The organism is Mucilaginibacter sp. (genome assembly GCF_039921305.1).
Lineage (GTDB): Bacteria > Bacteroidota > Bacteroidia > Sphingobacteriales > Sphingobacteriaceae > Mucilaginibacter.
In genome coordinates this window covers 173,015-229,614 of record NZ_JBDSCA010000043.1, presented here as the reverse complement: position 1 = coordinate 229,614, position 56,600 = coordinate 173,015, and the positions used below count along the sequence as shown (strand labels likewise).

Sequence of the window (56,600 nt, the reverse complement as noted above, 5' to 3'; positions counted from 1 at the left end):
GGCTGAACCTTCGCCGATCCAACCTTTAAAGTTAGCGGCTAATGCAATACGGGAAAGATACTGGATTTATATAATATTCAAAAACCTAAAATACAATACCTATTTTTGTATATGCAGCACGTCCATATACCACAGTCCGTAAAAAATCAACCGCAAACTACCTGCGGCGATATATCTTTTGTGCGCTATAAAGAAAGCTCCACACCGGGTAAGCATCGCGTGGTTTTTAATTGTAATGCTATTAGCTTTATTATCAACGGCGTAAAAGACATCTACAAATCGGCCCAACACGACATCATTAATACCGGCGATGCCGTTTTAATAACCGAGGGTCACAGCATTATTGCCGAGCATTCTGTAAATACATCCCAATATCAAAGTATATTGATCTTCTTTCCAACGGAATACATCGTCAGCTTTTTAAACAAAATGAATATCAAACCAGCTGATGCTTTTGATGCCGATAACAAGTTGGTTAAGTTTAAACAAAGCCCATACCTGGCTGGCTATCTGCAAAATTTGATGCACATTATCCAGCATCAGCCAACGATACCCCAAGCATTAGGCATACATAAATTAGAAGAGTTGTTTCTAAGCATCCCGCCAAACCATTTGAGCGAAATGGCTGTCCTATTCAAACCATTAATGAATGATGAGCTTTCGCTGAAAAAACTGATCGAAAAAAACTTGGTGAACAATTTAACTTTGGATGAGATCGCTTTTTTGGCCAACAAAAGTTTGTCGTCTTTTAAGCGCGACTTTGAAAAAACATATGGCGTTAGTCCGGGTAAATACATTCGCCAACGCAAGTTAGAAATAGCCTCGGCCGAATTATCACAAGGCAAGCGCGCAAGTGAGTTATATATCGCTCTCGGTTACGAAAGCGTATCCAACTTTACCTCGGCCTTCAAAAAACAATACGGACTAACACCAAAACAATATCAGTTGCAACAAAAATCAGCATGACCTTTTTCCGAGGTTTTTTGAGCCTTTTCCAGTAAACAGAGCAGATACAATAAAGCAATTTTGATCTATAAAATTTAAGATCATGAAAACTTTATTCTACACCGTATTCGCAATGCTGATAACTTTTTCAGTAAATGCACAAACCTTCACATTAAAAAGCAACGACCTTGGCGGCCAGTTCAGTAACGAATTTAGCTTGAACGGCTTTGGCTGTTCGGGCGCAAACAAATCCCCACAACTCTATTGGGAAAACGCTCCTAAAGATGCCAAAAGCTTCGCCATTACCATACATGATCCCGCCGCGCCAACCGGTAGCGGCTGGTGGCACTGGGTTGTATTTGATATCCCCGCTACCATTACCGAGGTAAAGCAGGGTGCAGGCTCAACCAATAAACAGTTAATGCCGGCAACAGCCATTCAAAGCAATACCGATTTCGGTCAACCGGGATACGGTGGCCCATGCCCGCCCGTTGGCGATGCGCCGCATCCCTATATAATCACTGTATATGCTTTAACAATGGCCAAGCTTGGGCTTGATAAAAACGCGTCTGCCGCTTATGTTGGGTTTGCGTTGAGCAATAATCTCATCAGCAAAGCGTCGCTAATAGTATACTTTAAACGCTAAAGCATCACCAACTTATTACATTCAATTATTAGGTGTTTTGGTGTAAATGCTGTTACTTTATGTAAAACACATTTTAATTAGAATGAAAAAGTTAGCATTAATATTATTGATCGGTTTTGCAAGCGTTAAAACATTTGCCCAAACCAACATTGCCGCCAAAGACGCGGCTAAACACATTGGCGAAGAGGTTACCATTACCGATAAAATATATGGCGGCAAATTTTTAGCCGGACCGGGCTTAACGCTGCTTGATGTCGGCGGCGCCCACCCCAACGAATTACTGGTTCTGCTGATCAAGGGCGATGACCGCAAAAAATTCACCGGTAACCCCGAAGAAACTTTGAAAGGAAAAGCCGTTACCATAACAGGTAAAATAATTGATTACAAAGGCAAACCGGAAATAATAATAACCGAAACAACCCAGATCAAGGTTACCGAAACCAAATAAAACAAAGAACCCCGCCATCAAGCGGGTTTCTTTGTTTTATAATACTCTCTAAAAATCCGAAATTGAAAATCCGAATTTCCATCTTCTTCCCCCTTTAGGGGGTTAGGGGGCCTACAGATCAAACGGCACCACAACCTTAAAACTAATGTTACGGCCCATATTGAATATACCCGGCGCAACACCTGGTCCCGCGCCGTTAGGGTTATCAAAGTATTTCAATCTGCTCATGTTCGATTGATAATTTACATCACCCAGATTGGTCCCTTCTAAAAATAGCTCAACAACCTTTTTACCGGCTGCATTGGTAATGTTACCACCAATCCCTGCGCTTATCAAATTATATCCTGCGGTATATGTCTCAGTTCCATAAGCAGAAAAGAAATGATCCTGGGCGTTAAAATGATCAAAGCCAACAAAAGCGTAAATACCTTTAAACACGCCAAAACCTTTATCAAATTTTCCGCGCAATTCCGAGTGGGTATGCAATGGTGGGATGAACGGAAGGTACTTCAAACTATCGGCAACATTGCCACCTGTACCTTTATTCTGGCCATAAGTTAAGCTCATGGAGTTTTCAAAATGCAGCCATTTTACCGGGTGAATATCTAAATTCAATTCACCACCATAAATTTGAGCCTTGCTCTGTACATAGCTAAATGTATTGTAGCCATTGGTGATTACCGGCGATCCATCTGGATTCAGCAATTGTTGCTGAAATATATAGTTCGATATATCATTGTTAAACAACTCCGCGCTTGCGGTAACATTAGGCAAGGTCAAAAACGCACCAATATCTTCCTGCAAACTAAATTCCGGAACGAAGTTCGGATTTCCGGTATGATATATCTGCGAACCTGGATCAGCACCATTAGCCGATAGCTCTGCGATACTTGGCGCCCTAAAGCCACGGGCAACATTACCCTTGATCAAAAACTCGTTGCTGAAATTATACGTCGCACCAAAACTTCCCGAAAATCCGGTAAAGGTTTTGCTTAAGGCGTCAAACTGCTTATCAACATTTGGCGCGGTTGCAGGGTTGTTTCCGGTATAAAGCGAGGGGAAAGTAGCGTTGGTATTATCAATGTAAGCGGCTTCTCCGGTAAACGAACGGCTGTCAAAACGGGCACCAGTTGATACATCCAATTTACCAAAGCTCTTCTTAATAAAAAAGAAGGGCCCAATATCAAACTGGTGATAATTAGGTATCGGGAAATCCGTTCCCGCACCCAAAGTATTATCCTGATACATTCCATTCACCCCAACCGATGTTTCATAATCATGAGCGAAGGTGAAATTGTACTTCACATCATAAGTATAAGTATTCAGGTTCAAATTCAATCCCGGAATATCGGTAGCAGTGGGGTGCGTAAATTCCCTTCTGTGGCTTTTTTGATAGCCCAAATTCACATTCAAACTGGCATTATCGCTTAAAATAAAACTGCTATTGTTATAAATGCGATACAATTGTACACGCTGGTACAAAGGCGAAATTTTATATGAATTAAGATCTGACGAAGATACTATCGGACGGAAAGCATCATCCTCGGTAATTTGCTTTGTAAACTGGCGTGATATAGAATCGCGGCTGCCGTCAGGTATTTCCTGCTTATCATCAAATATCGAAGCATTGAAATACGAGTATCCCCACGATTTATTGATCCCTATCATCGCCCTTGCGTCTCTCTCTTGGTAAGCAGTATTATAAACCCTGCCATCATGTTGGTTCTGATAATCTTTAGCGCCTTTGGCCGATACTACAGTACCCCAAACTAAACCATTCTGGTTACCCTGCAAACGGAACGAACCGTTGTACAAACCATTATTGGTACCATAAATTCCCTGTATCGAACCCAATATTTTACCTTCGGGAGCTGGCGCTGGCGACAGCATATTAACCACACCACCAATAGCATCACTGCCATAAGTTAAGCTGGCCGGGCCTTTAATTACTTCTATCCGGTCAACCGCGTTCTGGTCAACCTCAACACCGTGCTCATCGCCCCATTGTTGTCCTTCCTGGCGTATACCATCAACCGATGTAATTACCCGGTTATACCCCAAACCATGTATAAATGGCTTGCTCACATTTGGTCCGGTAGTTACGGCGCTAACACCAGGTAAGTTGGCGATCTGATCTATCACATTACCTGCACCGGCACGTTGGTCTAATGCTTCTTTGCTTACCGCGATAATAGGTATCGGGCTTTTCTTTAACTCCGTAGCACGGGCAACCCCGGTAATTACAACTTCACCAGCTTCGATAGATGAAACCTGCATCTGAAAATTAAGTGTTATAGTTTTAGTAAAATCAACCTTTTGGTTAATAGTTGCATAACCAATATAGCGTACCTGAACTAAAAAAACACCTTTTGGTACACGGTTTAAAGTATACTTACCATTGGCATTAGTAGTCGTCCCGTTTTTCAGATCGGGAATACTGATGGTTACACCAATTAAGGGTGAGCCATCGGTTTTATCAGTAACGGTACCGGTTAATGTACCGTTGCCAGCAACTGTGGCAGAATTATCGGCAAAAGCCGAAAAAGTTATAAAAAGGGCAAATAACGAACTAATGAATATTTTAAATTTCATGATAACATGTCAAATTGAATAAAAGGATCATCCACCGGATAAAACTCCGGCAGAAATTAATACGATAAAATTTTTATTAACTGTTATACTGTGGGAGGCGAACGGCCTGCAGAAAGAATGAGCGCAATGCCCTTATAATCGTGAAGATTGGAGTAAATGGTTTCGCAAAGTGTAACTGTAGGTGTAAAACCGGCCGTGTCAAACAATGCCATTTGCGTATGATGCATCATATCACAAATACTACAGGTATCCGTTACGGTTTGCACAGGCTGCGGCGTTTTAACGTTATGTGTTAACGCGGCCTTATAGTTATAATGCTGGTGAGAATAAACCATAGTTTGCCCCGCTATAAAGCAGATCAATACGATCCAGGCAAAACGAATATGATTTCTTCTTTTTCTCATTCTGTATTAACAATGCTTTATATTAAACTTAATTTACAAACATTAGTTTAAAACACTGCTAAATTATTAACAAAAGTAGCATAATATTTCAATTTTGATGTTGTAACGTTTATCGGATTCGTAACATTCCTGTGATTTAAAGAATATCATGGCATTCATTTTACAAACACCTGTCATAACATTAAAGTATATTTGCGCCTATATGACACCTGCTCAAGTAAATTTTAAATGGGACGAACTTCAAAAACGGATAGCCACCGATTTTGATACTGATATACCAGATATTAAGGTAATGCTCTTTCTCATCGGTGTGCAGGAACTGGGGCAAGGCCCCAAAAAATTTTCGAAGAGACAAAAGGAAGAGCTAATGCACATAGCCAATTGTAAACTCTTTAGTAAATTGGGTTTTTACGAGTTAGAAGGTTTAGATCAGGATGGATGGCCACATTGGAAAGTTATAAACGCTATCCCAAATTATACCTTACTGGAGCAGGAAATGATCATCAAATCGTTGATCATTGATTATTTCGACGAAGTTTTATAAATCATCTTAATGAAAAAATTACTGACCTTATTTCTGCCCATATTTATCGTTTCAACAATATTCGCCAAAGCTCCAAAAAATCAATACATACGCATTAAAACCAGCTACGGTAATTGCATTATCCGTTTATATAACGAAACTCCAAAACACCGCGATAACTTTATCAAAGTAGTTAAAAGTGGTATATTAAATCAAACACTTTTCCATCGCATTATCCTCAATTTTATGATCCAGGGTGGTGACCCGGATTCTAAAAATGCCAAACCTGGTATTGAGTTAGGTAACGGCGGTTTAAAATATAAAGTAGATGCCGAGTTTAATGATAGCCTTTTTCATAAACGTGGAGTATTAGCCGCGGCACGTGATGATAACCCTAAAAAAGCATCAAGCAGTACCCAATTTTATATTGTTGAAGGACGAAGATATACAGATGCCGAAATGGATAATCTGGAAAAAACCCGTTTAAAAGGTTTTAAAATTCCAGAATCACAACGCGCAGTATACCGTTCAGTGGGTGGCACACCTCAATTAGATCATAGTTACACTGTTTTTGGCGAAGTAGTAACCGGCTTTGATATGGTTGACCTGATAGCGCCACTAAAAGCAGATGTTCGTAATCGTCCTTTACAGGATGTGCCTTATACCATTGAATTACTCAACAAACGCGAGTGCAAACAGTTAGATAAACTACTTTTACTTAACCCTTAAAAGCATTCCAGCCCTGTGCCTTTAACTCGTGCGAGTTACCTGCCTTGGTAACTAAATTACAACCTGCAGATGGCTCGGTAATGTGCCCAATTACACTGATATCGCTGTTAAATTTGATCTTATCATAATCGGCTTGTTTAATGGTGAATAGTAGTTCATAATCTTCACCACCGCTTAAAGCACAAATTGTAGGGTCTAAATTAAATTCACGGGCTGTATCAAAGGTCATCGGATCGATAGGTATTTTTTCTTCGTATAAATTACACCCTTTGTTGCTTTGTTTACAAATGTGTAATATCTCTGAAGCCAAACCATCCGATACATCGATCATCGAAGTTGGTACAACCTTAACATCTTTCAGTAATTCAATAATATCCCAACGGGCCTCTGGTTTTAGCTGGCGCTCAACAATATAATCTTTACCTTCCAAATCAGGCTGAACGTTAGGGTTTTCTAAATAAACCAATTTCTCACGCTCCAATAACTGTAAACCAACATAAGCGCCACCTAAATCGCCGCTTACACAAAGCAAATCACCTTCTTGTGCTGTGTTACGGTAAACAATATCCTGCTCATCTGCATAACCAATACTGGTTACACTAATAACCAAACCCTGTTTTGATGATGTAGTATCGCCACCTATCAAGTCAATTTTATATTTTTCACAGGCCAGTAACATCCCATCATACAATTCTTCTACAGCCTCCAACGGGAACTTGCTCGAAAATCCTAACGAAACCGTAACCTGGGTAGCTATACCATTCATGGCATAAATATCGCTTAGGTTTACTTGTATGGCCTTGTAGCCTAAATGTTTCAGGGGTGTATAAGCCAGGTCAAAATGAATACCTTCCAACAACATATCGGTTGATACCAATATCTTTTTTCCCTGTGCATCTAAAACAGCAGCATCGTCACCTGCTCCTTTTATAGTGTTTGAATGGGTTAGTTTAATATTCTTGGTTAAGTGGTCAATCAAACCAAATTCACCTAAATGCGCTATCTCTGTTTTTTCTTTATTATCAAACATTACCGTTGATTTTATAATGATTTTATTATTTCGCTGATTACTTGCACAGCTATATTTATAATTCTTTTTTCAATTTCATTTCATTGGTAACACGCTTAAATTCAAGACTTTTTGATCCAAAATTGATTAGCAAGCCAGTTTCAACTTTAAACGCTTCCAAATAGTTTATAGCTTGAGCCAAATGAACATCTTCCAAACGGGTGATCGCTTTTAACTCAACCATGATCTTATCTTCAATTAAAAAATCAACTCGCCTAACGCCAACATTAATACTGTCGTAATAAACTGTCATTTCAAATTCTTTTATAAAACTCAGTTCTGTCTTATTCAGTTCAATAGCTAAACACCGTTGATAGATAACTTCCGGAAAACCATTACCCAACTGGCTGTGAACTTTCATAGCGCAACCAATTATCTTACCGGTCAGTTTCAGAATATTTATATCTATCGTCAATCATATACCCCTAATTTCAAAAATGATTTATATTCCAGATTCATTCATGGTGCTTTATAACATCAGCGGAATCATGTTAATCAAAATAAATCAACGGTCATAGTCCCAATCGTGCCGAAATTTCCAGCATTCTTTCAATTGGTTTTACCGCCCGTTCAATAATATCCATCGGAACAAATATTTCAGGCGATTCATTTTTCATACACAGGTACAGTTTTTCAAGTGTATTACGTTTCATGTGCGGACAATCGTTACAAGCACAATTGTTATTCGGTGGCGCCGGGATAAATGTTTTAGCCGGGTTATCCTTCTGCATCTGGTGTATAATACCCGATTCTGTTGCTACAATAAATTCCTTAGCGGGATTATTGATGCTATATTTTAACAAACCTGTTGTAGATCCTATGTAATCGGCCATTTCCAAAATCACATCCTCACATTCCGGGTGAGCCAGTAATTTAGCTTCCGGGTGCCGAGATTTTAGTTTGGTGATCTTCTCTCTCGAAAATATCTCATGTACCATACAGGCCCCATTCCACAAAACCAGGTCTCTACCGGTTTTTTTAGCCACATAAGCACCCAAATTTTTATCCGGACCGAAGATTATCTTCTGCTCCTTTGGCAAACTCTCAACAATCTGGATGGCGTTGCTCGATGTACAAACAATATCACTCATCGCTTTCAACTCAGCGGTACAGTTCACATAGGTAATTACCAGGTGATCAGGGTATTGCTCTTTAAACTTTTTAAACAAATGCGGCGGGCAGCTGTCGGCTAATGAACATCCCGCTTTCAAATCGGGTAATAAAACTTTCTTGTTTGGCGATAGTATTTTGGCTGTTTCGGCCATAAAATGTACACCTGCAAAAACGATGATATCGGCATCGGTCTTGGCTGCTTCCTGTGATAAGCCCAGGCTATCGCCAATGTAATCGGCAACATCCTGAATGTCGCCCTCCTGGTAGTAATGGGCAAGCACAACAGCATTTTTCTCTTTCTTCAGTTTTTCAATCTCGGCAAACAAGTCGAGTGTTGGATCAATATTTTCTTCCACAGATCGCTTCACTTTTATTTCTTCAAATGTATCCATTATCAACGTTACAATAAATACAATTACTTTTTAATATAAATAGAACTATTACTTATTAGTGTGTTAGTTTGGTTGAAAAGTAGTGACACATTTTCTTTATAAAGTTGTTTGTAATAATTTATTAACATCTTATTAATATTTTCTTCATCTTATCTAACTGATTATCTGAACATTTTATTTCACAAATAAATAATGAAAAACTTTTATGTTAATTATTACCTGTGTTTAAAAATGTTAATTACCTTGTTAAACCTGAGTAAAAACTCACCACAAGTTTTATAAAATTGAATCAAGTAAAGCACTTATCAACTATTTTACCTTTTTTTGATTTTTTACACACGCAAAATTAACACCTTTATAAGGTTTATTAACATACATCCTACTTTTATACCATTTATTGAATTTGATATGACCAGAAGTGTTGATTTCTTAGTTATCGGTTCCGGAATTGCCGGTTTAAGCTTTGCACTTAAAGCTGCAAAACATGGTAAGGTACTGATAGTTACAAAGAGTAACGAAGATGAATCTAACACAAAATACGCTCAGGGTGGTGTTGCCGTAGTTGTGGACAAAAAAGAAGATTCTTTTGAAAAACATATAGAAGATACCTTAATAGCCGGCGACGGACTATGCGATAAAGAAGTTGTTGAAATTGTAGTTAAAGAAGGACCAGAGCGTATCCAGGAAATTATTGACTATGGAACCAACTTTGATAAAACCAATAAAGGGTATTATGACCTGGCTAAAGAAGGCGGTCATTCAGAATTTCGGGTACTACATTATAAGGATATAACCGGTTTTGAAATTGAACGTGCATTGCTGGAACAGATCCATCAAAACCCAAACATCGAGATATTAACGCATCATTTTGCTGTAGATCTGATCACCCAACACCATTTAGGAGAATTTGTAGATAAGTTATCAACTGATATAACCGCTTACGGTATCTATGCTTTTAATACTGAGACTAACGAAGTAGAAAAGATATTATCTAAAGTAACTGTAATGGCATCAGGTGGTGCGGGCCACATCTATAGTATAACAACTAATCCAACAATTGCTACCGGCGATGGTGTGGCCATGGTTTACAGGGCTAAAGGCAAGGTGCGTAATATGGAGTTTATCCAATTCCATCCAACAGCCTTGCATAACCCTGGTGAGTATCCATCATTTCTGATATCCGAAGCTGTACGTGGTTTTGGTGGTGTTTTAAAGCGCCGTAATGGCGAAGAGTTTATGCAGGAGTATGATCCACGTAAATCATTAGCCCCACGTGATATTGTAGCAAGAGCCATTGATGCTGAACTAAAAAAATCAGGTGAGGATTTCGTTTACCTTGATATTCGTCATCGCAGCAAAGCAGATATTTTAGCACATTTCCCTAACATCTACGCCAAGTGTTTAGATATCGGTATTGATATGACTAAGGATATGATACCTGTTTCGCCGGCATGTCATTACATGTGTGGAGGTGTTTTGGTTGACGAACATGGTCAATCATCCATCATGCGTTTATATGCCTGCGGCGAATGTTCATCAACAGGCTTACATGGCGCTAATCGTTTGGCTTCCAATTCATTATTAGAAGCTTTGGTATTTGCACATCGTATTTACGAGGATGCCATTAAACAATTTGAAGCTAATACATTACCCGGTAATATTCCAGATTGGGATGAAAAAGGAGTTCAACTCTTAAACGAGGATATCCTGGTAACCCATAACATCCGCGAGATGCAAAAAGTAATGAACGATTATGTAGGTATCGTTCGTTCCGATTTCCGTTTAGAAAGGGCAATGCGCCGTTTAGGTTTACTATATGAAGAAACAGAAGATTTTTACAAAAAAACCAAACTATCTGTTAAGCTTTGCGAGTTGCGTAATTTGATACAGGTATCTTACATTGTTATCAAATCGGCTATGATGCGTAAAGAGAGTAGGGGTTTGCATTATACTACTGATTACCCGGAGCATCAGAAGGAGATTGAGGATACGGTGTTGAGATAACTAAACTAATATAAGTTCATTTTTCTGATTATCAGTTAAATGCGAAGAAGTTTCTATTAGTCTATTAATATCTTGTTTTATTTTTTTTGATACTTTATCTGTTAGATAAGTGCTATTTAAGCCATTTACTAATCTATAATATACGGTGCTGTCTTTAGCTAAGTGAATTCGTTCGAACAATAATGTTAGTATTAGCTGTTCATTATTTTTATATAAAAGTAAATTCAAAATTGATTGCGTTTTTATTAATTCAGAAGTATTCGTTTTTAGAAGGTATTCATTTATCTCGATAAAATCAGTTTTTTTAAGATGGTTGTAAAATGAGAATAGCCAATCAACACAAAGTAGTTTAATCCAATCAGATCTTTTTGAATTAATTATCTTTTTAACGATTTCAAAATAAAGTGGTTTGAATATGCCCGAAGCAATTGATAATTCTAAAGCATCTTCCTGCGCCTTTATTTTGCGACTATCAATATTTTCATCTATATATTGAATATAAAAATCAGCATTATCATCGTTGCCAAAATGGAGGTATTCGGCTATAAAGAGACTTCTGTTAAAACTATTTTTGAATAACTTTGGTAAATCAAGCTTTGAAACTTCGTAGTCTAATAACATGAAATATTAGTTTGATTTGTTTAAGAGCGGGAAACGGGATTCGAACCCGCGGCCTTCAGTTTGGGAAACTGATGCTCTACCAACTGAGCTATTCCCGCTTTTGTGTGCACTAAATTATAAAATAATTAAATATAATCATGCCTGTAATACTACCCGTTAAAGATAAAAGCCCAACCTGGGGAAATGATTGTTTTATTGCCCCAAATGCAACCATAGTTGGCGATGTTATTATGGGCGATAATTGCTCGGTTTGGTTTAACGCGGTTATCCGTGGCGATGTTAATTATATTCATATCGGTAACAATACCAATATTCAGGATGGTGCCGTGATACATGCCACTTATCTGCGCGCTGCAACAACCATCGGGAATAATGTGTCCATTGGTCATAATGCTTTGGTACATGGCTGTACGCTGCATGATAATGTGCTTGTAGGCATGGGAGCCATTGTAATGGATAACGCTGATGTTCAACAATTCGTGATCATTGGGGCAGGCTCGGTAGTATTAGAGAATACCATATGCGAATCAGGCTATCTATATGCAGGCACGCCAGCAAAAAAAATCAAACCAATAACCGATGATCAGCGCGAATTACTCAAAAAACTGCCAAACAATTATATACTTTACTCAAGCTGGTTTAAGGATATTTAGTTTCTTTCGGTATCTCAATATCCTGACTTACATCAAAGTTATATCGTAAAGGGATATCCTTTTTAAATAACCATATATTTTCGGGTTGTATACCTTGCTTTACGTTACCGGTATCCCATTTACCGTTGTGGTTGGTATCATATATAACCTTAATGCGGTATTTTGTGGTAGAATAATTATCATAAACCAGTTTAGTGTTTTTGCTGATGATATCGCTATGCACTTCAACATCATTACTATTTAAAAGTTGTACAACATACTGGCCAGTATCCGGAACGGTGACATTTAATATTAGCTTTCCATAATTTTCAGGCTTATCCAGGTCAAACTTTTTAACTATCCGGGCATTTTTTCCACCGTATATATCAATAAAGCTACCTTCGTTAAATCCAATGCTATACAACCTTCCCGGTTTCCATTTATATTTTAATGTAAATCTTTTAGCATCCTCGGGGTTACGCTGTATGCTAAAATCGGTTTCGCTTACATCAACAGAATCTTCAGTCATAGTAATCCTTCCTGGATCAATACTGGCTATCGGGTAATTAGTTTTGAGCTGTAATTCGCTACCTGGTTTTAGTTTATCGTTTGATAGATTGTAATCCAGTAATATTTTTCTTTTATAAGTATCCTTCTGGCTTCTGCGTAGTGTTATGGTATCTAATGGTACATTGTTGCTTAAAAAAGAAACCTTGATAGAATCGAACACCATTGATTTTAAATAGATCGTTGCCGTATCAGCTTGCTTACTAAACTCAACTATTTTTTGGGCATCTAATTGATCATTCAAAATCCGCACGCTGGCATTCGGAATAGGCTTATTAAATAAAAAATATAATTTACCATCCTGATCTATCCTTCGCTCGATAGGCCTCAACTTTTCGGGAACTTGTTTAAATAGCTGCAGATGGATATCTGAGGTATCTTTTTTTAAGTGTACAAGGTTTTTTGTAAAACCTATCACTTCGTCATCACTGTCGTATATCTTGTTATTATTGGTTTCTTTTAAAGCGTAAATTTTATAAACGCCCTCGTGCAGATTGCTCATTTTAAAAACGCCTGAACTATCTGTAGTGGTGTAAATGGCAGGTTTCTTTTTACGATAGTAAGCCGTATCTAACTTTACCGGGATCAGCATTACTGTAACATCTTTTTCTTTAGCCTGTGTAAGCGGATTCACCACCACACCAGATACACTCAACGAATCGATATGTGCGCCGGTTGAAAAAACGTAAGTGAAGTTCTTTAAAATATTTCCTTCGTTCACATCGGCAATGGCTTTACCAAAATTGATCACGTAGGTTGTATTTTTTTGCAACGTGTCTTTTAATTTGATCACCAAACTTTTCGACTTGATATTATACTCCGGCGCTTTCGGCATATCCGGACTGATCGTTATTTCCTGGTAACTATTGGCGAGTTTAAAATATTCATCAAAATCTAACTGAATAGTTTTTGCCGCAAAATTTTTAGTCTGGTTTACCGGTGTTGCCTTCAATAGTTTTGGCGGAGTCTTGTCTCGGGGTCCACCGAGGGGTCTTTGAATGCTTGCGCAACCAATCCCAACCAAAAGGGCTATTGCCAGCAGTAAAATTTGGACAAAAAAAACACGTTTTTTATTAAAGGACATTTTTAAGCTTTATAAGACACTTTTTTGTTTTGATGAACCGTAATATTAAAAATTAAAAATATTTGCCCTGATCGAATATTTTATAATTTACTGTAAACCAGGTATTTATGTTGTTATCTGCTTACATGAACCATTAATACCGAAATATCTGATGGTGACACCCCTGAAATCCGGGAAGCCTGCCCCAAAGTACGAGGTTTGATACGCATCAATTTTTCGCGTGCTTCTTTTGATAGCGATACCAGTTGCTGATAATTGAATTCGGGATTGATTTCCTTGTCTTCCATTTTCTTCATCTTGTTCACAATCTCCATTTCTTTTTCAAAATAGCTTTCATATTTTATTTTGATCTCGGCTTGTTCTAAAGTTTCTTCATCATATTGAGATAAGATATCGTTCAAACCTGAATCAACTTTTCGGAGATCATTAAATCCAACCTGAGGTCGACCGATCAAATTCACCATCTTCACATTTTGGTTAAGCGGGCTTGTACCCAACTCTTCCAACAACGAATTTACATCAGATGCATTGATAGATTTATCTTTTACAAAATCTACAATTTTATCCGAGTTAGCTATCTTGGCGTTCACCTTATCCATCCGTTCCTGGCTGATCAATCCCAAGTCAAAACCGATTGGGCTTAACCTGATATCGGCATTATCCTGCCTTAACAATAAGCGGTGTTCGGCTCTTGACGTAAACATACGGTAAGGCTCTTCGGTACCTTTAGTAACCAAATCATCAATTAAAACACCGATGTATGATTCTGATCTTTTCATGATCAACTCATGTTTATCAAATACTTTTTGATGCGCGTTGATACCCGCAATTAATCCTTGCGAAGCCGCTTCTTCATATCCTGTAGTTCCGTTGATCTGCCCGGCGAAGTATAAGTTTGATATCAGTTTAGTCTCCAAAGTTAAACCTAACTGAATAGGGGGGAAGTAATCGTATTCAATAGCATACCCCGGTCTGAACATTTTTGCTTTTTCAAAACCAGGTATTTGGGTCAAAGCTTTATATTGTACATCTTCTGGCAGCGAAGTTGAGAAACCATTTACATAGATCTCAACAGTATGCGCACCCTCCGGTTCAACAAATATCTGGTGCCGATCACGCTCGGCAAAGCGGTTAATTTTATCTTCAATGGATGGACAGTAACGCGGACCTAAGCCTTTAATTCTACCCGTAAACATGGGCGATCTTTCAAAGCCTTCCTTCAGCATTTCGTGTACTTTGCTATTGGTATAAGTGATCCAGCAACAACGTTGCTCTTCCATTAATTTAACGTCAGTGTACGAGAAACGGCCGCGCTTTTCGTCGCCCCATTGCTCTTCCATTAACGAGTAATTTAACGAGCGGCCATCAATGCGCGGGGGGGTTCCGGTTTTCATTCTACCGGCATCAAAACCTAATTGAACTAATTGTTCGGTGATACCTGTAGCAGCCCTTTCTGCCGACCGGCCCCCACCAAATTTCTTTTCACCTATATGAATAACACCATTTAAAAAGGTACCGTTCGTTAATACTACAGCATCACTTTCTATCTCAATACCTAATGCCGTTTTAACTCCGCATACGGTATTTCCTTTAATTAACAGAGATGATACCATGTCTTGAAACAGGTCAACATTTGGTGTTCTTTCTAATGCTAAACGCCATTCTTCGGCAAAGCGCATCCTGTCATTCTGCGTGCGTGGGCTCCACATGGCAGGGCCTTTGCTCAGGTTTAGCATCCTGAATTGAATACTTGTTTTATCAGATATAATACCGGAGTATCCACCCAAAGCATCAATCTCGCGCACTATCTGCCCTTTGGCTACACCACCCATTGCAGGGTTGCAACTCATCTGTGCAATGGTGCCCATATTCATGGTAACCAACAATACCGACGAGCCTAAGTTAGCCGCTGCCGCTGCTGCTTCACATCCGGCATGGCCTGCACCAACCACAATAACATTATATTTTTTAAACATCTTTTTATTGCATGTTCCACGTGGAACATTTTAATAAGTTCATTAATTATTCACCTGACGTTCCACGTGGAACATTCTTAAACAGCGAGACAATTGCTACCCCTGTCCATATTGCTTCGAGTATCACGAAAGGATAAAACTTGATCATATAGGACGCATAACAATTCATGCCAGCACCAATAATATTGCACCAAATATAAAATTTACTGTCGGATGCTATCTTCTTATTCAGGTTCAAAAAGAAACCGATTAACAGGATAACAACACCAACAGATGCTAATATATCTGATTCTTTCATGCCTCGTTTAATTCAACCAATTCTAACCAACGGAATGTTTTTTCTTCAAGGGCTTTGTTCATGTCCTGTATCTTATCAGCCAGGTAAGCCAACTCCTCATGATTTGTAATTCCCGAATTCAATTGAACGGTGAAACTCTTTATTTCTTGTTCAAGGTGTGCTATATCTTTTTCAAGGGTTAGCATTTCTTGTTGCTCTTTAAAGGCCAACTTGTTTTTTTTGGGAGTGGCTTGTTCAACTGGTTTTGGAGCCGGATTTTTTGCTGCACGTTTAGCTTCTGCCTTGGCCTCTTCTAAATCTATCCGATATGATGAATAGTTACCATTATAAATTAGCACCTTGCCGTTACCTTCTAAAATGAAGAGTTGATCGGTCAATTTATCCAACAAGTACCTATCGTGAGTAACCAGTATCAATACACCAGGGTAGTTGATCAGGAACTCTTCCAATACATTCAAAGTATCAATATCCAGATCATTTGTCGGCTCATCCAGAATCAAAAAATTTGGATTCTTCATCAGGATGTGCATCAATTGTAAACGCTTTTTCTCGCCACCGCTTAGCTTAGAGATTAAACCATATTGCTTGGCAGGGGGGAACAAAAATTGTGTAAGCAAGTTTGATGCGGTGATGGTTTTACCATCGGCCATGGTAATGTATTCGGCCACATCAGTAACAACATCAATAACCCGCTCGGTGCCTTTAAAGGTGATCCCACTTTGGTGGAAGTAACCCATAACGGTGGTATCTCCAACTGCTATGGTTCCTTTGTCTGGCTGTAAGCTTCCGGTTATTAAGTTCAAGTAGGTTGACTTACCTGTGCCATTCTTTCCGGCTAAACCAATACGATCTCCCTTTTTAAATGTATAACTAAAATTGTCTATCAGGTTATTACCATTAAAACCAATACTTATATTATTGATTTCCAGTATTTTATTACCTTGACGGGCAGTTTTGGTACTCAATTGTACCTTCTCTTTTGGTCCACCGTCTTTGGTTTTGTCTTCTAACTCATAAAAGGCATCAATACGAGCTTTTGATTTGGTACCACGAGCCTGCGGTTGCCTGCGCATCCAATCCAATTCTTTACGAAGCAGGTTTTTATTCTTAGAAAACTGCGCGGCATCAGCAGCTTCCTGCTCTTCTTTTTTCTCTAAATAGTACAAATAACTACCAGAGTAATTATTGATCTTACCACGATCTATCTCGATGATCTCGTTACATACATTATCCAGAAAGTACCTGTCGTGAGTAACAAGCAGTATGGTTTTATTGCCCTCTGTTAATAAGCTTTCTAACCATTCAATGGTATCAATATCCAAATGGTTTGTAGGCTCATCCAGTACATAGATCTCCGGATCGGCTATTAACAGCTGAGCTAAAGCCAAACGTTTCTTTTGTCCGCCCGATAGGGTTTCTATCTTTTGCTCCAGGTGGTGAATATCTAACCTTCCTAAAATGGTTTTGATATTGTGCTCGTATTCCCAGGCTTCCAGATTGCTTATTTCTTCGGTAACTTTTTCTATTTCGGCATAATTGTCCGGATCGTCTTCCAATAGTTCTTCGTACCTGCGGATCAATTGCTGCTGTATATTATCAGACTGAAAAATAAAATCGCTGATGGTAGCACCTTTAGTAAACTGTGGGTCTTGTTCCAGGTATCCTAATTTTAATTCTTTACTGCGTACCACCTTACCTTCTACAGGTAAAAATTTACCGGCCAAAAGTTTTAATAAAGTTGATTTACCGGCGCCATTGGCACCAACAAGTGCAACCCTGCGGCCACGGTTAATGCCAAATGTTAACTGGCGAAATAACCAGGTATCGTTAAATGAATGGCCCAGGCCCTCTGCTGAAATATAAGTACTCACGCTAATTGTTTTATTTTATCTGTAGTATGGATATAAATACCCACATCGTTTTTTAATGATTGTTTGAACATGGCCCAGGCAACTGTTGCCGCCGGTATGCTCCTGTATTTTTTTAGCCCGCCTATTAATAGGGGGTTTATCGCTTTCATTAATGTGGTAAGTACCTTTTCCATTGGGCGCTCCCCTTTTTTACGACCTTCTAAAAATGATGGCTGGTAAATATGTAAAGTTGGTATACCAACATTTTCTATATCCCGCTCTGTTTCACCTTTCAACTTGGTATAAAATATAGACGAATTAACATCGGCACCGATGGCCGAAACCAAATGGTATTGCTTCATCTTGTTATGATGTGCGATCTGCGCCAATTGCAATGGATAATTGTGATCTATTTTACGATAGATGTTCTCATCGGGCGTTTTGGCTTTGGTAGTGCCTAAGCAACTAAACAAGGCATGCCCGGTTATGGCACCGGCCCATTGAGACAGGTTTTCAAAATCCACTACCAGCTGAACCAGTTTTGGATTTGAAATAGTTAATTCTTTCCTAACCAATATCAAAACCTCCTGATAGTCAGACGATTGCAATAGAATGTTCAATAGCTCGCTACCGATCAATCCACTTGCCCCAACTATGATAGCCTTCTTCAACATTGATTAAACACAATTTTGTGCAAAAGTACGGAATTTTAAACAGAGCAATGCTTATTACGCTTGCGGGATGTAAGCTTAATGCCATAGTTTACATATCAACTTTTTATTGATGTAAATAAAACCAATGAATTTGAGTTTGTAGCCCGGGCGTAATTAAATGGCAGAACCGCCAATAAACGAAGTAGTTACTAAAATATATATTTTAGTGTACTAAAAACAAAACGGTTTTCAATTGTTGTAACATTAATAATTATTTAAACATGGCAGAACAAGAACTAACAGGTTGGAAAAAATGGATGGGAGAGGTAGGCGAACAAACCACCTTTTTATCCGGCTTTTTCAGAAATCTATTTACCGGGGGCTTTGAGTGGTCGGAGTTTGTTCGCCAGTGTTATGAAATAGGTTATCGTTCAATCACCCTGGTAGGTATTACCTCATTTATTATGGGTGTGGTGCTTACCCTGCAATCGCGGCCAACGCTGGTAAAATTCGGCGCCAGTAGTATGCTGCCTTACATGGTGTGTGTTTCTATTATCAGAGAGATAGGCCCTGTTATCACCGCTATTATTTGCGCAGGCAAAATATCATCAGGCATTGGTGCCGAACTCGGTAGTATGAAGGTGACCGAGCAGATTGACGCCATGGAAGTATCGGGTGCCAACCCTATGCAATACCTTGTTGTTACACGTATACTGGCCACCACCATTATGATACCTGTTTTAACCCTGATGGGTGATGTATTGGGCTTGTTTGGCGGCTTTTTGGCAGTACACTTTGCCGACCATACCAGCTGGCAGCTATATTTTAACAAATGTGTTAGCTCTGTTGATTTTACCGATCTATTACCCGCCGTTATTAAAACCGTATTTTTTGGTTTTGCGGTAGGTTTTATAGGTTGCTATAAAGGCTTTAACTCAAACAATGGTACCGAAAGTGTTGGTATTGCAGCAAACTCGGCCGTGGTAAGCGCTTCGTTATGGATATTCTTTTTAGATGTTGTAGCTGTTCAGATAACCCAATTATTTTTTTATTAAACAATGGAAAAGGACGAAAAAATAAAAGAGCAACCTGAAAAGAGAGCCGATGTCTTAAAAAAAGATAAGGATTGGGATAAGAATGAAGTTGTTATCGAGATCAAAAACCTAAAGAAAAGTTTTGGATCAAAAGATATCTTAAAAAATATCAACCTTACTTTAAAACGGGGAGAGAATCTGGTGATCTTAGGTCGTTCTGGCCAGGGCAAATCTGTTACCATCAAATGTATTTCCGGTTTGTTGATGCAGGATGAGGGTGAATGCAAGGTATTGGGTGACGAGGTATCAGACATGAACGATAAAGAGTTGAAAGACCTCCGTGTTAAGGTTGGCTTTTTATTCCAAAGCGGAGCTTTATACGATTCTATGAGCGTGCGCGAGAACCTTGAGTTTCCGCTAACGCGTGTTTTAAGAATTAGGGAACAGGATGAATTGGATAAAAAGGTAGAAGAAGTATTAAACTCTGTAGGATTGGCAGATGCGATAGACAAGATGCCATCTGACCTATCTGGCGGTATGCGCAAGCGCGTTGGTTTGGCCCGCACATTGATAGTACACCCCGAAATTATGCTTTATGATGAACCTACTACTGGTTTGGACCCTATTACATCAAGGGAAATTAGTGAGCTCATATTGCAGATGCAGAGGAAATATAAAACCTCATCCATCATTATCACACACGATATGGAGTGCGCGCAGATAACCGCTGATAGGGTTCTTGTGCTGGAAGAAGGTGAGTTTGTTGCCGAAGGCTCCTATGAGGAATTGGAGAAATCAAAATCAGAATTTGTAAGATCATTTTTTAAATAAATAATATGAAAACCACTACCGGACAAAAACTAAAAATAGGAATATTCACAGCTATAGGTATAGCTATCCTGTTTGCGGCCGTATTTTTAATAGGGAGTCAAAAAAACATGTTCAGTTCGACTTATAGAATCAACGGCGTATTTAAAAACGTAGGCGGTTTACAGGTTGGTAACAATGTGCGCCTGGCAGGTATTAACGTTGGTGTTGTGGATGGTATCACGATATTGACAGATACATCGGTAAGAGTTGACCTTACTTTGAATAGCCACTATAAAGAGTTTGTTAAATCTGACGCCAAACTATCTATCGGATCCGACGGGTTGATTGGTGATAAACTGATCACTATTTCACCGGGTGGTGCAACTACTACCGAAATGGCTAAAGAAGGACAAAAATTAGCTACTATACCACCATTTGATACTGATAAGCTGATTGCTAAAGCTACCAAAGTGTTAGATAACGTTGCCGAACTATCTGGTGACCTATCGGAAATCGTTGCTAAGGTAAACGGTGGAAAAGGTAGCATTGGCCGTTTATTAAATAACGATAAGATGGCTAAAGATATGGAGCATACCGTTAACGAAGCTAAAAACACAATGACTTCGGTAAAGAAAACTACGGGGACCTTAAATGAAGATTTAAAAGCCGCTCAAAATAACTTCTTGCTGAAGGGATTTTTCAAAAAGAAGGAAAAGGCTGCGCAGGCTAAAAAAGACTCTGTTAATAAAGCTAATGGTGTGGTTGATACCACAGCCAAGAAAAAACGCAAAGGCTTTTTAGGCTTGGGTGGAAAGGGATAAACTTAAGTGATCTGTATAAAAAAGGGCTGCTTTTAAATAAAAGCGGCCTTTTTGTTTTATAATGTTATTTGTTGGGGTCGGCTGGCGGAGCCTCGTATTGGTGGATAACCGTTTGTGTGGGAAAAGCGAAGTCGCCAAGGCTTTGCTGAACGATCTCAATTATTTTGAAGTTGATCTCTTCCTTAATTTTAAGATAAGGGTTGTAGTCCATCATCTCGATATAATACAATACCTGTAAATCTAATGAGGACGATCCGAAGTTTTCGAACGTTACTATGGCGTCATCGTTGGTTTGCGCGTGTGAGTTGATATAAGTAGTGATTTTATCGGCTATAGCACGAATCTCTTCAACCGGGGTATTGTACGTTAGGCCTACGTTGAATTTGATGCGTCGATAGTTACGTACCGTCATGTTCTCTAAAGGGGTATCTATCATCTTTTTGTTGGGCATGGTAACCAGGCTCTTTTCGGCAGTGCGGATACGTGTGCTGCGGAAGCCTACTTTTTCTACCGTCCCCTCAATGCCATTCACTTTCACAAAATCGCCCACTACAAAGGGTTTATCTACAAAGATGGTAAACGAGCCAAGCAGGTTCTCTAAACTCTCTTTAGCGGCCAGCGCAATAGCTATACCGCCAATACCAAGCCCGGTAATGAGGGTGAGCACGTTGATCTCGAACACATAACCCAGGGTGACAAAAAAGCCAACAGTAACCGCTGTTATTTTAACCAGTTCTTTTACAAAAGGAACAAGCTGGTCGTCTTCCTTAGAATCTGTTAACGAGGCCCGGTAGGCAAACACATGGGCTATAAAATCGATGATGCGCAACACTATCCAGAATAGCGAGATGATCATCAGTAACAAGAATAGTTTATCAACTACCTGGATGATGGTGATCGTTTTGACTACCTCTACCTTATCAACAATGGTTTTGCGGGTGTAGATGGATTCGTTTAGGGGATAACTGAGTTGATTGACGGCAAGATAAATTAACCACAAGCTGATGAAGAACTCAACGGGCTTAACCAACAGATCAACAAAAACCGCGGCGTTAAGCTCTTTACCAAAGCGGCCGAATAACATTAGCAGCAAGCGGCTCAACAATCTTGAGAATACTTTTTTGAGTAAGACGCATAGCAATAAAATACCAACGAAAAGCAGGATACTTTTAATGCTGTTGCCCCAAACTATTTTATTTAAAAAGCTAAAGTCCATTTGTAATTATTGCACCAAAATAATAAAATCCCGTTTAACGGGTACAAACAAAAAAACCTCCCTGCAAAAACAGGAAGGCTTGTAATATTTTGTAAGTGTAATTAAACCCTTTTTGACTTGATACGAGCAGCTTTACCAGTAAGTTCGCGTAAGTAGTACAATTTAGCACGACGTACTTTACCTTGGCTATTCAGTTCGATTTTATCAATGTTTGGAGAGTTAACCGGGAAGATACGCTCAACACCAATGCCGTTTGATACTTTACGTACGGTAAAAGTTTCTGTACTTCCGTTGCTGTTACGTTGAATAACAACACCTTGGTAAACCTGGATACGTTCCTTGTTACCTTCTCTGATTTTATAGTGTACACTAATGGTATCGCCTGATTTGAAAGTAGGATATACCTTTTTTTCTACTGATTGTTCTTCAACAAATTTTACTAAATCCATGATTTTTAGCCTTTAAAGTCGATTTTTAACCCGTAAAAATCGGATTGCAATTATAGGGATAATTTTTTGTTTATAAAAGCCCTATTTTAAAATTTTCCACATTTGTATTTTAATTAACAAATTGGGATTGTTTTATATAGTACTGAGCAGCTTAAGTGCCGCTTCATCTTTTTGGCGGCCAAACAAGGTATAAATGCTTGCTTGTTCGGTTTTTGATGGGATGGTGAAATTTGAGCCGTTCAATACAATTTTTTGAGGATCTGTTATTAATGGCAATACATCCACCCATCCGTTTACTGTGTTTACTTGCAAATTGCCCATTAGCTCGATACTCACATCGCCAATAACGTATCTGCTAAAAGCAGAGCGAAATTTGCCATCGTCCTTTAATTGCACAGGCTTCTCGTAAGGCTTTAACAGCGAATTTATTAACGATGCTGTTTCTTTATCAGTAAGTATATCAATATCGTTTGGTTCAACATCGTATCCGCTTAGCATTAAGCCCGTTGTGCCGATAATTATCCACCGTGATGTTATTGGTGAAAGCAGGTGGCTTAATTGGGTTAAGGTTTGTATGATGCTTTGCTTGCTCATTTACTTTAACAGATCGGGGCGGCGTTGTTTGGTACGTTCCAATGCTTGCTCAAAGCGCCACTGCTCAACGGCGGGTGTATTGCCGCTCAGCAGGATGTCGGGCACCTTGTGGCCATTCCAATCCGCGGGGCGGGTATATACGGGCGCGTCCAGCATATCGTCCTGGAAGGAGTCTGACAGGGCCGAGGTTTCATCGCTCAGTACGCCGGGAATCAATCGCACTACGGCATCAACCACAATGGCCGCCGGAAGCTCTCCTCCCGAAAGGACATAATCACCTACAGAAATTTCGCGCGTAACAAATATATCGCGGATACGCTGATCAATGCCCTTATAATGCCCGCAAAGAATAATGATGTTTGTTTTGATCGAGAGCTGGTTGGCTATCTTTTGATTCAGGGTTTCACCATCCGGCGACATGAAGATCACTTCGTCATACTCGCGTTCGGCTTTTAAAGCCTCAATGCATTTGGCGAAGGGCTCAATGGTCATCACCATACCGCTGCCGCCGCCGTAAGGGTAATCGTCAACACTTTTTTGTTTTTGGGTTGAGTAGTCGCGCAGGTTATGCACTACAATTTCGGCGATGCCCTTTTTTTGGGCGCGTTGTAAAATGGAATGTGCAAAAGGGCTCTCTAACAAGCCAGGCAAAACGGTAATGATATCAAAACGCATGGCGCAAAGATAGGAAGTTAGATGCAAGAACCGAGAAACAGGAATCAAGATTGATTTTATGATTAATCATCTTCTTCCAACACAAATATATCTTCAACCGGCTTTTCAAATACTTTGGCGATTTTGAGTGCCAACACGGTTGATGGTACATATTTATTACTTTCGATGGTGTTGATGGTTTGGCGCGATACCCCAATAATTTCGGCAAGGTCGGCCTGGGTTATGTTTTTGATGGCGCGTTCAACGCGAAGTGAGTTTTTCATGATGATAATGCGCTTTTAAGTTCGGCCTGTTGGTTGCTGCGGTACAAACGGTACTGAAACCAGGCAATAAAGATGAGTGGAATGGTGACAAGGTTGATCATTTGTATCAGTAAAAAATCAAAACCATAAACCAACATATTCGAAATCAGTAATATGACGTAATTTACATATACAGCGATCTGCATGGCTTCGAGCCTTATGGTGCTAATGTATTCGTCTTCGGCCCGTTCTTTTGAATACGCCCACAATAAAAGACTTAATGGTAATAACATAAACGATGTTTCGAACCACTTTATGTTCAATTTAAATAACTGATTAACTACCAGCATAGCTATAATGATAAGGGATACCCATTTGCCTATAAACAGGTATGGTTTATTGGGTAAGTAATGCACCTGTTTTATGGTATACTCGTTTTTATTGCGATATAACAGGTAATAAAAGCGAAGTATAAAAATAACCAATGGGATAAAAAAATTATAGATAGTAAACGTAACATAGGTGCTGAGAAAGCCCGAAACAATGATGTGTAGCGAATTCCGATCAGAGAACAATGACAACAAGCTGAATAGTGTATAAAAACAGTAATTGATCAGGATGGACCAGTACAAAGCATTCAATCGTATTTTACCCGTAAGTTCATCTTCGTGCTTTAGTTTGGAGAAAGCAACGAGTATCAAACCGACAATAACAAGCGTAAGGGCCAGTTCGTTGGTAAAGTTTTCGATGGCACTTATAAACAGGCTGTCATTTTCGCGAATGCGTAATTCAAAACCAGGTATCTCGTACTTTTGATATGCTACCATGTAGCCTAAAATAAGGCCCGGTATGGCCAGCAGGTATCCCAGATACCTTAGCTTACATGGAAATAATAGTGTGCGTTTCATGATAAGTCAATTTTGTTTTACCAAATGTAAAACAAAATTGACCTTTGTCAAGTATTTTTGACAAAAATATTTTTAGTCCAGGTAAATATCCAATAAACCTTCAGGCAGATCAACATAAACCACCTCCTTAACAATATCAATTCCGGTGATGATGCCTTCGCTAAGGGGGAATAAAACTTCACGGTCTTTATAAACTACGGTGGCTATCAGTTGTTGGGGAAGGTCTTGTATCTCGATGATCCGGCCTAATTCGCCTTCGTCTTCATCAATGGCTGTAAAGCCCATTAAATCGCGTAAAGTGAAATCGTTCTCGTCTTTTACGGGTTTAATTTTGTTGGGGAGGTAGATGTCTTTTTTGGCAAGCGGAGTAGCTTTATCAATATGGTCAACATCTTCTAAATAAATAAAAGCGATGTTTTTTTGTGGCATCTTGAATGATTCCACAAAATATGGGATCAGCTTGCCACCCGATGTGATGAACAGGGCATCAAAAGTTATCTTGTCTATTTCTGCAAAATCAATAAAAGCCTGCAACTCGCCTTTTAAACCACGGGTTTTGGTAACGGTGCCTATGCGGAAGCAATCCTCTATCTTCATTTGTAAATGGCTTTAAAAAAGTATAGCGAAGAGGTTGATGAACAACTCTTCGCTATAACAGTGTAATTTGATAATAAATTATTCAGCGCCTTCTTCTGTTGCTTCTTCGGCAGCTGGTGCTTCCACTTCTGCTTCTTCTTCAGCAACTTCCACTTCTTCAACCGGAGGTGCATTCTTAGCAGCGATAGCTGCGGCTTTGTCTTCTTTCTTTTTAGCTTCGGCAATTAAAGCAGCTTTTTTAGCTTCTTCTTTAGCTGTAGATAAGTCAGATTTTTTACCGGTGATCTTTCCTGATTTTTGATCAGTCCAGGCAGCAAATTTTTCGTTTGCTTGTTCTTCGGTTAGCGCGCCTTTAGCAACACCACCTTGTAAGTGTTTTTTGTACATAACACCTTTGTACGACAATATTGCACGGCAAGTATCTGTTGGCTGTGCACCTGTGTTAACCCATTCAAGAGTTTTGTCGAAATTAATGTCAATTGTAGCTGGGTTAGTGTTTGGGTTGTAAGAACCTAAACGCTCAATGAAACGACCGTCTCTTGGAGCACGGGAATCCGCTACCACGATGTAATAAAAAGGTTTACCTTTTTTACCGTGTCTTTGCAGTCTGATTTTAGTTGCCATTTTTTAATTTTTATGTATTCAACATACGCCCCGGAGTACTTTCTGCGGGGTTGCAAAGTTAGTAAAAGTGTTTTAATAAAAAAATTTCTTTTAAAAGCTTGTTTTATAGGTAGATGTTTTTGATAAATGTTTATTTTAGCGATAGTAAATGACCTCCTAATGCTTGACAAACTACTGCTTGTGCTGAATGATTGCGCCTGGGCCTACAGCCTTACGGAAAAGAAGTATGTTTTTATTAGCCCCAACATTCGCTCTGTTGTTGGAATCAGTGCCGAAGAACTTATCGCCGATAAGGATAGCTTGCTAAAAATAATTTTGCCCGAAGATGAAGAAATGATTTTGAAGGCTTACCGTGATCTGCAACTGGAAGAAACTGCCGAATTATATTACCGCGTTAACGTAAATAACAAAGTAAAATGGCTTTTTGAAAAAAGGAGCTATTTTGTTGATTGGGCCAGCAATGCGGAGATCATATTATCGGTTATTAAAGACGTAAGCGACCAACAGGTTATAAAGAACCACTTGAATGATGCCTTGGGCAATTTTAGTGTGCTGTTTGATAAAAACCCAAGCCCAATGTGGGTATATGAAACGCCATCATTGCGCATTATAAAAGTAAACCAAGCCGCTATTGATCATTATGGCTATAGCAGTAAAGACTTTTTGAACATGACCATAAGGGATATACGCCCCAAGCTTGACCTTGCCGCTTTTAATGAATATATTTTTAGAAAGGGTATTATCAAAGGTAAAAAGATAGGCTCAAACCCAAGTGGGGTATGGCGACACCAAAACAAACAGGGCGAAATTATTTATGCCGAGGTAACCGGGCATGAGTTAAAGTATAATAATACCACTTGCCGTATTGTTGTGGTTAATGATGTAACCGAGCGCCTGTTATTTGAACAGGAAAGAGACTGCGCCGCCGATCTCGAGAACTCAAACTAAAATTTACAGAGACAGTATTTCTACGATCTTCAATAAATTGGGGTTGATATCTACATGGTGCTTAATGGCGTGATCAAATGGGGTAAAGGCAATTTCGTTATTTATCACACCTACCAGATCGCCACGTTTGCCGGCCAGTAAACCCTCAACGGCGGCAACACCAACACGGCTTGCTAACACTCTATCCATACAGCTTGGGCGGCCACCACGCTGTATGTGGCCAAGAATGGAGATGCGGGTATCGTAATTAGGATATTTTTCTTTTACCTGGCGGGCAATTTCGAACGCGCCACCGGCTTCTTCGGCTTCGGCAACGATCACTATTTTTGATGATTTATCTTTACGGCCGCGCTCCAATCTATCAAACAATGCTGTTGTATTGCTTTTAGTTTCGGGGATCAGGATGGCTTCGGCACCGGCGGCTATACCTGTGCGCAGGGCGATCAAACCAGAATCGCGACCCATAACTTCGACGATAAATAAACGATCGTGAGATTCGGCTGTATCGCGGATCTTGTCGACAGCATCAATAACCGTGTTGATGGCCGTATCGTAACCAATGGTATAATCGGTGCCTTGTAAGTCGTTATCAATGGTGCCGGGTAAACCTAAAATCGGAATGTCGAATTCTTCGCTGAAAACACGGGCCCCGGTGAATGTACCATCGCCACCAATGCCAATTAGAGCATCAACATTATGTGCTTTTAATTGATCGTATGCTTTTTGACGGCCTTCGGGTGTGCGGAAGTCATCGCTGCGGGCGGTTTTTAAAATCGTTCCTCCACGTTGAATAATGTTTGATACCGATTTACGGTCCATGGGTATCATTTCACCTTTGATCATACCTTCGTAACCGCGGCGGATGCCTGTTACTTCCAGATTATAGTATAAAGCGGTACGTACAACTGCCCTTATGGCAGCATTCATGCCGGGGGCATCGCCGCCGGAGGTAAAAACACCTATATTTTTAATTTGAGCCATTATTGTTTTTGTATGCGGCAATACCGGCTTTCAAAAATTTAATATAATTGTCTGGATTATAGTCTGCCCCTTGCGCCGGCAGTAGCTGATCTCCCTTACTATTCAGAATCACATAATCAGGTTGTGAGTTCGAATTAAATCTTGCTGCCTGGATATCGCTCCATTTATCGCCCAAAAGTGTGATTTTTTTTCCACTATACGAAGAGGTATATTGCTGCTCTTTATCTAAAACAACTTTTTTATCGTCAACATAGGCCTCAACCAACACATAATCGTTCTTTAACATTTTGTGAACCTCGGGGTTTGACCATACATTGTTTTCCATTTGGCGGCAGTTAACGCAATTCCATCCTGTAAAATCCAAAAGAATAGGTTTTTGTACTTTTTTGGAAACTTGAAGTGCCTGATCGTAATCAAACCAGCCTTCAAGGTCCATTACTTTACCGCGGGTAAAGCCTTCTTCGTATTTTCTTGGTCCGATATCTTTAAGATCAACAGATGGTGCAGATGCTGTACCGCCGTTTAATTGTAAATTATAAAGATTAAAATCTTGTGTGGCTGGCGGCGGTAAATAAGCGCTCACAAATTTTAAAGGTGCGCCCCACATACCTGGTATAAGGTAAACAACAAAAGCAAAAAGGATTACGGACATAAATATCCGGGGAACACTTATATAAGGAAGGTCCGAATCGTGAGAGAACTTTAGTTTCCCAATAAGGTATAAGCCCGCTAATGCGGCTATTACGATCCATAAGGCGAGAAAAATTTCGCGGTCGAACCAATTCCAATGATAAGCCAGATCAACATTGGATAAAAATTTTACCGAGAATGCAAGTTCCAGAAAGCCTAGCATCACTTTTACGCTGTTTAGCCAGCCACCTGATTTAGGTAATGATTTTAAAAGAGATGGAAATATAGCAAATAATGTGAATGGGATAGCTAAGGCTAATGAAAACCCAAACATACCAATGGCCGGTGCCAATAGGGCGCCAGTGGTAGCGGTATCAACCAAAATCCAACCAATTATGGGGCCAGTGCAACTGAAAGAGACAACAGACAAGGTTGCGGCCATAAAAAATAATCCGCCTAAACCGCCTTTATCAGAGTTTTGGTCGAGCTTATTCGCCAATGATGACGGAAGGTTTATTTCGAAAGCACCTAAAAAAGAAGATGCGAACACTAAGAGTAATAGAAAGAATAAAAAGTTAAAAATGCCATTGGTTGCCAATCCGTTTAATGCTGAAGCACCAAAAATGATTGATACTATTAAACCCAAACCTACATAAATAACAATTATGGAAAGGCCATACAGAGCCGCCTGGGCGATGCCTTTCTTTTTATTACCGCCGCGTTTTAAAAAGAAGCTGACAGTAAGCGGAATCATTGGGAATATGCATGGCATAATTAAAGCGGCAAAACCACCAACTAACCCAGCTAAAAATATTGCCCACAACGTTTTTGGATGATCGTTAGGTAAGGATTTTGATGCTTTAGCGGCAGTAGCCGAAGCCATTTGGGTAACTGATTGGGCCTGGCTTACGGCTTGTTGCTTTTTGCGCAGGGCTAAACTATCGGCAGCGGTTGGTATGCTGGTGAACTGCACATCGACAGTAGAAACGGTATCAACGGCTTTATTTTGCGCGAATGTGGGTAGTACTGCTGTGCAGGCCAAAAACAGGAATGCAAGTAAAAGGCTAACCTTTAATTTATTCTTCATTATAATGAGGGTCGTGCTTATTTAATGTCTACACTAAAATCCAGATCTTCGGGAGGCAGGCATTTTTGATCGTTACAGGTCATGTACTCCAATTTGCCTTTTACGGTTGTTTTGGCTATGCCGGGTTTTAATTTGATTTTTTGTTGGAAGATCACCGAGTTCTCAAAAAAACTCACATTCATGCTGAATGATTTTTCGAATTTGGTTATAGGCTTTGGCTCAATGGTTTTGCCAATTAGGGTATATTGCTTAGATACCGGAAAGGTGAATGATGTTTTTATCGGGCCGCCTTCTTTCACGGTTTGCGAGTAAACGTGCCATCCATCGTCCATAGTTGCTTTCATGAATATAACGGCTTCGGTAGCGCTTGTTTTTTTGAAACCGTAGCTCCAGTGTACCGGGGTTAATATTTGGGCATGAGCGCCGGCAGCAAATAATACGGCAATTACCAGGATCAGTTTTTTCATTGGGTATTGTGTTTGTTTAAAAATTCAATTTCTTTAAAGTTATATAGTCGCAATTCGCCGTCAACCCTTACAGTTATCTGGCCCGTTGGCGAAACATTTTCTATCGTACCATTAAAAACCTCATCATTCGCTTTAAACGGGCGTAGCTGGTTTAACCAATATAGATTTCCCAGATAGAACGATTTTAACGGCTCAAAATTTCCGGCACGCAGCATTAAATAGGCGGCTTCTATTTCACCGCAAATTTCTGCTAATAATGCTTTTAAATCATAATCCCTGTGTAATATCTGCTTTACAGAGGTAGCGTTAGGCGCATCTGGCGAAAAAACATCCTGATTTACGTTCAAACCAATGCCAATGATGGAATTTTTGATCTGGCTACCCTGAACCATATTCTCAATTAAAACACCGCCAAGCTTGTTATCGTCAAAATAAATATCATTTGGCCATTTTGTTTTTACAGCATGGCCTAAAAGTTTTTGTAAAGCTTTGATAATACCCACACTTATTGCTACGTTTAAGTTAAATTGTTGGGCAATTGCTAAAAACGAAGGTTTTAAAAGGATGCTGAAGGTAAGATTTTTACCAGGTTCGCTATGCCAGCGGTTTTGCTGCTGGCCACGACCGGCAAACTGGCTTTCTGCCATAATGACCGTACCCTCGGTTAATGGCGTGGAATTTGCCAATGATTGTTTAAGGAAATTGTTAGTTGAATCAACCTCGGTTAATATCACCAAATTTTGTCCAACAAATAATCCTGAAAATGTGTTATTTTGCAATGTCAAAACAAATTTTAATCAATTCGTCCAAAACTAAATCTTTTTAATGGCAAAAAATAAAGCAATCAAAGAATCATCCTACATTTCTGAATTAGCCGTTTATGGCATACAAGAAAAAAAGGGGAATGACATCATCCGCTTAGACCTTAGAAATTTGAGCAGCTCGGTAACCGACTATTTTGTGATTTGTCATGCCGATTCGGCCACACAGGTTAAAGCAATTGCAAGCAGTGTTGAAGAAGAGATTTATAAAGCCACCAAGCAAGACCCGCGACACAAAGAGGGTTTAGAGCATGGTGAATGGATATTATTGGATTATTTTGATGTGGTTATACATATCTTCAGGACTGATAAGAGGGAGTATTATGGTGTGGAAGATCTGTGGGGAGATGCCGAAATAAAATATTACAAAAGCGCTTAAGTCAATTTATCAATTCCTGGATAATTAAAATTAAACGCAAGTTGAGCTTATAAACAAGATGAAAGATAATAAAGCCGAGAAACCTTCTATCCGTAGAAATCCCAATAAAAAAATAAACCCGAAAGCACCTAAGTTCAATATCATGTGGCTTTATGCCGTGGTAGTATTTGCCTTATTGGCAGGTTCGTTACTGGTAAGCGGGAACAATGGCAAACCAATTAATTGGCAGCGTTTTGAAAGCAAAATGCTAAAAACGCATGATGTTGACCACATGGTGGCCTACAAAAGCGGTGATTTGGTAATTGCCGAAGTTTACATTAAAAAAGATAGCCTGAACAAACCCGAATATGCAGATATTAAGGAAAAGACAGGTTTTAACATGTCGCCTACAGCTAGTCCGCAATACTTGTTTTCTGATGCGTCATTCGAGAGCCTGAAAAACTCGATGAACAACGCGCAGAAGGATTTCCCTGAAAACCAAAAGATATATGTTCAGTTTGATTCGCACGAGAGCATCTGGAGCAGCTGGTTAGTACAAACTATTATTATGGTGGTATTATTTGCCGGTATGTGGGTGTTTATTATGCGCCGCATGTCGGGCGGTTCGGGCGGTGGCCCGGGTGGCCAGATTTTCAATATCGGTAAATCAAAAGCTACCTTGTTTGATAAAGAGGCGCAAGTAACCGTAACATTTAATGATGTTGCTGGTTTGGAAGAAGCCAAATATGAGGTGATGGAAATTGTTGATTTCTTGAAGAACCCTAAAAAATACACCAACCTGGGTGGTAAAATCCCTAAGGGCGCGTTATTGGTAGGATCGCCGGGAACGGGTAAAACCTTGCTAGCTAAGGCTGTTGCAGGTGAAGCGCATGTTCCGTTCTTCTCTTTATCAGGATCGGACTTTGTTGAGATGTTTGTGGGGGTGGGTGCATCACGTGTTCGTGACTTGTTCCGCCAGGCTAAAGATAAAGCGCCATGTATCATATTTATTGATGAAATTGACGCTATTGGCCGTGCCCGTGGTAAAAACAACATGGTTGGCGGTAATGACGAGCGTGAAAACACATTGAACCAATTATTGGTTGAGATGGATGGTTTTGGGACCGACTCTGGTATTATCATACTGGCAGCAACCAACCGCCCGGATGTATTAGATTCGGCATTGTTGCGCCCCGGTCGTTTTGACAGGCAGATATCTATAGACAAACCGGATTTGAACGGTCGCGAACAAATATTTAAAGTACACTTAGGTCCGGTTAAAACGGCTGCCGATGTTGATGCTAAAAAACTATCGGCCCAGACCCCTGGTTTTGCAGGTGCCGAAATTGCCAATGTTTGTAACGAAGCGGCTTTGATAGCTGCCCGTAAAGACAAAGAAGCGGTTGATATGCAGGATTTTCAGGATGCGATTGACCGTGTGATTGGTGGTTTAGAGAAAAAGAATACTTTAATATCGCCAGAAGAAAAACGTGTGGTAGCTTACCACGAAGCGGGCCACGCTATTGCAGGCTGGTTTTTAGAGCATGCCGATCCGTTGGTTAAGGTATCTATAGTACCGCGTGGTGTTGCCGCTTTAGGATACGCACAGTATTTACCTAACGAAAGGTTTTTAGTAGCCAAAGAAGAGTTGTTTGATGATATGGTATTATCAATGGGTGGCCGCGCTGCTGAGGATATTGTTTTCGGTAAGATCACAACCGGTGCATTGAGCGATTTGGAACGCATTACCCGCCTGGCTTATGGCATGGTTAAAATATATGGTATGAATGATAAGATAGGTAACCTATCGTTCTATGATCCGCAGGGAGAAAACCAATTCAGCAAACCATATTCGGATGTTACAGCAGAGCTGATCGATTCGGAAGTACGTGCTTTGGTTGACACTGTTTATGTTAAAACTAAAGAACTAATTAACAAACACCGTGATGGTTTGGAAAAGGTTGCCAGCAAGCTGTTGGAGAAAGAAGTACTGTTCCAAAGTGATTTGGAAGATCTGTTGGGTAAACGTCCGTTTGAAGGCCGTACCGCTTATGATAAATTTGTGAATGGTGAGCCTGTTGCGGTTATTCCGGATAACAATGCTATTCCGGATAGTTTGCTTGATCCATCGAAAGATAATATGGCAGGCGATATTGGATAATATCACCGGTCAATAATTTATAAAGCTACTATGTTTTTCATAGTGGCTTTTTTATGACGGTGTTTTTTTGAGCCAATAAAGCTAAAACGGCTATTTTTATTCATATTTGCTTTTGTGTGTGGCTTACACACATTTGTTTATAAATGAAGGACATTACCACCAGCAGAGAGAAGCTGTTAAAAAAGATACGGAAGGCATTGCTTGAAAGGCGGGATAACCCATACCCAAACCTTGAGGATTTGCCTTTGTACGCGCCGGATGAAGAGATCAAGGAAGTGATATTCGCGGAGGCTTTTGCGGCGGTTGCTGGTCAGTTTATTTTTTGTGAGGACGAGATCCAGTTTATAGAGGAGTTGCTTACCCTTGCCGAAGAACGCAACTGGCGCAAAATATACTGCTGGGAACCCCCTTTGCAAGATATGCTGAAACAATACGAATATCCGTTTTTTGAAACCGATAAAGATTTTGAGCAAGCGGAAGTTGGTTTTACCCTTTGCGAGGCTTTGATAGCACGCAATGGCAGTATACTGGTATCCAATGGGAACGCTGCCGGTAGGCGGTTGAGCATTTATCCTAACGTGCATATTGTGCTGGCCTATACATCGCAATTGGTGATGGATTTGAAGGATGGTTTTGGTTTATTGAAGAACAAGTATGGTAACCAGTTGCCATCAATGATATCAAACATAACCGGGCCAAGCCGCACCGCGGATATTGAGAAAACATTGGTTTTAGGCGCGCACGGGCCTAAAGAGCTGTTTGTTTTTTTACTGGACGGGTAAGTTTTTTTGGGAATGCGGCTTGATTTTCGTATATTGTAGTTGAATGGAATATGTAGGAGGTAAGAAGGAAGAGGTGAAAAAAAATCCATACTTTATCCCCCCTCTTAAATAATGACTGAAGCCTGCCTGTCGGCAGACAGGGATTGAATGCCTGAATGATTGATGAAAAAAACCTACTTTATCCCCCCTCTTGGATTAAGCTTGACAGATTGAATGCGGGAATGCTAATTGAAATACCCCCTTATTCCCCCCTTTATGCCGGCGGGCGCATTACTTTGACTATTGCGGTTCTTGGAGTTTAAACCCTGGCGGGTTCTGCTATTTCTTCTAAAATAGAAACCGCTTCGTCAATACTACTTACACGCTCAATGCTGATGCGTAGGGTATTCTTCACCTCCTTCATATTGCAAGTACGAGGGTTGGCCTGCATATAGTTGAGCACCTGCCTGAATTGTGTAGTTTCGAAATATGGTGACTGCTGGTTGGTGATGAAATATCCGCGCAGCACATTCTTTTTCAGGGATATCTTTTCGAAACCGATGGCTTTGCCTAACCATTGCAGGCGCATGGTGTTCAGCAGATCGTTTACCTGTGGTGGTACGGGGCCAAACCTGTCGTGCATTTGCTGGGCAAAGGCGGCCAGTTCGGTTTCGTTCTCTATTTTGCTTACCTCGGTGTACAGGTTATAGCGTTCGGGGATGCTGGTTACGTATTCATCGGGTATCAGGATCTCCTGGTCGGTATCTATTTGGGTGAATGAGATGAATGGTCTTGGCTTTTCATCTTTAAACAAGCCTTTAAACTCATCGTCTTTAAGCTCTTGAATAGCTTCATCCAGTATCTTGTGGTACATCTCGAAACCAATCTCGGCAATAAAACCGCTTTGCTCGGCACCTAAAAGGTTACCGCTTCCGCGGATATCCAGATCTCGCATGGCAACATTGAATCCGCTGCCTAAATCGCTAAACTCTTCTATGGCGCTTAGGCGTTTACGTGCTTCGGATGTTAAGGTTGATAGTGGCGGGCTCAGTAAATAACAGAAAGCTTTTTTATTACTCCGGCCAACGCGGCCACGCATCTGGTGCAAATCGCTCAGGCCAAACATGTGGGCGTAATTGATGATGATGGTATTGGCATTGGGTATATCCAAACCGGCCTCAATAATGGTTGTGGCCACCAGTACGTCGTATTCGTTGTTTACAAACTTGAGCATCACATCTTCCAGATCATCGCCTTCTAATTGACCGTGTGCTATACCGATACGTGCTTTTGGTACGAGCGTTTTTATCATGCCGCCTAATTGGGGCAGATCGGCAACACGGTTATGGATAAAGAACATCTGGCCACCACGGTCAATTTCAAACTCAACGGCTTCTTTAATGAGCTTGTCGTTAAACACATGCAGTTCGGTTACTACCGGCTGGCGATTGGGCGGTGGCGTTGATATAATAGAAAGATCGCGCGCGCCCATTAACGAGAAGTGCAATGTACGCGGGATAGGTGTCGCCGTAAGGGTCAAAGTATCCACGTTGATGCGCATAGCCTTTAGCTTTTCTTTGGTGCTAACGCCAAATTTTTGCTCTTCGTCGATGATCATCAAGCCTAAATCTTTAAACTTAACATCCTTGCTTACCAGGCGGTGTGTACCTATGATGATGTCGAGCTTGCCATCGGCTAAACGCTGTAGGGTATCCTTAATTTGCTTTGGTGTTTTAAAGCGGTTTACGTAATCAATATTGCAAGGGAAACCCTTTAGCCTGTCCGTAAAGGTTTTGTAATGTTGAGCGGCTAAAATGGTGGTTGGTACTAATACGGCCACCTGTTTGCTATCGGCAACGGCTTTAAAGGCGGCACGAATAGCAACTTCGGTTTTACCAAAGCCTACATCGCCACAAATTAGCCTGTCCATCGGGTGCGGCGATTCCATATCTTTTTTAAAGTCGATGGTCGCTTTTTCCTGGTCGGGGGTATCCTCGTAAATGAACGAAGCCTCTAATTCGGTTTGTAAATAGCTATCAGGCGAAAATGCATTACCGCTCTGCGCTTTCCTGACGGCGTAAAGCTTGATCAGGTCGCGGGCGATATCTTTAACTTTTTTTTTTGTTGTTTTTTTGAGCTTTTCCCAAGTATCGGTACCTAACTTGTTCATTCTGGGAACGGTACCCTCTTTACCACTATACTTTGATATGCGGTTTAGTGAGTTGATGTTTACATAAAGCAAGTCGTTATCGGCGTAAAGCAAACGGATCATCTCCTGTTGTTTACCGCCTACTTCTACTTTCTCCAGTCCGGCATATTTGCCAATGCCATGGTCAATGTGGGTAATGTAATCGCCAGGTTTTAGTTCACGGAGCTCTTTAAGCGTAATGGCCTGCGAGCGTTGGTAGCCCTTTTTGAGCTTGTATTTATAGTAGCGGTCGAATATCTGGTGATCGGTATAGCAGGCTATTTTTTGCGTGAGGTCAATAAAGCCCTCGCGCATGGAGATATTAACCGGTGTGAACTTGATGGTTTTATCCAGATCCTCAAAAATGGCGTAAAGCCTTTCGAGCTGGCGGGTTGAATCTGTAAAAATGCAGTTCTCAATTTTCTCCGCCTCGTTGTTTTTGAAATTGTGGATAAGCAGGCTAAAATCTTTGTTGAAGGACGGCTGCGGGCGGATATCGAACTGAACGCTATCAGTCGGGGCGTAGAAGAACTGCTTGCCGAATTCAACCAGTGCAAAATCGTGCAACTGATCCCCAATCAGTTTTTCATCGGTAAAGCCAAATTTAGGGTCTATCCAATCGGGGTTGGCCGTTTTATCTTCTGCGGTAAGCGCTTTCCATAATTGGGTGGCTTTTTTATAGCCGGTTTGGATGATATCCAGTGTAAACTGCACGTCTTTTATCCAAACTTGCGTTGATGGATCGATGTATTCCAATAGCGAAATGTTGCTCTCGGTCAAGAACTTAGATTGAACATTGGGTACAATGGTGATACTTTTAACCTGCTCAACGGATAGTTGGCTCTCTATCTCAAATGTTCGGATCGACTCGATAAAATCGCCAAAAAATTCTACGCGATAAGGCAGATCGTGAGAGAAAGAGAAGATATCTACAATACCGCCACGAACAGAAAACTGGCCGGGTGAATACACAAAATCGACCCGTTCAAAATCGTATTCAATTAAAAACTCATTGATAAATTCAATACTGAGTTTATTGGTTACCGCTATTTCCAACGTGTTCTTTTCCAGCGATGCACGGTCAATCACCTTTTCGGCTAAAGCCTCGGGATATGTTACCACCAGTTTTCCGTATTCGGATGAATGGTTTAGCTCGTTCAATACTTCGGCACGGGCTAAAACATTGCTGCTATCGGGTTGGGTAAATTCGAATGGTTTGCGGTAAGATGATGGGAAAAGCAGGATCTCTTTATCGAGGAAGCTCTCCAGATCCGACTGAAAATAACCGGCTTCTTCTCTGTCGGGAAGGATGAAAAGCATGTGGCTGTGCTTCAAAAAATACAAAGCTACCGCCATTGCCGCATCGCTTGATCCGACTAATCCGCGGAGCTGTACCCTCGGATTTTTTACGCTGTTAAGCGCTTTAGCCAACGTCTGTATCCGTTCGTCAGCCTTGTAGCGATCTAAAATTTCACGGATATTCAAAACGCTGCAAATATAAATAAAAAAGCTTTGGAGGCCGAAAAGATAAATTTTGAGTTATATAAGAAACCTTGCAAACAAAAAGTCGTAAATTCAATTATATAACCAATAGTTCAACCTTATTAATACTAACAATTATGAAGAATGCAATTATCACAGGTGTTATCATCGGCTTGCTTAGCGGGCTTTGGATATTTATAATGCACTGGAGCGGAGTTACCACCGGTCCGCATACGGATTTGAAACCAATTGAGTATACATCGGGCTTGATTCCCTTACTGGGATTATATTTTGGTGTCCGCGCTTACCGGGATAATGTTTTAGACGGTCGTATAACGTTTATTGAAGCATTGATAGAAGGGTTTAAAATATTAATTGTTGGTGGTATAATAGCAGTAGCGGCAGCAATATTATACATCAACTATATTAATGCCGGAACAATAGCCGATTTTTCGGGACAAATATTTGGCGCCTTATTATTGGGCCTGCTGTTCTCGTTAGGCGTTGCTTTAGCGGTAATGAGCAAGAGCAAGAATCTTTAAAATAGAATGCCCGGCACAAATACCGGGCATTCTATTTAGTAATCTATTATAGCCCTTATTATTCTTACTTAGCGTATCTTTATTGATAATGGGCCAAAGTAAGAATGCATAATATAAGAAAAGCAATAGCCGATAATTTTGAATTGATATTTTGGGTTGCAGCAATGCTTGCCTTAGTTGTAAGTAACCCGTATCAGGCATCTCATTTTGAAATATGCCCGTTAAAGCTCATGGGCATAACCTGGTGCCCCGGTTGTGGTATAGGGCATTCTATTTCATTCCTTTTTCATGGTAATATACAGGCATCATTACATGCGCATTGGTTGGGAATACCAGCGTTAATAATAATATCAAGAAGGATATTGTTTTTAATACCCCGTTTTTATATATTTAAAAAAACTTAATCTTAACCTAACACAATGTTTGACAATGCCGCTTTCTCTTTCCCCGATATTACCGTGGACGAGATGTATTTTTTAAAGGAAACAGTTACCGGCTTATCAGAAAGCCAAACCCGCAATTTCAATATGATCTATTCGGGTAAACGGAAAAAGGAACAGGATATGTTGCTTTTTTCAATACTTGGCCTGTTGGTGGTTCCGGGGTTACAACGGTTTATTACAGGTCAAATCGGAATGGGTATTTTATACTTCTTTACAATCGGATTTTGCTTTATCGGTTCAATTGTTGATTTGATTAATTATAAAAAGGCTGCGTTAAAATACAATAAAAAGGTTGCGTTCGAAAGTTACCAGATAGCAAAAATGGGAGCTTAACAGGCCCCATTTCCAATTATTGATTGTTAGCCTAACATTTCGATTGTTTATCGGTAGTGTCAACTTCGCCTAATCTTGGGAAGATGTGTTGATACTATTGTTGTGCCTCAAGCTTCCTGTCTGTCATAGCATCAGTGGCGAACGTGATGTTGTAGTCTCGTTCGGCTGCTGGTCTTGCTGTTCCTTCAACCCCGGCACTTGTTGATATGCCGCCAATTACAATGCCAGTAACCTTTGGCTTTTAATTGCTCATGTAAGTCGGTTTCGTAAAATGGGCTCCTTTTTGCAGATCAATGAGTACTAATGCTGTTTTTTTGTCTAATAAGAGGTTACCATGTTTATTTGTTCTTTTAGAGATGTTTATTGTGTTACGGCTACCGGTTGCTGTTCCATAATAGCCAGTTGTTTCTTTTTTAGTTTGCTTTTCTTCAAAAAACGCATGTGTAATAAGCCGATTATTACAGCGATTGCGCCTTCGGCAAGCATGGTATTTTGAACGCCAATTTGCTGCGAAACGGAACCGATGATCAAACCACCCAAAGGTTGCATGCCGAAAAAGGCCATGGCGTAAAAGCTAATTACCCGGCCACGCATATCTGGATCAACCGTGGTTTGGATGAGTGTATTGCTGATGGTGATCTGAGACATCATACCAAAACCACCAACTGCTGAGAATATAAGGGCAAGGTAATAATGGGTTTCGTGCGAAAACAAAACCAGGCCTGCGCCAAATATGAGGGTATTGAGAGCTAATATCTTCTTTAAGTTTTTACCTGGTTTTAATGATGCCAGGAACATAGCTCCCGAAAAGGCACCCAAGCCAATTACACTATCTATCACGCCAAATGTTGATGCAGTTCCGTGGAAAATATCCTTAGCGTAAACAGGTATCAGGGTTGAGTAGGGCAGAACAAATAGACTGATAATGCCAAGCATTAGTATAACAAAGCCTATAGAAGGTGTATTTTTGATATAGTCGAAACCTTCTTTTAATTCCCCCAGCACATTTTTGGTGTGTGGTTTTTTAACATAGGCTGGCAGCCTCATCATTAAAATAGAACCTATTACAGCAATAAAGCTTACAGCGTTTAGGCCAAAGCAAACATCATCGCCCAGTTTCTCTAATATTAGCCCTGCGATACCCGGGCCTATCAACCGGGATAAGTTTACCATAGATGAGTTGAGCGCGAGAGCATTTGGAAGATCGGCCTTATCATCTATCATTTGATAAACCAATGATTGCCTTGCGGGAACATCAAAGGCGTTGATCAATCCTAATAAGGTACTTAATGCGATGATCTCCCAAACGGAATAATGCTTGAAGAATACAAGGGCGGTTATTAAAATGGCCTGGATCATGGAGGCTACCTGGGTAGCCAATAATAACTTGTAGCGGTCATACCTATCGGCGGCAACGCCGCCAATAAATGAGAAAAGGAATGAGGGGAACATGCTGGCAAACAGGGTTAACCCCAGCATAAATTTAGAATGCGTTAACTCGTAAATAACCCAGCTTACTGCTGTTTTTTGCATCCAGGTGCCAATTAACGAAATGGATTGCCCGGCAAAATATAGCCGGTAGTTACGGCTTTTAAATGCGCTAAATGTATTGATATTCATAGTATAATCCCTCTAATGGTTACGGTGTAACCTTACTCAACCTCAACCTCAATCAAAATCAACCAGCCGCGTTAGGGGGCCAATAGCTTTGCTTAATATAGCGCGCTCCTCATTGCTAAAGTTTTCTGATAAAACTTTATTCAGCCATTCTTCTTTTTCGCTTCGCGATTTATACAGCAGGTCCAATCCGGTATCCGATAGTGATATCAATACCTTGCGTTTATCTGTTTCGGAAGGAGTTTTAATGATTAGCCCCAACTCAAGCAAATGATTTAAGATTTGCGACATGGATTGGGTTGTTATCTTTTCAATAAGGGCCAGTTCGCTTGCCAGCACTGTACCATATTGGTTGATAGAACCGATGGTTGACCGCTCGGTAAGCGATAACTTATCGGCCCAAACCGATTTTTTACGCATTTTTTTGGAGAGGCGTGCAATCACGGTCCGTAAATCTGATGCCAGGTGCAAATTTTGTTTGTTCATTTTATATGAAGTTAAACTTGTAAGTTTACCTTACAAATATAGGGTGTTTTTGAAATTGATTAGGTCATTTCAAATTCAAAAAATCGGGGGCAAAAAAAATGGCTGAAAGTATCTTAAATACTTACAGCCATAAATCTATAGTAAACAATCAACCAATCTTCAATTAGGGGAAAGAGGATTTTAATGAACGTATATCATCTAGTTCAAATAGAGTACCAATTAGTAATAGTTGTTCAAAAAGCTAAAAATGAGCTTTTTAACTGGGGAACATATTTGCAATTGGGGAATTTAGGGAATAGTTGGGGAATTACAGTATCAACTATGGGTTAATATTCAGCTTGTTACTGTTAATGTTTATTCTGATTTTTGAGCTCTATGAAACTTGCCGAACTAACCAGTTACCTTGAAAGCATTGCTCCGCTGGCCTACCAGGAAGATTACGATAACTCCGGATTAATTGTTGGTAAGCCTGATATGGAAATTAGTCAAGCGCTGATATCTTTAGATTGTACCGAAGCTGTTGTTGACGAAGCCATTGCTAAAGGTTGCCAGGTTATTGTATCGCACCACCCTATCGTATTTAAAGGGCTAAAAAAGTTTAATGGTAAAACTTATGTGGAGCGGGTTATTGAAAAAGCCATCAAACATAATGTTGCTATTTATGCCATTCATACCAATCTGGATAACGTTGAAAACGGTGTAAACGCCCGGATTTGCGAAACTTTGGGATTGCAGGACTGCCGTATATTAGCGCCGAAACAAGGCTTACTTAAAAAGCTGGTAACCTTTGTACCAACCAGCCATGCCGATAAAGTACGTGCGGCCTTATTTAATGCAGGTGCGGGGCATATTGGTAATTATAGTGAATGCAGTTTTAATGCGGAAGGAACAGGAACGTTTAAAGGTAATGCTAACACCGATCCCTTTGTTGGCGAGCCCGGAAAAAACCATCAGGAAGCAGAAGTGCGGATAGAAACCGTTTACCCATCAAATTTGGAAAGCAAAATATTGATGGCTTTGTTTATGGAGCACCCCTACGAAGAGGTTGCTTATGATCTGTATCCTATCACCAATCAATATCAAAACATAGGTTCGGGGATGGTAGGCGAATTAGAGCACCCAATGAGCGAAGCGGATTTTTTACAATTTGTGAAATATAAAATGAATGCCAGTGTAATAAGGCATACTAATTTGCGTGGCAAGAGCGTTAAAAACGTAGCCGTGTGCGGGGGCTCCGGAAGTTTTTTATTGAAACATGCAATTGCTGCCGGCGCAGATGTTTTTATAACCGCCGATTTTAAATATCACGAGTTTTTTGATGCCGAAGAAAAGATAGTAATTGCAGATATTGGACATTTTGAAAGTGAGCAATTTACACAGAATTTATTAGTTGATTTTATTACGAAAAAATTCACTAACTTTGCCGTCCGTTTAACAGAAGTAAATACAAACCCCATCAAATATTTGATTTAATGGAACAAACCGTAGAACAAAAGCTAAAAGCTCTATACGACCTACAAACCATCCACACAAAGGTTGACAAAATTCGCCAGGTAAGAGGTGAACTTCCAATGGAAGTTTCTGATCTGGAAGATGATGTTGCCGGTTTGGAAACTCGTATTCAGAAGATAAAAAGTGAATTAGATGATCTGGAAGATTCTATCGTAACCCGGAAAAATCTGATCAGAGATGCACAGGCTAATACTAAAAAGTATGAAACCCAGCTTAATGATGTTAAGAACAACCGTGAATATGATGCGATATCGAAAGAGATCGAAATTCAAGGTCTTGACGTACAAGTAAGCGAGAAAAAGATCAAGGAATATGGTTTTGAAATAACTAACAAAACCGCTATCTACGAAAAAGCTGTTGCTGATTTGGAAGAGCGCCAAAAAGACCTTGATGTTAAAAAAGCAGAATTGGATACCATTACTGCCGAAACTCAAAAAGAAGAACAAGAACTGGTTGCTTTAGCTGATAAAGCAAAAGAAGGTATTGAAGAGCGTTTATTAATAGCTTACACACGTTTACGCCAAAATGCAAAAAATGGCTTAGCGGTAGTTACTATCCAACGCGATTCATGCTCTGGTTGCTTTAACCAGATCCCTCCTCAGCGTCAGTCAGACATTCGCCAAAGAAAAAAGATCATCGTGTGCGAACATTGTGGCCGTATATTGGTTGATGAACAAATGGCGCTTGAAGCTGAACCAGCTTAATACAAAGATTTTCGTATTAAATGAATAGATTTGGCGCCCTGTAAAGGCGCCATTTTTTTTGACCAATGTTTCGTAAACTTATACTAACAACTGTTGTTTTATTCTGCTTTAGCCAAACGGTTTTTGCGAATTTTGATTTCAACAGTAACTGTGTTCAAGCCTATAAATGTATAATCGGCCTTCGTTTACACGAGGGACGGCAACTGATCGATAAAGAGAAAGCGGCTCACCCTCAAAACTCGATCACGGTACTGCTTGATAATTACTACGACTTTTTTACCATACTAACTAACGAGAACAAAGCAGATTTTGATCGTTTAAAAAATAACAAATCGGGCAGAATAGATCGCCTGAACGATGAGGATCAGAACTCACCGTACTATAATTTCTGTATTGCACAGGTAAACCTGCAATGGGCGTTGTTACATAGCCGGTTTGGTGAGTACACGGCTGCCGGCTTTGAGATCAATAAGGCTTATCGGTTATTACAAAATAACTCAAAAAAGTTTCCGGCGTTTTTGCCTAACAATATCCCATTGGGTGTAGTTAATGTTCTGTTGGGATCGTTACCTAATGGGGCTTTAAAATCAGTTTTAGGATTTCTTGGTATCAAAGGCAATACCCAAGCCGGGGTTAAAATGCTGGAGAAGCTTTCGGTTGATTTGCCCAAATCTGGTTATGCTTATCATTACGATGAGTTGATCTATTACCTCACCTATATTCAAACAGATGTAGTTAATGATCCGCAGGCGTATGCTAAAATGCTACACTTAGTGGTTAGTGCGGATAGTACAAGTCTATTAGCCGATTATATTGTGGGTTACATAGCGTTACGTACCGGCCATAGCTCCGAGGCCATAAGCTGGCTTCAAAAGCGCCATCAGAGCAGCGAGTATCAACCGTATCCGTACATTGATTATCTGATTGGCGTGGCTAAGATGAATAGGGATGATAATGATGCCAATAATTATTTTAACCGTTTTTTACAAACCAACAAAGGAGCCAACTTTATTAAAGATGCTTACTTGCATTTAGCCTGGCAATGTTTACTTGATGGAGACATGGCCCGTTATCGTGGATTTGTAGCTTTTGTAAAGGCAAAGGGTAATTTGTATAACGACAAAGATAAGCAGGCTCTTGACGAAGCTAATGATATGCCACCTAATGTATTGTTACTTCGTGCACGATTACTTTGTGATGGCGGCTTTTACAGCAAGGCCTTAATATTGTTTAATGGGAAAACCATTAACGATTTTACCCTTGAACGCGATAAGATAGAATACTATTACCGGCTTGGCCGCATTTACGACGCTATGGATAACGACGTTAATGCTTTAAAGTACTATCAAAATACAATTGGCATTGGCAAAACATCAACCTACCATTATGCCGCAACATCAGCCACCAAAATGGGAATGATATACGAACAGCATAAAGATTACGCTAAGGCCAAAGGAGCATATCAAATGGTTTTCGACTTTAAAAACAAGCAGTTTAAAAACAGCCTGGAGCAAAAAGCAAAAGATGGGTTAAATCGTATAGGCGCCAACTAAAACAAATTGGTTTGCCGGCCCTTTAATGGCGTAAAATGCGAATAGTTGTACTCTGGCATTTGTTTGCCTGCTAAAAAGCGTGTACAAGCCATCCTAAAGAGCTGATGTATAGATTCGGCTATATTGCCCTCCCCACTCATTCGGGTTCCCCAGCGGCTATCATTCAGGTTGCCGCCATGGCAGGCGGCTATCATGTTCAATACTTTTTCGGCCCGGTCGGGGAATGCCTTTTCCACCCAGTCAGTAAATATCTCTCCAATGCTTCCATTCAATCTCACAATAGTAAAACCAGCGGCTAAAGCGCCCCTATCGGCGGCGGCCTTAATAATATTGGGCATTTCGGTACTATTTAATCCAGGTATAATTGGCGCCACCATTACCCTTACGGGGATATTGCGTTCTGATAGCTTTTCAATAACAGCCAACCTTCCGGTAGCTGTTATGGTGCGCGGTTCAAGTTTTTGCCGTAGTTGTTCGTCGAGTGAATTTAAGGATACATTAACATGGACCAGGCCTAATTTAGCCATTGGCTCTAAAATATCGATATCACGAAGGATCAGGTTATTTTTAGTGATGATGCCTACCGGGTGCCTGTATTTTAAAAATACCTCAAGCAATGCCCGGGTTAATTTCAGTCTCCGCTCCATGGGTTGGTAGCAATCTGTATTTCCAGATAGCAGGATAACCGTAGGCTTATAGTTTTTCTTATTAAAATAATCTTTGAGCAGTTTAGCGCCATTGCGTTTCACAATAATCTTCCGTTCAAAATCTAAACCGGCACTAAAGCCATAATATTCGTGTGTGTTACGGGCGTAGCAATAAATGCAGCCATGCTCGCATCCCTGATAGGGATTAATGGAGTGCATAAAATGCAGATCGGGACTGTTTGATTCGCTTACTATCTTTTTAGCATGCTCTTCATAAATCTGTGTGCAGGTATTTTCGAGCATGGGTTCGTCAATGCCTTCTTCGTGCTCTACTACATATTTGTTCTTTAAAAACTTGTTATGGGTGTTTACCTGTGCCCCTCTCCCCTTAAAATACTCCTGATTTTCCTCGTGCGACATAGCAACAAATTTGCTAAAAAAATTAGCAAATACAAATGTTTTTGATTAATATCACAGATAATTTTAAGAAGCCTTATCAAGTTGTATAATAAGTTGTGAACCCTTTCCCTGTTCACTGATGGCGGTTACTTCCGCGCCAATTAGAGCAGCTCTGGCCCTCATGTTTTTTAATCCCGAGCCATTTTTATTTTGTTGGGTTTCAAAGTCAAACCCAACGCCGTCGTCGTTTAAACTTAAGGTTAGCCTATCAAAATTATATCGCAAGCTAATAATTAAATGACGGGCTTTGGCGTGTTTAAGTGTGTTGTTAACAAACTCCTGCAATATTCTGAATAATACTAATTCCTGATGCTCGCCAATACTATAAACAGAACCTTCAATATTGATAACGGCCTCAATTAAACGGCTTTTATTAAGCCTTGCAACTTCGGCTTTTATGGTTGGTAACAGGCCATTGCTTATTATGTTATCTAAACTAAAACTTTTGGAAAGATCACGCAGATCATTCATGGATTGATTTACCAAAGCCCGGCTTTCGGTAATCACCACGTTTTTTGATGATTCATCCAAACCCGATGCGCGATCTAAACTGAGCGATACGTAGGACAGCACCTGGCCAATGTTGTCGTGAATTTCCTGGCTGGCATTACGCAGGGTTTGTTCCTGAATTTCAAACTGGGCTTGTAATATCGCTTTCTCGTAAGTTGTTTTAAGGATCTCTTTTTCGCGGATAAGTTTTTGTTTGGCGTTGCTGTAATATACGGCCAAAAGCAAAACAACCAGCACAATAAATACCAGTAAAGCTAATACCGCAACTATGATAGTGACAACCTGGTGGTCAACTTCCTGCATAATATAAATGAATAACACAAACAGCCATATAAAAATGCCGCAAATATCGGCATGATGATATTGTACAGCATAACGCCTCCAACGGTAATCTTTTTAACTTGTATAAACTGCTGTAAGCCCAATATAAGCAAATCGCACAGGTTAAATATCAGCGTGCCGGTACATATCCAAAAGTAAGGATTATCAGTCAGCTTAATTTTTATATCATCATTTATAAACAGTTTAACCAAAACCAGTACCGGTAGTATAATGCTGACTGATGTATTAACAGTATTGCCATAGGTATCATAATCAATAAATCCCTGAACAAAGAACATATTAATGGTGATGTACAGAACGGCCAGGATGGATAAGACTAAATAAGCCATCTTTTTTTTACCCTTATAATCCAGTATCTGGTAATATATGTATAAACTAATAGCGGTAGCAAACACAATGTATATGTTATACACAAAGTGGTTGTTATACAAACCAAATGCTTCGATATTTGAAGCGGTTAACTCGGTTACACAAACTAAAAGCAAATAGGCTACATAGCCGCCTATTTTAAACTTTTTGAGATCGGATAAAAAAATTAAAGATAGCGCGAACGCTGTAAGTTCAAAGAAATGATACCAGCTTAATACCACTATTGATTTAAGGTTGGAGTGCTCCGTTATTAAACACATCGCGTGGCGGATCGCCTAAGCCATGGCCTTTGGTGTATAAAAACAGCGTTAAGCGGCCAGCAATTGCACCCGGATATTTGGCAGCAAAAGCTTCGGTATATACGCCAAACTTAATCTCAAGAATGTCTGCAGTAGAAGCACTTGTAGCCGCTGCCATAAACCCAGTTACAGATTCGATTGGGAATGAAACGCTTTCTGAATAGGCATTTAGGATTGCTGTTGTATCATTACCGGTATACATTTTGGTGTATTGTGCAACGCACTCTTCGGCTAAGGCTGGATCTACAGTTTGTGACATACTAATAGGGGGTTAATTGTGATTTCTTTCGCTTAAAAGTACAAACAAAAAAATATATAAATCAACCTATATGTAATAAATTAACAAAAAAACAGCGTTTTGGTGTTAGTAAACACACGTTTAAGCAATTAATTACACGCAAAATAAAAGCGATGCTTAAGGCTGTTACATTTTGGGCATCCGCTTCATCATGCTGGCCATAGCCGCAGGGTTACTCATTTGTTTCATCACTTTACGCATGTCGTCAAACTGTTTTATCAAGCGGTTAACCTCGGTAAGGTTAGTACCAGAGCCATTTGCTATGCGGTTACGGCGGCTTTGGTTAATGCTATCAGGGTTCTCTTTTTCAAATGGTGTCATCGATTGGATAATGGCTTCTATCGCTTTAAAAGCATTGTCATCTATCTCAACATCTTTCATGGCTTTACCAACACCAGGTATCATGCCCATCAGATCTTTCATGTTACCCATTTTTTTGATCTGCTGTATCTGGCCGTAAAAGTCGTTGAAGTCGAATTTGTTCTTACGGATTTTCTTCTGAAGTTCTGCAGCCTGCTTCTCGTCAAATTGTTGCTGCGCACGCTCTACTAACGATATCACATCACCCATACCCAATATCCGCGAAGCCATACGATCAGGGTGGAAAACGTCCAACGCTTCCATCTTCTCGCCGGTACCAATAAATTTGATAGGCTTATTAACTACCGATTTAATGGATAACGCAGCACCACCACGGGTATCACCATCAAGTTTGGTTAGTACAACACCGGTAAAATCTAAACGATCATTAAATACTTTGGCGGTATTCACAGCATCCTGACCGGTCATGGAATCAACCACAAACAATATTTCGTGTGGGTTAAGCGCTGCCTTTACCTGCTCAATCTCAACCATCATCGCCTCGTCAATAGATAAACGACCGGCGGTATCAATAATCAATACATTATTGCCATTTTGTTTGGCCTGTGCTAAACCTTCGCGGGCAATACCAATAGGATCTTTCGATTCTAAATTGGCGTAAACCTCAACACCAATTTGCTCACCCAATACTTTTAATTGCTCAACAGCAGCCGGGCGGTAAACGTCGCCAGCAACCAATAATGGCTTTTTGCCTTTTTGAGTTTTTAAATAATTAGCCAGTTTACCGGTAAATGTTGTTTTACCTGCACCGTTTAAACCAGCTATCAAAATGATGGTTGGTGTAGCCGGGAAAGTTAGCTCGGCAGTTGCACCGCCCATTAATTCGGTTAACTCATCGTTCATCAACTTGGTTAATAGCTGACCGGGAGATATGGAGGTTAATACGTTTTGTCCTAAAGCTTTTTGCCTTACATCATCAGTAAATGCTTTGGCGGTTTTATAGTTAACGTCGGCATCAAGGAGTGCTTTGCGTATCTCCTTCATGGTTTCGGCCACGTTTATTTCTGTAATGGTACCCTGGCCCTTCAGTACTTTAAATGCCCTGTCGAGTTTATCCGAAAGATTTTCAAACATCTTTATATCGTATTATATAATCGTAAAAATTCAGGCCACAAAGTTATGATTTTGAAGCAAAAACGCACATTTGTTTATTGCCATTTTTTCGGAAGAGTTAAATGCCGATATGGGCACTTTAATTCGGGAATTTATAAATCACACCCAAAGCCAAACCTTGTGAAGCCTGTACACTTTTATTGGTTGTGATATCGTAAAGTACCGTACCGTTAAGGGTAACATTAATTAAACGGTTAACCCGCGCGTTCAACGTAGCATCAAGCCTGTGAGTTATGCGGTCAAAGTTATTGTAGGGGATGAATAACGCGTAACGGGCTTGCAAATTCATGTTGGTAGCAATATCTTTATTAATGGTTGATACCACCTGGAACGCAAGCTCGTTACGGAACCTACCACCCGGGGGTACACCGTAATTGCCCGATATGTTATGGTAAATGGTTGTATCCAGCATAAAGGTTTGCCGTGCCGTACCGGTACCTAAACGGATATCAATATATTTTACCGGCTTATACTCAAAACCTATCGACTCGGTAAAGTAACCCGGCGACATGAATTTGGAGATCAATAAAGGGTCCTTCCCGTCGGTATATTGATAACCAACATCAAACTGCGACTCAAAACTTACCGACCCGAAAAAATACCACTTTTTGGATAATTGCGTAGCTATCTTATTATCGTAAAAAATACGATCGTTAGTTTTCCGTGAGTATTGGCCTTTATTCTTGGATATGCCATATAAAAACAAAAGCTCGGTAGTATAACTAAAAGGCTGTTTATTGTACTCGGCTTTAAAATCAAAGTTGGCGCCCAGCGCAAAAGAACTTACACCCCCACCGCTCCAGTTATTACTAAATGTTGATTGATTTAAGTTTAAACCGGCAACTACTGATTTGCGCCAATAACTGATCTGAAAATCAATGGGCGTGATCGGGATAGGTTGCGGTGTGATCAATACCGGCCGTATGCGTACCGGCAAAGCATTTTTTGGCGGATTAATGCGATACTTATTAAGTGTATTGGTGTCAATTTTTATAGAATCGGCTTTTTGGGCAACGGCTGTCCCGATAGAGAAAAACGAAACCAGTATGAATAAGTAAAAGCCAAATTTGGACATGCGGCAAAATAAAAGAAAATTTTTCAAAATTGGCATCGGAAGTTTTAAACGGCTGCGGGTTTAAGTATGGTTGCTGAATTGGATATACTTGATCCACGCCCAAAACTTGCGCTGGCGTAAATAAGTTGAGTCGTTTTCACAACCATACGCTTCACGCTCAAATACAATGTTTAAATAGGCTTTTTCATGATCCCGGTAACGACACAAATTGATCAGATAGTTAAGCAGGTAAAGTAGATAAAACGGAATAATAAGCAATTCAAGCTCTTGCTGTAAATGAATAGTTTCGTGTCGTATTAATATCTCATCCAGCTTAAACTCTTTTTGCTTTACCAGGATGAAAGGGAAAATTGCCATTCCGCTTACCTTTAACATGGGGCAAACTATAATAAAAGGGAAACTCATTACTTGGTTAGATCTAAACGCTGCAATGAATAAGCACTTGGGTTACGCTGATAACGCCTGTAGTTGTTGCGGATGTATTTAATAAAATCATAATCGCTGGCCTCCAGTACAAAATAATAGCCTGGGCGGTACTTAAACATAAAATCGGTAAGCTTGGGGTCTTTTAACCCTGTGATAGATGCTACAATAGTACTGTTAAAGCGGGCATCAATAACGCTTTGATGGTAATCCCGGTCAATCGTTTCGCGCAATCGTTCTGCGTTTTTACCCTCCCGGCTCAGCATGTTATATAAGGCATCAATGCTTAAACCCACCCCGCCACTGCTAATGTTCAACAGGTTACGATCTGCTAACGAACCATAAGCCCGGTTATATAGCTTCTTGTTTTCTTCTAATTGATTTTTTGGCGATAAAAACCTGCCTACAATATATACTGGTTTTAAAGGGATCGCTGTTCTGATCATGTAAACAACAAGTGAGGTATCATCTTTTATCTTAACCGTATCGTTAAAAAAGCCCTCTTTGGTAAAAACCAACACATCGCCTTTTTTTGCCGGTATTTTAAACTCGCCTTTAAGGTTGTTGTATATGCTTGCTTGTGTTGTTGTGTTAACAACATTCACTTTGGCAATGCGCTCTTGTGTACTTTTGTCAAACACAATACCTTCAGTGGTTTTTGTTTGTGCAAAAGCCGCTGGAAGGTAAATACTCCACAAAAAAGCGAACAACCATATTTTCATTGTGGAGTTAAAACTAAACGTTCCACGCCTTATCGCCATATCTTTAACAAAAATTAACACCGTTTACTTTACAACAACAAGTTTTTGGCCAAGTTTGATATTATTATCGCCCATGTTGTTCAAAGCCTTGAGTTCGTCAACGGTTAATCCGAAACGTTTAGATATGTTATAAAGTGTATCGCCTGTTTTTATGGTGTATGATTTATCTGCCGGGGTTACATTAATAATGGAGTCCTTCGCTACTTTACCCATGTTGTTGTTGATCTGCGCCAGCACACGGTCTTCACGTTTGATCTTTTGTATCTCGCCTTCTGGCCGATCATACTGGTCCAGATGATATTTTTGGATCACGCCGATAATCATTTGCGGATATTTGGGGTTGGTAGCATAACCCGCGGCCTTTAAGCCATTGGCCCAGCCCACGTAATCATTTTTATCCAACTCAAATAGCGGGGCGTAACGTTTGCGTTTTAGAAAGTTAGAGTGGTCTCTAAATGAATCTTCCGGATGATCATAAACCCTAAAACAATCATTAACCAGGTCGTCATCTTTATAGTACGATTTACCTTTCCAATCAGCTGTGCATTTGATGCCGAAATGATTATTAGCGATACGGGCCAGATCGCCATTGCCATTACCCGATTCTAATAAACCCTGGGCCAGCGTAACGCTGGCCGGAATACCATAGGTATTCATTTCCTGTACGGCTATGGTTTTAAAACGCTGAATGTATTGGTCGGCGGTGTAGGTTGGATAATCAGAAATTGCAGCCTTGTGCTCCTTTTGTATCTGTTCGTTATTTTTACGTGCCTGGCTATTACTGATGGATGTTGAAGCTTTTTTGCGTGCCGAGCACGATGCTAAAACAACAATTATAGATAAGGCAAAAACAATTCTATGCATAAATGGATTGATTATTACCAAAGGTAAAATATGCTTTTGAACTACAAGGAAAACAGAGGCTAATTATTGCACACCATCAATCGCAGACGCAAGGCTTGGCTGCGTATCTGGATTTTCGTCAAGGCTGTTCAGGTTGTATTTGGTGATCAAACCTAAAACCTGTTTGCCCCATTTGCGGCTGCTGGCATAACCGGCTTTTTGGATGCCGAGAACCCAACCTAAATAATCGTAGTGAGTAAATTTTTCGGATAAGCCGGCAAATTTTTTCTTTTCGGTCATGATACGGGCAAAATCCTGGAAAGAATCGCCTATCGAATCGTATTGCTTATAAAGTGTACTGAATTTTTTATTATTCTGTTTATAAAATATAACAGTGTTACCCTTCATGCCGAATTGATTATTCAAATTTTGGGCTATTTTACTGTTTCCGCAGCCACTTTCGTGCATTGCGATGGCTAATATGATACTTGCCGGGATTCCTGATTGGTGCATGATGCGAATGGCATCATCTTTGAACTTGTCGATGTACGACTTTGAGGTATTTTGCGCTGATGCTTGTGAGCATACAAATAGCAATGTAATCAGTAATAATTTTCTCATAGTTACTTTTTTCTGATCACCGTAATTCCGTCCCGAACGGGTAGAATCAATTGCTCTACTCTGTCGTCGGCAGTGATCAAATTATTAAACTCGCGGATCAGTCGGGTGTCGCTATCTTGTGCCTCGCTGTACACCTTTCCCTTCCACAGAACGTTATCAACAATAATTACCCCTCCGGGTTTTAGCTGATTTATAACTAACTGATAGTAAGCGAAATTACTTTTTTTATCAGCGTCAATGAATACAAGGTCGTAATTTTTATCCGATAATTCCAACATAATGTGCTGTGCATCACCAAAATGTGGAAAAATAATTTTTTCAAACCCCGAGTTTTTGAAGTTTTTGCGGATCATTTCTTCCATCTCCAAATTCACTTCAATGGTGTGGATTTCGCCACCCTCAACCAAGCCTTCGGCCAAACAAATCGTGGCGTAACCGGTGTATGTGCCTATTTCGAGGATGCATTTGGGCCTAAGCATTTTACTCAGCATACTCAGCAATCTACCCTGGTAATGGCCCGAAAGCATGTGCGGTTTTAGCACCTTCAAATTTGTCTCCCTGTTAATAGTTATTAACATTTCGGGTTCGGGTTCACAATGCTGGTCCAGGTAGGCCTGTAAAGCGGGGTCAAGAATCTCCATCTTACAAAGATAAACAATCCCGAAAACTTGAAATTACCCGAATAACCGAAGTAACAAATTATGGGTATATATGGTGTTTTTTATTTCTGTCAGCAATGACAAGGGGGGAATAAGGGGGAGTTTTTTAAAGTTTTCCAACAGTATAAACTCTACCCAGAAACCTGGCGTTTCACTAACACAAAGATACGAAAATTCAGTCAATAAACTCAGAACTTGCTCTTTGCCATGTACGATTGAAGTATAATAGTCGCTGATATCGTATCTACCAACTCCTTATTCCTCCTGTCCATCTTCCCCATCCCGCTCTGCGCGATAACCGCCGAAGCCATTTTCGAAGTAAACCGCTCATCCAGCATCTCAACCGGTATATCCGGAAAATTCTTTTTCAGGATAGTAACAAAACCCCTAACATGCGGTGCCGATTGCGAAGCCGTATTATCCATCTGCTTAGGCTCGCCAACAATAAAACGCTCAACAGGGTTTAACGCAAAGTACTTTTTCAAGTACTCCACAATATCTTTAGGGTGAATGGTATCCAGTCCCGTAGCGATGATCTGCAGAGGGTCGGTCACCGCAATGCCGATGCGCTTGGTACCATAATCAAAAGCCATTATCCTCATTTTAGATTTGAGTATTGAGATGTGAGATATAAGACATACTGCAAAGTTAAGTTTTAGAATTGCAAAGTATGCGAAAAGGCATAATTACTATCCAAGAGTAAAATTATATGCACACCATACCTATATCAATACAAATTTTCGCATCTCAAATCAATTTCACTATTTTGCACCAAATGCAGTTCAGTTCAATAGTAGGGCAGGGAGAGATCAAACAACGGTTGATCAATACGGTGAAAGAGAACCGGGTTAGCCACGCGCAATTATTTTTAGGTCCCGAAGGTTCGGGAGCCTTGGCTTTAGCCATCGCTTATGCGCAATATGTATCGTGTTTGGATAAAAGCGAATACGACTCCTGCGGCGAATGTTCATCTTGTCGTAAATACCAAAAACTCGTTCACCCCGATCTGCACTTTTCATACCCGTTTTTCGCCAAACATAAAGATGATACCGCGCTTAATTTCATTGAACAATGGCGCGATGCCATCATCAAAAACCCATATTTAAGTCTTGACCTTTGGCGCGGTTATTTAGATGCCGAAAACAAACAGGCCAACATTAACATTGCCGAGTGTCATCAGATCATCAAAAAGCTCAGCTTTAAACCTTTTGAATCTGATTATAAAATACTGATCCTTTGGTTACCCGAATACCTGGATAAAACCGGTAACGCGCTGCTGAAAATCATCGAAGAACCGCAACCCAATACCCTGTTCCTGTTGGTGGCTCAAAATCAGGATCAGATCCTGAATACCATTTTATCGCGTACACAGCTCATCAAGGTGCCTTGTTTAAATGATACCATCATCAAACAACACCTGATGGATGAGCACCACCAAACAGAACATGCCGCCGCCGAGATCGCCTTTTTAAGCGATGGTAATTTAACCGAGGCGCTGGCTATGCTTAACAATGATGAAAATAGTTATCACGACTATTTCATCAAATGGCTACGCATGTGTTTCTCTAACAAAGGCCTCGAAATTGCCGACTTTGTTGATGTGCTTGCCAAGCTGGGCCGCGAAAATCAAAAGAATTTTATGCGATATGGCATCAGCTATATCCGCGAATGCTGTATGCTGTTGGCTGGTGCCGGAAACCTGGTGCATCTGCCGGCAAAGGAGCTGGATACGGCTCAAAAAATGATTTCGGTGATGACATTGCCCATGGCCGAAGCGGTTAGCGCCCTGTTAGAAAAGGCACATTATCACGTTGAAAGAAATGCTAACCCGAAAATTTTATTTTTAGATGTATCTTTACAGATTGTTAAGATACTAAAGTTTAAAACGATCCCGCAAGGGACACATTATATACCGAGTTAAATTATGGGATGCGGAAGTTGCTCAACAGGCGGATGTGCGCCTGCAGGCTGCAAAAGTAACGGCAGTTGCCTTACTAATGGTTGCAGCAAATTAGATGTTTACGATTGGCTGTCTAACATGGATATGCCAACAAATTATAAGCCTTTCCCAATCATTGAAGTAAAATTCAAAGGTTCGCGGAAGGAGTTTTTTGTTAATTTAGATAACCTCTATCTGGAAGCCGGTGAACTGGTTGCAGTTGAAACCACCACCGGTGGGTTTGACATAGGCCACGTAAGCATGACGGGTG

At 40.2% G+C, this 56,600-nt stretch carries 61 protein-coding genes and 1 tRNA gene (1 of these 62 cut by a window edge); 22 read left to right on the top strand and 40 right to left on the bottom strand.

The window, feature by feature from the left end:
* Window positions 1-111 precede the first annotated feature (111 nt).
* The 3 genes from ABIN91_RS13395 (at window position 112) to ABIN91_RS13385 (ending at window position 2,039) form a co-directional block, all read left to right on the top strand.
* A complete protein-coding gene (locus ABIN91_RS13395) occupies window positions 112-966 on the top strand; it encodes an AraC family transcriptional regulator (protein WP_348051619.1) in 855 nt (284 codons plus the stop codon).
* A gap of 82 nt (window positions 967-1,048) precedes the next feature.
* Window positions 1,049-1,591: a YbhB/YbcL family Raf kinase inhibitor-like protein gene (locus ABIN91_RS13390; protein WP_348051618.1), complete on the top strand. Its 543-nt coding sequence runs from the start codon at window positions 1,049-1,051 to the stop codon at window positions 1,589-1,591.
* Between the two features lie 82 nt (window positions 1,592-1,673).
* Entirely contained in the window at window positions 1,674-2,039 is a 366-nt protein-coding gene (locus ABIN91_RS13385; RefSeq protein ID WP_348051617.1) for a hypothetical protein, read from the top strand.
* A gap of 111 nt (window positions 2,040-2,150) precedes the next feature.
* On the opposite strand, the gene ABIN91_RS13380 is transcribed toward ABIN91_RS13385, so the two are convergent.
* Window positions 2,151-4,631: a TonB-dependent receptor gene (locus ABIN91_RS13380; protein ID WP_348051616.1), complete on the bottom strand. Its 2,481-nt coding sequence runs from the start codon at window positions 4,629-4,631 to the stop codon at window positions 2,151-2,153.
* Between the two features lie 83 nt (window positions 4,632-4,714).
* A complete protein-coding gene (locus ABIN91_RS13375; protein WP_348051615.1) occupies window positions 4,715-5,035 on the bottom strand; it encodes a hypothetical protein in 321 nt (106 codons plus the stop codon).
* Between the two features lie 202 nt (window positions 5,036-5,237).
* Between ABIN91_RS13375 and ABIN91_RS13370 the strand changes: the two genes are divergently transcribed.
* Together ABIN91_RS13370 and ABIN91_RS13365 are read left to right on the top strand one after the other, a co-directional pair.
* The gene (locus ABIN91_RS13370; protein ID WP_348051724.1) at window positions 5,238-5,579 is read left to right on the top strand and encodes a hypothetical protein; all 342 of its coding nucleotides are present in this window, start codon (window positions 5,238-5,240) and stop codon (window positions 5,577-5,579) included.
* Window positions 5,580-5,588: 9 nt separating this feature from the next.
* Window positions 5,589-6,287, top strand: a complete 699-nt coding sequence (locus ABIN91_RS13365; protein ID WP_348051614.1) for a peptidylprolyl isomerase — start codon at window positions 5,589-5,591, stop codon at window positions 6,285-6,287.
* On the opposite strand, the gene thiL is transcribed toward ABIN91_RS13365, so the two are convergent.
* From thiL to nadA, 3 genes are all read right to left on the bottom strand, one after another.
* The gene (gene thiL / locus ABIN91_RS13360; protein ID WP_348051613.1) at window positions 6,277-7,317 is read right to left on the bottom strand and encodes a thiamine-phosphate kinase; all 1,041 of its coding nucleotides are present in this window, start codon (window positions 7,315-7,317) and stop codon (window positions 6,277-6,279) included. The two genes, ABIN91_RS13365 and thiL, sit on opposite strands and share 11 nt — an antisense overlap.
* A gap of 55 nt (window positions 7,318-7,372) precedes the next feature.
* The gene (locus tag ABIN91_RS13355; RefSeq protein ID WP_348051612.1) at window positions 7,373-7,717 is read right to left on the bottom strand and encodes a GxxExxY protein; all 345 of its coding nucleotides are present in this window, start codon (window positions 7,715-7,717) and stop codon (window positions 7,373-7,375) included.
* Window positions 7,718-7,868: 151 nt separating this feature from the next.
* Entirely contained in the window at window positions 7,869-8,861 is a 993-nt protein-coding gene (nadA, locus tag ABIN91_RS13350; protein WP_348051611.1) for a quinolinate synthase NadA, read from the bottom strand.
* 408 nt (window positions 8,862-9,269) lie between these two features.
* Between nadA and nadB the strand changes: the two genes are divergently transcribed.
* Window positions 9,270-10,865: an L-aspartate oxidase gene (nadB, locus tag ABIN91_RS13345; RefSeq protein ID WP_348051610.1), complete on the top strand. Its 1,596-nt coding sequence runs from the start codon at window positions 9,270-9,272 to the stop codon at window positions 10,863-10,865.
* Here the strand turns inward: nadB and ABIN91_RS13340 are convergent, their stop codons facing one another.
* Complete coding sequence (locus ABIN91_RS13340) at window positions 10,866-11,486, bottom strand: hypothetical protein (protein WP_348051609.1); 621 nt, start codon at window positions 11,484-11,486, stop codon at window positions 10,866-10,868.
* A gap of 25 nt (window positions 11,487-11,511) precedes the next feature.
* Window positions 11,512-11,584, bottom strand: a tRNA-Gly gene (locus tag ABIN91_RS13335).
* Window positions 11,585-11,623: 39 nt separating this feature from the next.
* Here ABIN91_RS13335 and ABIN91_RS13330 point away from each other — a divergent pair.
* Window positions 11,624-12,139 (top strand): gamma carbonic anhydrase family protein, encoded by a 516-nt coding sequence (locus ABIN91_RS13330; RefSeq protein WP_348051608.1) that lies wholly within the window; start codon window positions 11,624-11,626, stop codon window positions 12,137-12,139.
* Here the strand turns inward: ABIN91_RS13330 and ABIN91_RS13325 are convergent.
* From ABIN91_RS13325 to ABIN91_RS13305, 5 genes are all read right to left on the bottom strand, one after another.
* Window positions 12,126-13,769: an Ig-like domain-containing protein gene (locus tag ABIN91_RS13325; RefSeq protein WP_348051607.1), complete on the bottom strand. Its 1,644-nt coding sequence runs from the start codon at window positions 13,767-13,769 to the stop codon at window positions 12,126-12,128. The genes ABIN91_RS13330 and ABIN91_RS13325 overlap by 14 nt on opposite strands.
* A gap of 113 nt (window positions 13,770-13,882) precedes the next feature.
* Window positions 13,883-15,745, bottom strand: coding sequence for a tRNA uridine-5-carboxymethylaminomethyl(34) synthesis enzyme MnmG (gene mnmG / locus ABIN91_RS13320; protein WP_348051606.1), 1,863 nt, complete (start codon window positions 15,743-15,745; stop codon window positions 13,883-13,885).
* 46 nt (window positions 15,746-15,791) lie between these two features.
* Entirely contained in the window at window positions 15,792-16,043 is a 252-nt protein-coding gene (locus tag ABIN91_RS13315) for a hypothetical protein (RefSeq protein ID WP_348051605.1), read from the bottom strand.
* Window positions 16,040-17,914: an ABC-F family ATP-binding cassette domain-containing protein gene (locus tag ABIN91_RS13310; protein WP_348051604.1), complete on the bottom strand. Its 1,875-nt coding sequence runs from the start codon at window positions 17,912-17,914 to the stop codon at window positions 16,040-16,042. Before ABIN91_RS13310 ends, ABIN91_RS13315 begins: the two co-directional genes overlap by 4 nt.
* A complete protein-coding gene (locus ABIN91_RS13305; protein WP_348051603.1) occupies window positions 17,911-18,567 on the bottom strand; it encodes an NAD(P)H-binding protein in 657 nt (218 codons plus the stop codon). The genes ABIN91_RS13310 and ABIN91_RS13305 overlap by 4 nt, the downstream gene beginning before the upstream one ends.
* Before the next feature lie 260 nt (window positions 18,568-18,827).
* Between ABIN91_RS13305 and ABIN91_RS13300 the strand changes: the two genes are divergently transcribed.
* Genes ABIN91_RS13300 through ABIN91_RS13290 form a run of 3 tightly spaced genes read left to right on the top strand, consistent with a single transcriptional unit; the run spans window position 18,828 to window position 21,211 of the window.
* Complete coding sequence (locus ABIN91_RS13300) at window positions 18,828-19,601, top strand: ABC transporter permease (protein WP_348051602.1); 774 nt, start codon at window positions 18,828-18,830, stop codon at window positions 19,599-19,601.
* A 3-nt stretch (window positions 19,602-19,604) separates the two neighbouring features.
* Complete coding sequence (locus tag ABIN91_RS13295; RefSeq protein WP_348051601.1) at window positions 19,605-20,411, top strand: ATP-binding cassette domain-containing protein; 807 nt, start codon at window positions 19,605-19,607, stop codon at window positions 20,409-20,411.
* Window positions 20,412-20,416: 5 nt separating this feature from the next.
* Window positions 20,417-21,211 (top strand): MlaD family protein, encoded by a 795-nt coding sequence (locus tag ABIN91_RS13290; protein ID WP_348051600.1) that lies wholly within the window; start codon window positions 20,417-20,419, stop codon window positions 21,209-21,211.
* Window positions 21,212-21,275: 64 nt separating this feature from the next.
* On the opposite strand, the gene ABIN91_RS13285 is transcribed toward ABIN91_RS13290, so the two are convergent.
* The 8 genes from ABIN91_RS13285 to ABIN91_RS13250 form a co-directional block, all read right to left on the bottom strand.
* Complete coding sequence (locus ABIN91_RS13285; RefSeq protein ID WP_348051599.1) at window positions 21,276-22,427, bottom strand: mechanosensitive ion channel family protein; 1,152 nt, start codon at window positions 22,425-22,427, stop codon at window positions 21,276-21,278.
* A gap of 101 nt (window positions 22,428-22,528) precedes the next feature.
* Entirely contained in the window at window positions 22,529-22,876 is a 348-nt protein-coding gene (gene rplS, locus ABIN91_RS13280) for a 50S ribosomal protein L19 (RefSeq protein ID WP_348051598.1), read from the bottom strand.
* A gap of 132 nt (window positions 22,877-23,008) precedes the next feature.
* Window positions 23,009-23,470: a hypothetical protein gene (locus tag ABIN91_RS13275; protein WP_348051597.1), complete on the bottom strand. Its 462-nt coding sequence runs from the start codon at window positions 23,468-23,470 to the stop codon at window positions 23,009-23,011.
* Entirely contained in the window at window positions 23,471-24,145 is a 675-nt protein-coding gene (gene trmD / locus ABIN91_RS13270; RefSeq protein WP_348051596.1) for a tRNA (guanosine(37)-N1)-methyltransferase TrmD, read from the bottom strand.
* Between the two features lie 62 nt (window positions 24,146-24,207).
* A complete protein-coding gene (locus ABIN91_RS13265) occupies window positions 24,208-24,411 on the bottom strand; it encodes a helix-turn-helix transcriptional regulator (RefSeq protein ID WP_348051722.1) in 204 nt (67 codons plus the stop codon).
* Window positions 24,405-25,295, bottom strand: coding sequence for a hypothetical protein (locus ABIN91_RS13260; protein ID WP_348051595.1), 891 nt, complete (start codon window positions 25,293-25,295; stop codon window positions 24,405-24,407). Before ABIN91_RS13260 ends, ABIN91_RS13265 begins: the two co-directional genes overlap by 7 nt.
* 72 nt (window positions 25,296-25,367) lie before the next feature.
* Window positions 25,368-25,892, bottom strand: coding sequence for a ribosome maturation factor RimM (rimM, locus tag ABIN91_RS13255; protein WP_348051594.1), 525 nt, complete (start codon window positions 25,890-25,892; stop codon window positions 25,368-25,370).
* A gap of 78 nt (window positions 25,893-25,970) precedes the next feature.
* Entirely contained in the window at window positions 25,971-26,516 is a 546-nt protein-coding gene (locus ABIN91_RS13250) for a 30S ribosomal protein S16 (protein ID WP_348051593.1), read from the bottom strand.
* Window positions 26,517-26,675: 159 nt separating this feature from the next.
* On the opposite strand from ABIN91_RS13250, the gene ABIN91_RS13245 reads away from it, so the two are divergent.
* On the top strand, window positions 26,676-27,464 hold the full coding sequence (locus ABIN91_RS13245) for a PAS domain S-box protein (protein ID WP_348051592.1): 789 nt from the start codon (window positions 26,676-26,678) through the stop codon (window positions 27,462-27,464).
* A 3-nt stretch (window positions 27,465-27,467) separates the two neighbouring features.
* Here ABIN91_RS13245 and pfkA read toward each other — a convergent pair whose 3' ends face one another.
* From pfkA to ABIN91_RS13225, 4 genes are read right to left on the bottom strand one after another with little or no spacing between them, the layout of a single operon-like run.
* Window positions 27,468-28,445: a 6-phosphofructokinase gene (pfkA, locus tag ABIN91_RS13240; RefSeq protein WP_348051591.1), complete on the bottom strand. Its 978-nt coding sequence runs from the start codon at window positions 28,443-28,445 to the stop codon at window positions 27,468-27,470.
* A complete protein-coding gene (locus ABIN91_RS13235) occupies window positions 28,432-30,162 on the bottom strand; it encodes a cytochrome c biogenesis protein CcdA (RefSeq protein WP_348051590.1) in 1,731 nt (576 codons plus the stop codon). The genes pfkA and ABIN91_RS13235 overlap by 14 nt, the downstream gene beginning before the upstream one ends.
* A 17-nt stretch (window positions 30,163-30,179) precedes the next feature.
* Window positions 30,180-30,629 (bottom strand): protein-disulfide reductase DsbD domain-containing protein, encoded by a 450-nt coding sequence (locus tag ABIN91_RS13230; RefSeq protein WP_348051589.1) that lies wholly within the window; start codon window positions 30,627-30,629, stop codon window positions 30,180-30,182.
* Window positions 30,626-31,408: a biotin--[acetyl-CoA-carboxylase] ligase gene (locus ABIN91_RS13225; protein WP_348051588.1), complete on the bottom strand. Its 783-nt coding sequence runs from the start codon at window positions 31,406-31,408 to the stop codon at window positions 30,626-30,628. Before ABIN91_RS13225 ends, ABIN91_RS13230 begins: the two co-directional genes overlap by 4 nt.
* Before the next feature lie 46 nt (window positions 31,409-31,454).
* Here ABIN91_RS13225 and rsfS point away from each other — a divergent pair, with 46 nt between their 5' ends.
* From rsfS to ABIN91_RS13210, 3 genes are all read left to right on the top strand, one after another.
* Complete coding sequence (gene rsfS, locus ABIN91_RS13220; protein ID WP_348051587.1) at window positions 31,455-31,829, top strand: ribosome silencing factor; 375 nt, start codon at window positions 31,455-31,457, stop codon at window positions 31,827-31,829.
* A 58-nt stretch (window positions 31,830-31,887) separates the two neighbouring features.
* Window positions 31,888-33,969: an ATP-dependent zinc metalloprotease FtsH gene (gene ftsH / locus ABIN91_RS13215; RefSeq protein ID WP_348051586.1), complete on the top strand. Its 2,082-nt coding sequence runs from the start codon at window positions 31,888-31,890 to the stop codon at window positions 33,967-33,969.
* Between the two features lie 143 nt (window positions 33,970-34,112).
* A complete protein-coding gene (locus ABIN91_RS13210) occupies window positions 34,113-34,751 on the top strand; it encodes an LUD domain-containing protein (protein ID WP_348051585.1) in 639 nt (212 codons plus the stop codon).
* Window positions 34,752-35,049: 298 nt separating this feature from the next.
* Here ABIN91_RS13210 and mfd read toward each other — a convergent pair whose 3' ends face one another.
* Window positions 35,050-38,403 (bottom strand): transcription-repair coupling factor, encoded by a 3,354-nt coding sequence (gene mfd / locus ABIN91_RS13205; RefSeq protein WP_348051584.1) that lies wholly within the window; start codon window positions 38,401-38,403, stop codon window positions 35,050-35,052.
* A gap of 134 nt (window positions 38,404-38,537) precedes the next feature.
* Here mfd and ABIN91_RS13200 point away from each other — a divergent pair, with 134 nt between their 5' ends.
* The 3 genes from ABIN91_RS13200 (at window position 38,538) to ABIN91_RS13190 (ending at window position 39,718) form a co-directional block, all read left to right on the top strand.
* Complete coding sequence (locus ABIN91_RS13200; RefSeq protein ID WP_348051583.1) at window positions 38,538-38,942, top strand: DUF4199 domain-containing protein; 405 nt, start codon at window positions 38,538-38,540, stop codon at window positions 38,940-38,942.
* Between the two features lie 104 nt (window positions 38,943-39,046).
* Complete coding sequence (locus ABIN91_RS13195) at window positions 39,047-39,346, top strand: DUF2752 domain-containing protein (RefSeq protein ID WP_348051582.1); 300 nt, start codon at window positions 39,047-39,049, stop codon at window positions 39,344-39,346.
* Between the two features lie 15 nt (window positions 39,347-39,361).
* Window positions 39,362-39,718: a TM2 domain-containing protein gene (locus tag ABIN91_RS13190; RefSeq protein ID WP_348051581.1), complete on the top strand. Its 357-nt coding sequence runs from the start codon at window positions 39,362-39,364 to the stop codon at window positions 39,716-39,718.
* A gap of 94 nt (window positions 39,719-39,812) precedes the next feature.
* Here ABIN91_RS13190 and ABIN91_RS13185 read toward each other — a convergent pair whose 3' ends face one another.
* From ABIN91_RS13185 to ABIN91_RS13175, 3 genes are all read right to left on the bottom strand, one after another.
* Window positions 39,813-39,926 carry a hypothetical protein gene (locus ABIN91_RS13185; protein ID WP_348051721.1) on the bottom strand — a complete coding sequence of 38 codons (114 nt, stop codon included), beginning with the start codon at window positions 39,924-39,926 and terminating at the stop codon, window positions 39,813-39,815.
* 152 nt (window positions 39,927-40,078) lie between these two features.
* On the bottom strand, window positions 40,079-41,338 hold the full coding sequence (locus tag ABIN91_RS13180; protein WP_348051580.1) for an MFS transporter: 1,260 nt from the start codon (window positions 41,336-41,338) through the stop codon (window positions 40,079-40,081).
* Between the two features lie 48 nt (window positions 41,339-41,386).
* Window positions 41,387-41,821 (bottom strand): MarR family transcriptional regulator, encoded by a 435-nt coding sequence (locus ABIN91_RS13175; protein WP_348051579.1) that lies wholly within the window; start codon window positions 41,819-41,821, stop codon window positions 41,387-41,389.
* Between the two features lie 375 nt (window positions 41,822-42,196).
* On the opposite strand from ABIN91_RS13175, the gene ABIN91_RS13170 reads away from it, so the two are divergent.
* From ABIN91_RS13170 to ABIN91_RS13160, 3 genes are all read left to right on the top strand, one after another.
* Window positions 42,197-43,294, top strand: a complete 1,098-nt coding sequence (locus ABIN91_RS13170) for a Nif3-like dinuclear metal center hexameric protein (RefSeq protein WP_348051578.1) — start codon at window positions 42,197-42,199, stop codon at window positions 43,292-43,294.
* Window positions 43,294-44,037, top strand: coding sequence for a C4-type zinc ribbon domain-containing protein (locus ABIN91_RS13165; RefSeq protein ID WP_348051577.1), 744 nt, complete (start codon window positions 43,294-43,296; stop codon window positions 44,035-44,037). The genes ABIN91_RS13170 and ABIN91_RS13165 overlap by 1 nt, the downstream gene beginning before the upstream one ends.
* 65 nt (window positions 44,038-44,102) lie before the next feature.
* A complete protein-coding gene (locus tag ABIN91_RS13160) occupies window positions 44,103-45,590 on the top strand; it encodes a tetratricopeptide repeat protein (RefSeq protein WP_348051576.1) in 1,488 nt (495 codons plus the stop codon).
* Here ABIN91_RS13160 and ABIN91_RS13155 read toward each other — a convergent pair.
* From ABIN91_RS13155 to ruvX, 12 genes are all read right to left on the bottom strand, one after another.
* Window positions 45,587-46,657 carry a PA0069 family radical SAM protein gene (locus ABIN91_RS13155; RefSeq protein WP_348051575.1) on the bottom strand — a complete coding sequence of 357 codons (1,071 nt, stop codon included), beginning with the start codon at window positions 46,655-46,657 and terminating at the stop codon, window positions 45,587-45,589. The genes ABIN91_RS13160 and ABIN91_RS13155 overlap by 4 nt on opposite strands.
* A gap of 63 nt (window positions 46,658-46,720) precedes the next feature.
* A complete protein-coding gene (locus tag ABIN91_RS13150; protein WP_348051574.1) occupies window positions 46,721-47,509 on the bottom strand; it encodes an ATP-binding protein in 789 nt (262 codons plus the stop codon).
* Complete coding sequence (locus ABIN91_RS13145; protein ID WP_348051573.1) at window positions 47,473-48,177, bottom strand: hypothetical protein; 705 nt, start codon at window positions 48,175-48,177, stop codon at window positions 47,473-47,475. Before ABIN91_RS13145 ends, ABIN91_RS13150 begins: the two co-directional genes overlap by 37 nt.
* Window positions 48,146-48,475, bottom strand: a complete 330-nt coding sequence (locus ABIN91_RS13140; RefSeq protein WP_348051572.1) for a hypothetical protein — start codon at window positions 48,473-48,475, stop codon at window positions 48,146-48,148. Before ABIN91_RS13140 ends, ABIN91_RS13145 begins: the two co-directional genes overlap by 32 nt.
* Before the next feature lie 165 nt (window positions 48,476-48,640).
* On the bottom strand, window positions 48,641-49,969 hold the full coding sequence (gene ffh / locus ABIN91_RS13135; RefSeq protein WP_348051571.1) for a signal recognition particle protein: 1,329 nt from the start codon (window positions 49,967-49,969) through the stop codon (window positions 48,641-48,643).
* 118 nt (window positions 49,970-50,087) lie between these two features.
* Window positions 50,088-51,083 carry a DUF3078 domain-containing protein gene (locus tag ABIN91_RS13130; protein WP_348051570.1) on the bottom strand — a complete coding sequence of 332 codons (996 nt, stop codon included), beginning with the start codon at window positions 51,081-51,083 and terminating at the stop codon, window positions 50,088-50,090.
* 60 nt (window positions 51,084-51,143) lie between these two features.
* Window positions 51,144-51,488, bottom strand: a complete 345-nt coding sequence (locus ABIN91_RS13125; protein ID WP_348051569.1) for a hypothetical protein — start codon at window positions 51,486-51,488, stop codon at window positions 51,144-51,146.
* Complete coding sequence (locus ABIN91_RS13120; RefSeq protein WP_348051568.1) at window positions 51,488-52,228, bottom strand: hypothetical protein; 741 nt, start codon at window positions 52,226-52,228, stop codon at window positions 51,488-51,490. Before ABIN91_RS13120 ends, ABIN91_RS13125 begins: the two co-directional genes overlap by 1 nt.
* 63 nt (window positions 52,229-52,291) lie before the next feature.
* Window positions 52,292-53,131 (bottom strand): glucosaminidase domain-containing protein, encoded by an 840-nt coding sequence (locus ABIN91_RS13115; RefSeq protein ID WP_348051567.1) that lies wholly within the window; start codon window positions 53,129-53,131, stop codon window positions 52,292-52,294.
* Between the two features lie 63 nt (window positions 53,132-53,194).
* Window positions 53,195-53,731: a glucosaminidase domain-containing protein gene (locus tag ABIN91_RS13110; protein WP_348051566.1), complete on the bottom strand. Its 537-nt coding sequence runs from the start codon at window positions 53,729-53,731 to the stop codon at window positions 53,195-53,197.
* Window positions 53,732-53,733: 2 nt separating this feature from the next.
* Window positions 53,734-54,372: an O-methyltransferase gene (locus tag ABIN91_RS13105; protein WP_348051565.1), complete on the bottom strand. Its 639-nt coding sequence runs from the start codon at window positions 54,370-54,372 to the stop codon at window positions 53,734-53,736.
* Between the two features lie 206 nt (window positions 54,373-54,578).
* On the bottom strand, window positions 54,579-54,992 hold the full coding sequence (ruvX, locus tag ABIN91_RS13100; RefSeq protein WP_348051564.1) for a Holliday junction resolvase RuvX: 414 nt from the start codon (window positions 54,990-54,992) through the stop codon (window positions 54,579-54,581).
* 173 nt (window positions 54,993-55,165) lie between these two features.
* On the opposite strand from ruvX, the gene ABIN91_RS13095 reads away from it, so the two are divergent.
* Window positions 55,166-56,311, top strand: coding sequence for a hypothetical protein (locus ABIN91_RS13095; protein ID WP_348051563.1), 1,146 nt, complete (start codon window positions 55,166-55,168; stop codon window positions 56,309-56,311).
* A gap of 3 nt (window positions 56,312-56,314) precedes the next feature.
* Window positions 56,315-56,600, top strand: the beginning of a protein-coding gene (gene ricT, locus ABIN91_RS13090; protein ID WP_348051562.1) for a regulatory iron-sulfur-containing complex subunit RicT. It continues 1,226 nt past the right edge of the window; the window shows 286 of its 1,512 coding nt (coding positions 1-286); its start codon is at window positions 56,315-56,317; its stop codon lies beyond the right edge, outside the window.

Bases quoted from the DNA above. Each gene is read 5' to 3' on its own strand.
- ABIN91_RS13395 (WP_348051619.1), top strand. From the start codon at position 112: ATGCAGCACGTCCATATACCACAGTCCGTAAAAAATCAACCGCAAACT.
- ABIN91_RS13390 (WP_348051618.1), top strand. From the start codon at position 1,049: ATGAAAACTTTATTCTACACCGTATTCGCAATGCTGATAACTTTTTCA.
- ABIN91_RS13385 (WP_348051617.1), top strand. From the start codon at position 1,674: ATGAAAAAGTTAGCATTAATATTATTGATCGGTTTTGCAAGCGTTAAA.
- ABIN91_RS13380 (WP_348051616.1), bottom strand. From the start codon at position 4,631: ATGAAATTTAAAATATTCATTAGTTCGTTATTTGCCCTTTTTATAACT.
- ABIN91_RS13375 (WP_348051615.1), bottom strand. From the start codon at position 5,035: ATGAGAAAAAGAAGAAATCATATTCGTTTTGCCTGGATCGTATTGATC.
- ABIN91_RS13370 (WP_348051724.1), top strand. From the start codon at position 5,238: ATGACACCTGCTCAAGTAAATTTTAAATGGGACGAACTTCAAAAACGG.
- ABIN91_RS13365 (WP_348051614.1), top strand. From the start codon at position 5,589: ATGAAAAAATTACTGACCTTATTTCTGCCCATATTTATCGTTTCAACA.
- thiL (WP_348051613.1), bottom strand. From the start codon at position 7,317: ATGTTTGATAATAAAGAAAAAACAGAGATAGCGCATTTAGGTGAATTT.
- ABIN91_RS13355 (WP_348051612.1), bottom strand. From the start codon at position 7,717: ATGAAAGTTCACAGCCAGTTGGGTAATGGTTTTCCGGAAGTTATCTAT.
- nadA (WP_348051611.1), bottom strand. From the start codon at position 8,861: ATGGATACATTTGAAGAAATAAAAGTGAAGCGATCTGTGGAAGAAAAT.
- nadB (WP_348051610.1), top strand. From the start codon at position 9,270: ATGACCAGAAGTGTTGATTTCTTAGTTATCGGTTCCGGAATTGCCGGT.
- ABIN91_RS13340 (WP_348051609.1), bottom strand. From the start codon at position 11,486: ATGTTATTAGACTACGAAGTTTCAAAGCTTGATTTACCAAAGTTATTC.
- ABIN91_RS13330 (WP_348051608.1), top strand. From the start codon at position 11,624: ATGCCTGTAATACTACCCGTTAAAGATAAAAGCCCAACCTGGGGAAAT.
- ABIN91_RS13325 (WP_348051607.1), bottom strand. From the start codon at position 13,769: ATGTCCTTTAATAAAAAACGTGTTTTTTTTGTCCAAATTTTACTGCTG.
- mnmG (WP_348051606.1), bottom strand. From the start codon at position 15,745: ATGTTTAAAAAATATAATGTTATTGTGGTTGGTGCAGGCCATGCCGGA.
- ABIN91_RS13315 (WP_348051605.1), bottom strand. From the start codon at position 16,043: ATGAAAGAATCAGATATATTAGCATCTGTTGGTGTTGTTATCCTGTTA.
- ABIN91_RS13305 (WP_348051603.1), bottom strand. From the start codon at position 18,567: ATGTTGAAGAAGGCTATCATAGTTGGGGCAAGTGGATTGATCGGTAGC.
- ABIN91_RS13300 (WP_348051602.1), top strand. From the start codon at position 18,828: ATGGCAGAACAAGAACTAACAGGTTGGAAAAAATGGATGGGAGAGGTA.
- ABIN91_RS13295 (WP_348051601.1), top strand. From the start codon at position 19,605: ATGGAAAAGGACGAAAAAATAAAAGAGCAACCTGAAAAGAGAGCCGAT.
- ABIN91_RS13290 (WP_348051600.1), top strand. From the start codon at position 20,417: ATGAAAACCACTACCGGACAAAAACTAAAAATAGGAATATTCACAGCT.
- ABIN91_RS13285 (WP_348051599.1), bottom strand. From the start codon at position 22,427: ATGGACTTTAGCTTTTTAAATAAAATAGTTTGGGGCAACAGCATTAAA.
- rplS (WP_348051598.1), bottom strand. From the start codon at position 22,876: ATGGATTTAGTAAAATTTGTTGAAGAACAATCAGTAGAAAAAAAGGTA.
- ABIN91_RS13275 (WP_348051597.1), bottom strand. From the start codon at position 23,470: ATGAGCAAGCAAAGCATCATACAAACCTTAACCCAATTAAGCCACCTG.
- trmD (WP_348051596.1), bottom strand. From the start codon at position 24,145: ATGCGTTTTGATATCATTACCGTTTTGCCTGGCTTGTTAGAGAGCCCT.
- ABIN91_RS13260 (WP_348051595.1), bottom strand. From the start codon at position 25,295: ATGAAACGCACACTATTATTTCCATGTAAGCTAAGGTATCTGGGATAC.
- rimM (WP_348051594.1), bottom strand. From the start codon at position 25,892: ATGAAGATAGAGGATTGCTTCCGCATAGGCACCGTTACCAAAACCCGT.
- ABIN91_RS13250 (WP_348051593.1), bottom strand. From the start codon at position 26,516: ATGGCAACTAAAATCAGACTGCAAAGACACGGTAAAAAAGGTAAACCT.
- ABIN91_RS13245 (WP_348051592.1), top strand. From the start codon at position 26,676: ATGCTTGACAAACTACTGCTTGTGCTGAATGATTGCGCCTGGGCCTAC.
- pfkA (WP_348051591.1), bottom strand. From the start codon at position 28,445: ATGGCTCAAATTAAAAATATAGGTGTTTTTACCTCCGGCGGCGATGCC.
- ABIN91_RS13235 (WP_348051590.1), bottom strand. From the start codon at position 30,162: ATGAAGAATAAATTAAAGGTTAGCCTTTTACTTGCATTCCTGTTTTTG.
- ABIN91_RS13230 (WP_348051589.1), bottom strand. From the start codon at position 30,629: ATGAAAAAACTGATCCTGGTAATTGCCGTATTATTTGCTGCCGGCGCT.
- rsfS (WP_348051587.1), top strand. From the start codon at position 31,455: ATGGCAAAAAATAAAGCAATCAAAGAATCATCCTACATTTCTGAATTA.
- ftsH (WP_348051586.1), top strand. From the start codon at position 31,888: ATGAAAGATAATAAAGCCGAGAAACCTTCTATCCGTAGAAATCCCAAT.
- ABIN91_RS13210 (WP_348051585.1), top strand. From the start codon at position 34,113: ATGAAGGACATTACCACCAGCAGAGAGAAGCTGTTAAAAAAGATACGG.
- ABIN91_RS13200 (WP_348051583.1), top strand. From the start codon at position 38,538: ATGAAGAATGCAATTATCACAGGTGTTATCATCGGCTTGCTTAGCGGG.
- ABIN91_RS13195 (WP_348051582.1), top strand. From the start codon at position 39,047: ATGCATAATATAAGAAAAGCAATAGCCGATAATTTTGAATTGATATTT.
- ABIN91_RS13190 (WP_348051581.1), top strand. From the start codon at position 39,362: ATGTTTGACAATGCCGCTTTCTCTTTCCCCGATATTACCGTGGACGAG.
- ABIN91_RS13180 (WP_348051580.1), bottom strand. From the start codon at position 41,338: ATGAATATCAATACATTTAGCGCATTTAAAAGCCGTAACTACCGGCTA.
- ABIN91_RS13175 (WP_348051579.1), bottom strand. From the start codon at position 41,821: ATGAACAAACAAAATTTGCACCTGGCATCAGATTTACGGACCGTGATT.
- ABIN91_RS13170 (WP_348051578.1), top strand. From the start codon at position 42,197: ATGAAACTTGCCGAACTAACCAGTTACCTTGAAAGCATTGCTCCGCTG.
- ABIN91_RS13165 (WP_348051577.1), top strand. From the start codon at position 43,294: ATGGAACAAACCGTAGAACAAAAGCTAAAAGCTCTATACGACCTACAA.
- ABIN91_RS13160 (WP_348051576.1), top strand. From the start codon at position 44,103: ATGTTTCGTAAACTTATACTAACAACTGTTGTTTTATTCTGCTTTAGC.
- ABIN91_RS13155 (WP_348051575.1), bottom strand. From the start codon at position 46,657: ATGTCGCACGAGGAAAATCAGGAGTATTTTAAGGGGAGAGGGGCACAG.
- ABIN91_RS13150 (WP_348051574.1), bottom strand. From the start codon at position 47,509: ATGCAGGAAGTTGACCACCAGGTTGTCACTATCATAGTTGCGGTATTA.
- ABIN91_RS13145 (WP_348051573.1), bottom strand. From the start codon at position 48,177: ATGTGTTTAATAACGGAGCACTCCAACCTTAAATCAATAGTGGTATTA.
- ABIN91_RS13140 (WP_348051572.1), bottom strand. From the start codon at position 48,475: ATGTCACAAACTGTAGATCCAGCCTTAGCCGAAGAGTGCGTTGCACAA.
- ffh (WP_348051571.1), bottom strand. From the start codon at position 49,969: ATGTTTGAAAATCTTTCGGATAAACTCGACAGGGCATTTAAAGTACTG.
- ABIN91_RS13130 (WP_348051570.1), bottom strand. From the start codon at position 51,083: ATGTCCAAATTTGGCTTTTACTTATTCATACTGGTTTCGTTTTTCTCT.
- ABIN91_RS13125 (WP_348051569.1), bottom strand. From the start codon at position 51,488: ATGAGTTTCCCTTTTATTATAGTTTGCCCCATGTTAAAGGTAAGCGGA.
- ABIN91_RS13120 (WP_348051568.1), bottom strand. From the start codon at position 52,228: ATGAAAATATGGTTGTTCGCTTTTTTGTGGAGTATTTACCTTCCAGCG.
- ABIN91_RS13115 (WP_348051567.1), bottom strand. From the start codon at position 53,131: ATGCATAGAATTGTTTTTGCCTTATCTATAATTGTTGTTTTAGCATCG.
- ABIN91_RS13110 (WP_348051566.1), bottom strand. From the start codon at position 53,731: ATGAGAAAATTATTACTGATTACATTGCTATTTGTATGCTCACAAGCA.
- ABIN91_RS13105 (WP_348051565.1), bottom strand. From the start codon at position 54,372: ATGGAGATTCTTGACCCCGCTTTACAGGCCTACCTGGACCAGCATTGT.
- ruvX (WP_348051564.1), bottom strand. From the start codon at position 54,992: ATGAGGATAATGGCTTTTGATTATGGTACCAAGCGCATCGGCATTGCG.
- ABIN91_RS13095 (WP_348051563.1), top strand. From the start codon at position 55,166: ATGCAGTTCAGTTCAATAGTAGGGCAGGGAGAGATCAAACAACGGTTG.